Source organism: Sphingobium sp. BHU LFT2 (assembly GCF_018604485.1).
GTDB classification, from domain to species: domain Bacteria; phylum Pseudomonadota; class Alphaproteobacteria; order Sphingomonadales; family Sphingomonadaceae; genus Sphingobium; species Sphingobium yanoikuyae_A.
This window is the reverse complement of record NZ_JAFCGW010000001.1, coordinates 1,002,110-1,057,490: the sequence shown is the minus strand read 5'-3', so window position 1 is coordinate 1,057,490 and position 55,381 is coordinate 1,002,110. Positions and strand designations below refer to the sequence as shown.

The window sequence follows — 55,381 nt, the reverse complement described above, 5'->3', positions numbered from 1 at the left end:
TGATGCTGCGCCCCGTCGAACCCGGCCCCGCCATCGTCGCCTGCAGCACCTGCCGCCATTCGGCCGAAGCACGGGAGGACGGGGAGGGCGTGCGCGGCGGGGCACGGCTGGCGCAGGCACTGCGCAGCGTGCAGGCCTCCGACCCGCGCTATGCCACCGTCGCGGTGCAGGACATGCCCTGCCTGTTCGCCTGCCAGGATCATTGCACCGTCCATCTGCGCGCACCGGGCAAGGTCGGCTATGTAATGGGGCGGTTCACCCCGGATGCCGATGCGGCGCGCGCGATCCTCGATTACGCCATTGCCTATGCCGCCAGCGAGCATGGCCGCGTCGCCTTTCGCGAATGGCCCGAAGGCGTGAAGGGCCATTTCATCACCCGTACCCCGCCGGAAGGATTTGTCGTCGAATGAGCTTCGCCTCGATCACCGATTTCGAAAATGCCCTGGCCAACCTGCCGCCGGCCGAGGAACTGGCGAGCGCGGCAGCACGCGCGCGGCAGGCCGAACTGACCAAGCCATTGGGGGCGCTCGGCCGGCTGGAGGATGTTGCGATCTTCATGGCGAGTTGGCAGGGGCGCGCGGTGCCGCGCCTGAAGCGGGCGCGGGCCGCGATCTTTGCCGGCAATCATGGCTTCATCGTCCATGGCGTCAGCGCCTATCCGGCCGCCGTGACCGCGCAGATGGTCGCCAATTTCGCCGCCGGCGGCGCGGCGATCAATGCGCTGGCCGGTGTCGCCGGGCTGGAACTGGCGGTGCGATCGATCGATCTGGACCGGCCGACGGCGGACTTCACCATTGCCCCCGCCATGACAGAGGAGGAGTGCCTGACCGCGCTGTCGATCGGCGCGGCGGCGGCCGAAGAGGATCTGGACCTGCTGGTCGTGGGCGAGATGGGGATCGGCAATTCGACCGCCGCCGCAGCCCTGAGCGCGCGCAGCTTTGGCGGCGCGGTGCGTGACTGGGTTGGTCCCGGCACGGGCGTCGATGGCGAGGGGATTACGCGCAAGATCGCGACGATCGATCGCGCGCTCGCCTTCCATGCCGATGCGCCGGACAGCGCCTTCGAAACGCTGCGCCGGCTGGGCGGACGCGAACTGGCGGCGATTGCCGGCGCGGTGCTGCGCGCGCGCCAGCTGGGCGTGCCGGTGCTGCTCGACGGCTTCATCAGTTGCGCCGCGATCGCGCCGCTGGTGGCGCAGGTGCCGGCCTTTGCCGACCATTGCCTGGCAGGCCATTGCTCGGCCGAACCGGGCCATGGCCTGCTGCTGGAGCGGATGGGCCTTGAACCGCTGCTGCGCCTCGACATGCGGCTGGGGGAAGGGAGCGGCGCGGCGGTGGCGGCCAATATCGTCCGTGCAGCCGTAGCCGCGCATAGCGGCATGGCGACCTTTGCCGAGGCGGCGGTGTCGACCGCGACATGATGGGCATGCCGCTCCATCTGCTGCGGCATGGCGCGCCCGAGACGCCCGGCCTGTTGCTGGGGCGGACCGACAGCGTGCCGACGCGCGCAGGCATCGATGCCTGCTTGGCGCAGGCGGAGGGGCTGGAGATCGAGATGATCGTGACGTCCGACCTGCAGCGCGCCCGGCAGGCGGCGACGGCGATTGGCGAGCGCGCCGGCTTGCCGGTATGGGTTGATCCGCGCTGGCGGGAACTGGATTTCGGCATCTGGGATGGTCTGGCCCCGGCCGATGTCGATCCCGAGGCGCTTGCCCGTTTCTGGCAGGATCCCGATGGCTTCGCGCCGCCGGGCAGCGAAGGCTGGACGGCATTGCTGGGGCGGATCGCCGATGCGGTCGAGGATCTGCCGCGCGTCCCCACATTGGTCCTGACCCATGGCGGGGCGATGCGCGCGGCGCTGGCCCATCTGTGCGGGTTCAGCGTGCAGCAGAGCTGGAGCTTCGGCCTGCCCTATGCCGCCTTGCTGTCGCTGGAACGCTGGACCGGCGAACCGCCGCTCGCCCGCATCACGGGCCTGCGCCCATGAAGGGGCTGGTCCTTGCCATCCAGTTTCTGACCCGCCTGCCGATGCCGAAGGTGACAGCGAACGAGACAGACTTCGCACGGTCGATCCGATGGTTTCCGGCGGTCGGCGCGATTGTCGGTCTATCTGTCATGTTCGCTGTCAATCTTGGCGTTCGCATCGATCCCTGGATCGGGGCGCTGGCCGGGCTGCTCTGCTGGGTCGGCGTGACCGGGGCGCTGCATCTCGACGGGCTGGGCGACATCGCCGACGCCTGCGGCGCGGTGCATAAGGGGCGGGACCGGCTGCTGGCGGTGCTGGCCGACCCGCATGTCGGCAGTTTCGGTGTGGTGGCGATCGGCCTGCAACTGATCGCCAAGCTGCTGTTGCTCCATGCGCTGGTCGAGCGGGGCATGATGCTGCCGCTGCTGCTCATTCCCTTTGCCGCGCGGATCGGGCCGCTGCTGTGGGCGCGCATGCTGCCGCCCCTGCACGCCGGGCTGGGCGCGCGCTTTGCCGATGCCGTCAAATCCATCCACATCGCCCTGTGGATAAGTCTGTTGATAATCGCCGCCTGGTGGTTACCGGCCCTGCTCATGGCGCCGCTGCTGATGCTACTTTGGGGGCTTTGGCTGAAGCGCAGGCTGGGCGGCATTTCCGGCGATGGCCATGGCGCGGGCATTGAACTGGTTGAAAGCGGACTGCTTTTCGTCGCCCTGATTGCCGGTGGCACGGCATGACGACGCGCTGGACATGGCATGGCGGCGGTGTCGCGGCGGCGAGCGCGCATTTCGGTGGCGCGCCCGAAAGCTGGCTGGACTTATCCACAGGCATCAATCCCCATGCCTGGCCCGGCGCTGACGAGCAGGCGATCGACTGGCGCGCCTTGCCCGACGAGCAGGGACTGCGCGCGCTCGAACAGGCGGCGGCCGATCATTTCGGCGTCGCGGCCGATCATGTCTGCGCGCTGCCGGGGACGGAGATTGGCCTGCGCCTCGTTGGCACATTGCTCGACGGTTCGGTCCGCCATGCCAGCCCGGCCTATCGCACCCATGGCGTGATGGTGCCCGGCGCCGCGCCGGTCGATCTCGACCGTCTGGACCATGCGGACGGGCAGACGCTGATCCTCGCCAATCCCAATAATCCCGACGGGCGCATCCATGGCGTGGCCGCCCTGCTCGACCGGCGCGGGCCGGACGGCTGGTTGGTGGTGGATGAGGCCTTTGCCGATTGTCACCCGGATATCAGCCTGACGCCCTTCGTGGCCGACGATCGTCGCCTCATGCTGTTGCGATCCTTCGGCAAGTTTTTCGGTCTGGCCGGCCTGCGGCTCGGCTTTCTGGTGGCGCCGCGTGCGATCATCGCGCGGGTGCGGGACAGGCTGGGTGCCTGGCCGGTGTCGGCTGCCGCCATTGCCATTGGCACGGCCGCCTATCGCGATAGAGCTTGGATAGAAGCGATGCGCGATCAGCTGCAGCGGGAGGCGCAGGCGCTCGACGCGCTGCTGCTGGGCCACGGTTATCAACCGATCGGCCAAAGCCCGCTCTTCCGCCTGATCGAAACGCCCCATGCCATGGCGCTGTTCGAGCAACTGACCGGGCAGGCGATCCTGACCCGGCCCTTCGATAGCCAGCCGAACTGGCTGCGCATCGGCCTGCCGACCGACGCGATGGGGTTGGCCCGACTGGAACGGGCGCTGCGCCATGGCTGATCCGGTTGCGTTGCTGGCGCTCGCGCTGGATGCGCTGGTCGGCTGGCCGGCGGCGCTCTATCGCCGGGTCGGCCATCCGGTCGGCGGATTTGCGCGGCTCATCGATCATTGTGCTGCGTGCTGGAATGATCCGGCGCATAGCGCTTGCGCCCGGAGAATGGGCGGAATGGCGACGGTGTTGCTGTTGCTGTTGGTAGCGGGCGGTGGCGGATGGCTGGTGCAGTATCTGCTCCGTCTCTGGTTGCCGCAGCCGTGGAGCTGGCTGCTGATCGGCCTGCTGGCCTATCCGGCGCTGGCGCTGCGCAGCCTCTATAGCCATGTCCACGCGGTCCATCACGCGCTGGCGGCCGATGATCTGTCGGCGGCACGGGAGGCGGTCGGCATGATCGTCGGCCGCGATACGCAATCGCTTGATGAAAGCGGCGTCACCCGCGCCGCGATCGAGAGTCTGGCGGAAAGCTTCTGCGACGGTGTCGTCGCGCCCTTCTTCTGGCTGCTGTTGCTGGGCCTGCCGGGTGTCTGGGCCTATAAGGCGGTGAATACCGCCGACAGCATGATCGGCCATCGCGAAGCCCCCTGGGGGCCGTTCGGCTGGGCGGCGGCGCGCACCGATGACCTCATGAACCTGATCCCGGCGCGGTTGGCCGGTTGCCTGCTCTGTCTGGCCGGGGGGGGGGGCTGGCGGGTGATGTGGCGCGACGCGCGCAACCATGCCTCGCCCAATGCCGGCTGGCCCGAAGCGGCGATAGCGGGCGCGCTCGACCTGCGGCTGGCCGGGCCGATCCGCTATGATGGCGTGCGCCATGACAAGCCCTGGATCGGCAGCGGGCGGATCGAGGCCGATCCGCTCGACCTGCGCTGGGCGCTCGCCATCTATGTTCAGGCCTGCCTGCTGCTCTGGCTGGTGGCCGGGCTGCAGGCGCTATTTGCGGGAGACATGATATGACAAGCAGCCTGCTGGTGCTGGGCGGCGCGCGATCGGGCAAGAGCCGCCATGCCCAGGCAGCGGCGGAAGCGCTGCCCGGCGCGCACGTCTTCATCACCACGGCCGAGATTTGGGACGCGGAAATGGCCGACCGGATCGCCCGACACCGGGCCGATCGCGGGCCGGAATGGGAAACGGTGGAGGCGCCGATCGAGCTGCCGGGCGCGATCGCGGCGGCGCGGGGCAAGACGGTGCTGGTCGATTGCCTGACCTTGTGGGCCAGCAACCTGCTGCTGGCAGAACGGGATGGCGAGGCGGCGGCCGACGCGCTCTGTGCCGCGATCCTGGCCCATGACGGGGCGATCATCCTGGTCGCCAATGAAGTGGGGCTGGGCATCGTGCCCGACAATGCGCTGGCGCGGCGCTTTCGCGATCTGGCCGGCACCTTGAACCAGCGGGTCGCGGCGGTGGCGGATCGGGTCGTTTTCGTCGCGGCGGGCCTGCCGCTCGCGCTCAAGGGGTGAAGGGGCGGCGGACCGCCCCCTCGCTCGATTAGTCGCGCAGCAGTTCGTTGATGCCGGTCTTCGACCGGGTCTGGGCGTCGACGCGCTTGACGATCACGGCGCAATAGAGGCTGGGGCCGGGCGTGCCGTCGGGCAGCGGCTTGCCGGGCAGCGAGCCGGGGACGACGACCGAGTAGGGCGGCACTTCGCCCATGAACACTTCGCCGGTGGCGCGGTCGATGATCTTGGTCGACTGGCCGATGAATACGCCCATCGACAGCACCGAGCCCTTGCCGATGCGCACGCCCTCGACCACTTCCGAACGGGCGCCGATGAAGCAGTCATCCTCGATGATGACCGGGTCGGCTTGCAGCGGTTCGAGCACGCCGCCAATGCCGACGCCGCCCGACAGATGGACATTCTTGCCGATCTGGGCGCAGCTGCCGACCGTCACCCAGGTGTCGACCATCGTGCCTTCATCGACGAAGGCGCCGATATTGACGAAGCTGGGCATCAGGATGACATTCTTGGCGATGTGCGATCCGGCGCGGGCGAAGCTGCCCGGCACGGCGCGGAATCCGGCGGCGCGGAAGGCGGCCTCGTCCCAGCCGGCGAACTTGCTGGGCACCTTGTCCCACCAGTGGCCGGCGCCCGGACCATTGTCGATCATGACATTGTCGTTGAGGCGGAAGGAGAGCAGCACGGCCTTCTTTGCCCACTGATTGACCTGCCAGCCGGCTTCGGTCGGTTCGGCGACGCGCAGTTCGCCCTTGTCGAGCAGGGCCAGCGCCTTGTCGACCGCCTGGCGGACGTCGCCCTGGGTCGACAGGTTGATGTTGGCCCGGTCCTCCCAGGCGGCGTCGATGATCGCGATCAGGTCTTGGCTCATGGTCTTTCCCCAAAAATATCCGCCAGGAACGGCGTCAGATGGTCGGTTTCATAATCGATGAAATCGGGATGATGGTCGTGATTGCCGGCTTCCGACCCGTTATTGACCCAGATGGTGGTCATGCCGATTGCCTTGGCGGGTTTGAGGTTGCGGGCCATGTCCTCGAAAAAGGCGGCGCGGGTCGGGTCGACGGCGTGGACGCTGCACAGTTCGGCATAGCCCGACGGATCGGGCTTGGGCACATAGCGGCAGGCATGGATGTCGTGGATCAGCTCGAACGCGCCGGCGAGGCCCAGCCTGTCGAGCACGCGGCCCGCATAGGTGGCGTCGCCATTGGTGAAGATCAGGCGGCGGCCGGGCAGGGCGGCGATATGGGCGTTGAGGTCGGCATCGACCGCCAGCCGCTCCATCGAGATGTCATGGACATAGTCGAGAAATTCGCGCGGCTCGATGCCATGATGGCGCATCAGCCCCGACAGGGTCGTGCCATGCTCCATGAAATAGCGTTTCTGGACGATCCGCGCCTCGGCCGGGTCGCAGCCCAGCAGGCCCTGGATATATTCGCCCATCTTCACGTCGATCAGCGCGAACAGGTCCGCCTTCGCCGGATAGAGCGTATTGTCCAGATCGAAGATCCAGGTGTCGATATGGGCCAGGTCCGCGCGCATGGCCGGGCCCTAATCCCCGCCGGGGATTAGGGCAAGGGCGCAAAGGCCCCATGGATCGGCCGCATCAGCCGCAGCCGGGCGCTTCGCTGTCGTGATAGAAGTCCTGCACCGCAGCCCAGGCATCCTCGGCCGTCTCGACCCAGGTCAGCAGGTTGAGGTCATTGTGCGAAATCACGCCCTCATCGGCCAGCGCCTCGAAATCCACCACCTTGTTCCAGAAATCCTTGCCGAACAGCAGGATCGGGATCGGCTTCATCTTGCCGGTCTGGATGAGCGTCAGCAGTTCGAACATCTCGTCGAACGTGCCGAAGCCGCCGGGGAAGACCGCGAGCGCGCGGGCGCGCAGCAGGAAATGCATCTTGCGCAGCGCGAAATAGTGGAACTGGAAGCTCAGCTCTGGCGTGACGAACAAATTGGGCGCCTGTTCATGCGGCAGCACGATGTTCATGCCGATCGTGGTCTGGCCGACATCGACCGCGCCGCGATTGGCCGCTTCCATGATCGAGGGGCCGCCGCCCGAGCAGACGACGAAGTGGCGGCAACCCGCGGCGTTCACCGGATATTGCGCCGCGATCCGCGCCAGCTTGCGCGCTTCCTCATAATAGCGGGCCTTCTTGCCCAGATTTTCGGCAATCTTCTTCTGTTCGGGCGTGGTGGCCGCGTCGATGCGCGCCTGGACCTGATCGGGTTCGGGAATTCGGGCAGAGCCGTAGAAGACGAAGGTGGATTCGATCCGCGCCTCGTCCATCAGCAACTGGGGTTTCAGCAGTTCGAGCTGGAACCGTACCGGGCGCAGATCCTCGCGCAGCAGGAACTCATTGTCCTGGAAGGCGAGCTTGTAAGCGGCGCTGCTGGTCTGGGGGGTTTCGATCGCCTTTCTGGCGTCGTCCGCTTCCTGGCGTGCGGGGCGGAATTTGCGTTCTTCAATTTCTTTCTTGGTCATTCCCAACAAGCTAGGCGCGGCAGGTGACAATGCCAAGACCGTTAGCGGGAAATTCCGCCAAGTTGGCTATTTCCGCTCCGCGGCAAAGGCCGCCGCGTTTCTGATTACCGCTTAACGGCAAAAGCCGCCGCGGCCGCCCATGTCGAAATGGAAATGGTCATGATGGGCGGCGTTATAGTCGGGCGACAGCACCGTGTTGAACCGCTTGCAGGCGCTGGCATGGACCACTTCCAGAAACTGGCGGGTGCGCTTGTCACCATTCCAGTCCTTCTCGACGCTGATCCGCCGCCCGTCGCTCAGGACGAAGGCGGATACGTCGATCGCATTGCTGTGGGCATGTTCACTAAGCTTGCCGCTGCCCGCGATCGGCCGGCAATTATAGGTGCCGAACGTCTCGATCTTTTCGATCTCCGCGCCCAGGATCAGCCGGGCGGCGGGCTGCACGGCATAGCGCGACCAGGCAGCGAAATTGGCGGCAAGGTTGCAGGTCATGGCCCCCAGGCCCGAGGTCGGCACACCGATGTCGAGCAGTTTGACGCTGCCGATCGCGCTGCATCCACCCCCGAAATTCTGGTCGGGCAGGGGGGTGAAGGCGACCGACTGGGACTGCAGCTTGGCGAAACATTGCCGGGTTTCGAGCGGCGGCGGCGCGGGCGGTGTGGCCGGGCGTGCGCTCTTCACCGGCTTGGATGCACGCGCGACTCGGCCCTTGGGCACCAGGTCGCCGCTGCAGGCGGCCAGCATGCTCGCCATCGTCGCGGCCAGGGCCGCGCTGCGCCATACCGAATTTTTCGTCGCCCGCTCTACCATCAATCCCGCATTTACCACGGCTTTCCGGGCCGATGGGTTAACGGCGCTGTCATTTCGTCGCATTTTGCTGCGGCTTGACTCTTTTTCGGAAATCTTTAGGGCGGCCGACGGGCCACGCGGTCCCAACGCCGCGCGTGCTCTCTGTAAGGAGACGCATTACATGACTGATCTGACTGCCGTTGACGCCACCATTGCGCCTGTCGCAAAGCCTGCCAACCGTCCGGCTCGCCCCTTTTTCTCTTCCGGTCCCTGCGCCAAGCCTCCGGGCTGGGATGCCGCCAAGCTGGCCACGCAGTCGCTCGGCCGTTCGCACCGCGCCAAGATCGGCAAGACCCGCCTCGCCTACAGCATCGACCTGATGCGCGAGTTGCTGAACCTGCCCGACACTCACCGCATCGGCATTGTGCCAGGCTCCGACACCGGCGCCTTCGAAATGGCGATGTGGACGATGCTGGGCGCCCGCCCGGTGACGACGCTGGCCTGGGAAAGCTTCGGCGAAGGCTGGGTGACGGACGCCGCCAAGCAGCTGAAGCTCGATCCCACCGTGATCCGCGCCGATTATGGCCAGCTGCCTGACCTTTCCACCGTCGACTTCTCGAACGATGTGCTCTTCACCTGGAACGGCACCACATCGGGCGTGCGCGTGCCCAATGCCGACTGGATTCCGGCCGACCGCGAGGGCCTGACCTTCGCCGACGCCACCAGCGCGGTCTTCGCCTATGAGATCGACTGGACCAAGATCGACGTCGCCACCTTCTCCTGGCAGAAGGTGCTGGGCGGCGAGGGCGGCCATGGCGTGCTGATCCTGGGCCCCCGCGCCGTCGAGCGTCTGGAAAATCACACCCCCGCCTGGCCGCTGCCCAAGGTGTTCCGCCTGATGGCCAAGGGCAAGCTGGCAGAAGGCGTGTTCAAGGGCGAAACCATCAACACCCCTTCGATGCTGGCTGTCGAGGACGCGATCTTTGCGCTGGAATGGGGCAAGTCGCTGGGAGGCCTCAATGGCCTGATCGCGCGCAGCAACGCCAATGCGGCGGCGCTGGGCAAGATCGTCGCCGAACGCGACTGGCTCGGCCATCTCGCCGTCGACGAAGCCTCGCGCTCGACCACCAGCGTTTGCCTGACCGTCGAGGGCGCCGACGAAGCCTTCATCAAGGCCTTCGCTGGCCTGCTCGAGAAGGAAGGCGCCGCCTATGACGTGGCGGGCTATCGCGACGCCCCGGCAGGCCTGCGCATCTGGTGCGGCGCGACCGTCGAGACCGCCGATATCGAGGCGCTCGGCCCGTGGCTCGACTGGGCCTACGCTCAGACCAAGGCTGCCTAACTTCATTTAAATTCCGATCGTCCTGAGCGAAGTCGAAGGGCTCGGCCGACCGATAGGGAGGCCACTTCGCTTCGCTCAGTGGAGGGCTTCGACTTCGCTCAGCCCGAACGGTTACAGATATTCCAGAAGGATATTCCCATGCCCAAGGTTCTTATTTCCGACAAGATGGACCCCCGCGCCGCCGCGATCTTCCGCGAGCGTGGTGTCGAGGTTGACGTCATCACCGGGCAGACGCCGGAAGAACTGGCCGCGATGATCGGCGCTTATGATGGCCTGGCCATCCGCAGCTCGACCAAGGTCACCAAGGCGATTCTCGACGCCGCGACCAACCTCAAGGTCATCGGCCGCGCCGGCATCGGCGTCGACAATGTCGATATCCCGGCTGCATCGGCCCAGGGCGTGATCGTGATGAACACGCCGTTCGGCAACTCGATCACCACCGCCGAACATGCCATCGCGCTGATGTTCGCGCTGGCCCGCCAGATCCCCGAAGCCAATGCCCAGACGCAGCAGGGCCTGTGGCCCAAGAACGGCTTCATGGGCGTGGAAGTGACCGGCAAGACGCTGGGCCTGATCGGCGCCGGCAATATCGGGTCGATCGTCGCCAGCCGCGCGCTCGGCCTCAAGATGAAGGTCGTCGCCTTCGATCCGTTCCTGACGCCCGAGCGCGCCGTGGAAATGGGCGTGGAAAAGGCCGATCTCGACACGCTGCTGGCGAAGGCCGACTTCATCACGCTGCACACGCCGCTGACCGACCAGACCCGCAACATCCTGTCGAAGGAAAATCTGGCCAAGACCAAGAAGGGCGTGCGCATCGTCAACTGTGCCCGTGGCGGCCTGATCGACGAAGCGGCGCTGAAGGAGGCGCTGGATTCGGGCCATGTCGCCGGCGCCGCGCTCGACGTGTTCCAGACCGAACCGGCCAAGGAATCGCCGCTGTTCGGCACGCCGAACTTCATCTGCACCCCGCATCTGGGCGCATCGACCGACGAAGCGCAGGTCAATGTCGCGCTGCAGGTGGCTGAACAGCTCAGCGACTATCTGCTCGACGGTGGCATCACCAATGCGCTGAACGTCCCCAGCCTGTCGGCCGAGGAAGCGCCCAAGCTCAAGCCCTATATGGCGCTGGCGGAAAAGCTGGGCAGCCTGATCGGCCAGCTGGAAGGCGATGCCATCACTGGCGTCGCGGTCGAGGTCGAGGGCCATGCCGCCGAGCTGAACCAGAAGCCGATCACGGCGGCGGTGCTGGCCGGCCTGATGCGCGTCTATTCGGACACGGTGAACATGGTCAACGCGCCCTTCCTGGCGAAGGAGCGTGGCCTGGACGTGCGTGAAGTGCGCCATGACCGCGAGGGCGACTATCAGACGCTGGTGCGCGTCACCGTTTCGACCGAAGCGGGCGACAAGTCGGTGGCCGGCACGCTGTTCGGCCATGCCCAGCCCCGCCTGGTCGAGCTGTTCGGCATCAAGGTCGAAGCCGATCTCGACGGCCACATGCTCTACATCGTCAACCAGGACGCGCCGGGCTTCATCGGTCGCCTCGGTTCGAAGCTGGGCGAGTCGGACGTCAATATCGGCACCTTCCATCTGGGCCGTCGCAACCAGGGCGGCGAAGCTGTGCTGCTGCTGTCGGTCGATGGCACCGTGACCGAACCGCTGCGCTGGGCGATCTGCAACCTCGCCGGCGTGAAGCAGGTGAAGCTGCTGCGCTTCGCGTAAATCCATACTGTGCCGGTTCGGGCTGCCATCGCGCAGTCCGGACCGCGCGGAGTTGGGGATGGCCTAACCCCAAAATTCCGCTAAAGGGCCTGTCCCATGACCATGATCCCGCCAAGCCTGCTCCCGGAGGGGCTATCCGATCGCCTGCCGCCGCAGGCCGAAGCCTCCGCGCGCCTGGCGCGCCGCGTGCTCGATACGGTCGCGACCCATGGTTATGAACGGGTCATGCCGCCGCTGGCGGAGTTCGAGGATACGCTGACCCAGCGTCTCAAATCGATGCGCGCGCAGGATCTGGTCCGTGCCGTCGACCCGGTGTCGCAGCGCACTTTGGCCTTCCGCCCCGACATGACCGCGCAGGTCGGTCGCATCGCCGCCACCCGCCTGCGCAGCGCGCCGCGTCCGTTGCGCCTGTCCTATGCCGGGCCGGTGATCCGCCAGAAGGCGAGCCAGCTGCGCCCCGAGCGCGAGAAGATGCAGCTGGGCGCCGAACTGATCGGCAGCGACAGCGCCGCCGCCGCGGTCGAGATCGTCAACATCGCGATCGAGGCGCTGACTGCCGCCGGCGTCACCGGCATCACCATCGATTTCACCTTGCCTGACCTGATCGACGCGCTGGCTGCTGGTCCGTTGCCGCTGGGGGCAGAGGAACTGGAAGCCGTGCGCGCCGAACTGGACGCCAAGGATGCCGGCGCGCTGGTGGCGATCAGCCCGGCCGCCGCCGCCTATCTGCCGCTGATCGAGGCGACTGGCCCGTTCCACGCCGCGATGGAACGGCTGGAGGCGTTCAGCGCCAGCCTGGGTGGCGCCATAGACAGCCGCATCGCGGGCCTGCGCGCGATCGCCAAGCCGATCGGCTGGGACATCACCCTGACCCTCGACCCGACCGAACGGCACGGTTTCGAATTCCAGAACTGGTTCGGCTTCTCCATCTTTGCCGAGGGCTTCATCGGTGAGGTCGGCCGTGGCGGCAGCTATGCCATTGCTCGTGCTGGCGAAACGGATGAGCCCGCCATGGGCTTTTCGCTCTATCCCGACCCGCTGATCGACGCGGGCTTTGGCGACGAACGGCCCAAGCGCCTGTTCCTGCCGGTGGGCCATGATGCCGTGCGCGCGGCGGCGCTGCGGGCCGATGGCTGGCACACGGTTGCGGCCCTGGCTGACGGGGAAGATGGCGCGGCCCAGCGCTGCTCGCACTGGCTGGATGGCGGCGAGCCCCGCGCCTACTGACCGAACAGCCGGCGCAGCCAGGCGTCCACAATGCCGGTGCCGGCATAGTCGGCGTCGCCCATCTCGCGGTTGATCTGCATATGGCCGCGCAGGCCGCGTCCGGGGAGCGCATGGATATCCACTGGCGTGCCGGCCTTGCGCAGCGCGGCGGCGAGCGCATTGGACTGGGCGGTGCCGTCGACCCGATCGACATGGAGCAGCAGGAAATCGGGGGCGTTGGGCTTTGCCGCCTGCAAGGTCGGCGATAGCGCCTTCTGCCGCGTCGGATCGGTGCCGAACGCCTGTTCATAGGTCTTCGCCATGAAGCGGCCGCCCTGCGCCATCTGGGTCGGCACGTCATAGGCGGCGCCATCCAGCGCGATGATGCCACGCACGGCATCGGGCTTCAGCCCGGCCCTGGCGAAATAGCGCATATCGGTGCCGACCAGCGCGACCAGATGCGCGCCGGCGCTGTGGCCCATCAGGATGATGCGGTTGGGGTCGATGCCCAGCGTCGCCGCCCGGCTGCGCAGATGGGCGACGGCATCGGCGACGTCCTGCGCTTGGCTCTCGACCGTCGCATCGGGCACCAGCCGGTAATTGATCGAGGCGAAGGCATAGCCAAGGCCGGTATAATGGGGCGCCTTGGCCGCGCCGGTGGCATTGTCCTTGCTGCCGCGCTTCCAGCCGCCGCCATGGACGAAGATGACAAGGGGTGCCTTCGTGCCCTTGCCCGGCCAGAAATCGATCGCCTGCAATGGATCGCGGCCATAGGTCATGGCTTGCGGCGCGGCGGCGGCGGTCTGGGCCTGCGCGGCCAGCGGCGTGCCCGCGAGCAGGGAGAGAATCAGGATGGGAATCAGCCGTCTGCGCATATGGATCGTCCTTCGCTGCCCCTGTGCCGCCATGATCGCGAGGGCGCATCCCGCCGTAAAGTCGGCACCTGGTATCAAAGTGTAATGTGCCTCCAACCTTGACGCATCGGCCATGCCCGGCTAACGCGCGCCCCGCACAGGGCGTACCCCGCCCATCCTATTCCACCGGCATGCCGAGTCCCGTCGAAGGGCATGGCCGGTCCGCGCGGCGGGCGGAGGAGTGTATCCATGGCAAATGTTACCGTGATCGGCGCCCAATGGGGTGACGAAGGCAAGGGCAAGATCGTCGACTGGCTGTCGGAGCGCGCCGATGTCGTCGCCCGTTTCCAGGGCGGCCATAACGCCGGCCACACGCTGGTCGTCGGCGAGAAGGTCTACAAGCTCTCGCTGCTGCCGTCGGGCATCGTCCGCGGCACGCTGTCGGTGATCGGCAATGGTGTGGTGCTGGACCCCTGGCACTTCCGTGACGAGGTCGCCAAGCTCAAGGGCCAGGGCGTCGAGATCACCCCGGAAAACCTGCAGATCGCCGAAACCTGCCCGCTGATCCTGCCCTTCCATCGCGACCTCGACGGCCTGCGCGAGGACGCGTCGGGCGCCGGCAAGATCGGCACCACCCGTCGCGGCATCGGCCCGGCCTATGAGGACAAGGTCGGCCGCCGCGCCATCCGCGTCTGCGACCTGGCCCATCTCGACGATCTCGACCTGCAGATCGATCGCCTGACCGCCCATCATGACGCGCTGCGCGCCGGCTTTGGCGAAGCGCCGATTGACCGCGCCCAGCTGATGGCCGACCTGACCGAGATTGCCGCCTTCATCCTGCCGTTCGTCAAGCCGGTCTGGCTGACGCTCAACAAGGCGAAGTCGGAAGGCAAGCGAATCCTGTTCGAAGGCGCGCAGGGCACGCTGCTCGACATCGATCATGGCACCTATCCCTTCGTCACCTCGTCCAACACGGTGGCCGGCACGGCGGCGAGCGGCACTGGTCTTGGCCCCAATGGCGCCGGCTTCGTGCTGGGCATCGTCAAGGCCTATACCACCCGCGTCGGGTCCGGCCCGTTCCCGACCGAGCAGGAAAATGACGTCGGCCAGCGCCTGGGCGAGCGTGGCCATGAGTTCGGCACCGTCACCGGCCGCAAGCGCCGCTGTGGCTGGTTCGATGCGGTGCTGGTGCGCCAGTCGGTCGCGGTTTCGGGCGTAACCGGCATTGCGCTGACCAAGCTGGACGTGCTCGACGGTTTCGAGGAACTGAAGATCTGCGTCGGCTACAAGATCGGCGACCAGAGCTTCGACTATCTGCCCGCCCATGCGCAGGACCAGGCCAAGGCCGAGCCGATCTATGAAAGCATTGCCGGCTGGAGCGAAACCACCGCGGGTGCGCGCAGCTGGGCGGAGCTTCCGGCACAGGCGATCAAATATATCCGCCGTATCGAGGAACTGATCGGTTGCCCGGTCACGCTCGTGTCGACCAGCCCGGAACGCGACGACACCATCCTCGTCCGCGATCCCTTCGCGGATTAAGGGGCATGGGAGAGCAGCGCTTCGAGCGGCACAAGCAGCCCTGGACCCAGGATGAGGTCCAGAAACTGCACACGCTCGCCAAGAAGGGCATGGCGCTGAAGGCGATCGCCAAGGCGCTGACCCGCAGCGAGGAATCGGTGAAGACCCGCGCCAAGCAGGACGGGCTGTCGATCGCCAAGCTGCGCTGAGAGATTGAGAGGCCGGGCGGAAACGTCCGGCCTTTCCTCATTCCGGGGCGTGGCGCTCGACCGGCAGGATGGCCCCGTCCTTGGCATAGGTCAGCGGTGCGATGGTGATCGAGCGCCGATGATCGCCGCCGCCGGGCAACAGCCTGTCATGATAGAAGAGCCAGCTCTTGCCGTCCCGCTCGACGATCGCCTGATGATTGGTCGAGATCGGCAGATAGTCGAGGATCACCCCGCCATAGGCGAAGGGGCCGAGCGGCGAGGCGGCGGTACCATAGATGATCTGGCCGGGCCAGCCGGTCGAGAAGCTGAAATAATAGCGGCCGCCATGGGCGTGGAGATAGGGCGCCTCGCCATATTTCTTCTTGGGGTCGCTCGCCGGCAGTCCGGTGACGACGACATCCATGATCGGACCATCGACATGGATCATGTCGGGCTTCAGCCGCACAACCTTGGGCACGCGGGTGCCGAAATAGAGATAGGCCTGTCCGTCACTGTCGATGAAGACGGCGGGGTCGATCGGTTCGGCGCCGGCATTGGCGTCGCGCGCCTTGTCGATCAACGCGTTGCCGCGCGCGTCGCGATAAGGGCCCTCTGGCCCGTCGGCCACGGCGACGCCGATCCGGTCGCCGCCGATCGGCGCGTAGAAATAATAGTGTCCGTTGCGCCGGGCGACTTCGGGTGCCCAGGCCTTGGCATCGGGGCGTGCCCATTTGAAGGTCGTGACGTCGAGAAAGGCGCCGTCGTCGTGCCAGCTTTTCATGTCGGTTGAGCTGTAGAGGCGCCAGCTTGTGCTGTCCCAGTAGCGGCCGGAATTGGATGCGTCGTCGGTGGCATAGAGATACCAGCGATCGTCGAACCAGTGCGGCGACGGATCGCCGGCAAAGCGCGGGCTGATCGGCTTGCTCGGCTCGACATCGCCATTGGCCATAAGCAGGCCCATATAGGCCATCAGCGCCATCCGCTTCATCCGCATCCTCCAGTGTCGATCATTGATGCGATGATGGCGTTCCGCCATGTGAAATGCAATTTCGCATCATGAAATATTGAAAGATGAGAAGGCCGGCTGGACCCGATAGGGACAGGATGCGACAAGGTTTCCCGCATCAGTGAAGGAGGCTCCGCATGGCACTCGATATCCTCGTCCTCTACGGCTCCTATCGGCGCGGCCGGCTTGGCATACGGCTGGCGGATTATCTGATCCGCGGCTTTGAGGGGCTGGGGCACAAGGCGGAACTGGTCGATGCCAAGGCGATCGGCCTGCCGATGCTCGACCTGCGTTATAGCGACTATCCGGCCGGTGAGGCGCCCGCCGCCATGGCGCAGCTTGCCGAGCGCCTGTCCGCCGCCGATGCCTTCGTCTTCGTCGCGGGCGAATATAATCGTGGCATGCAACCCGGCCTCAAGAATCTGGTCGACCATTATCTCAAGGAGTTCGACCGCCGCCCCGCCGCGATCGCCAGTTACTCAATGGGCCGCTTCGCCGGGGTCAACAGCCATGCCGACTGGACGGTGACGCTGTCCGCCATGGGCATGGCGGTGATGCCCGAGCGGCTGAGCGTCGGCCAGATCCAGCAGACGCTGGACGAGCAGGCTCAGCCCGAGGGCGAAGGCGGTGCGGCGCTGGATCGGGGCTTTGCCGGGTTCGCCGACACGCTCATCTGGTGGGCGCAGGCGGCGAAGGCGCAGCGCTGATCTCCTCGCGCGCCGATATCACCGTGGCGGCCACCAGGTCGCCGGTAACGTTGAGCGCGGTGCGGCACATGTCGAGCAGCCGGTCGACGCCCAGCACCAGCCCGATCCCCTCGGGCGGGATGCCGACCATCGCCAGGATCATCGCCACCACCGGCAGCGACCCGGCCGGCACGCCTGCCGTGCCGACCCCGCCCAATATGCAGACCAGCATCACCATCAGCTGCTGGCCAAGGCTGAGGTCGACATGGAAGAATTGGGCGAGGAACAGGACGGTGATCCCCTCGAACATCGCCGTGCCATTCTGGTTGGCGGTGGCGCCGATGGTGAGGACGAAGCGGGCGATGCGGCGCGGCAGGTGCAGCTTCTCTTCCGCAACGCGGATGGCGGTTGGCAGGGTGGCGTTGGAGGAGGCGGTGGCGAAGGCCATGACGCTTGCTTCCTGCACGGCGGCGAAGAAGCGCAGCGGCGACCGGCGCGCCAGCAGGGTGATCAGCAGCGAATAGATGCCGAACATCTGGATCGCGAGCGCCAGCAGCACGACCCCGACATAGGCGGACAGGCGCAGCAGCAAGTCCCACCCGAACTGGGCGGCGAGGTTGAACATGAAGCAGGCGATGGCGATCGGCGCCAGGCGGATGACGATCGATATGAGGCGCATCGTCACCGCGAACAGCCCCTCCATGGCGTCGAGCAGCAGCTTCGTTTCCTTCGTCTGCACCAGCACCAGCCCGATGCCGAAGAAGAGGGCGAAGACCATCACCGCCAATATGTCATTGTCGGCCATCGCCGCGATCACATTGTCGGGGACGATCGCGATCAGCGCCTGCATGCCGGTGGGCGTGTCGGCGCCGCGATCGAGGATCGCCTTGGCCCCCTGGCCCGCATCGGCCAGCAGTGCGCGCGCCTGCGCCGGATCGACGCCCCCGCCCGGTTGCAGCAGATTGACCAGTGCCAGGCTGATGATGACGGCAATGCCCGACACGATCAGCGTGTAGAGGAGGGTGCGCAGCCCCACCCGGCGCAGCGAGCGCATCTCGCCCATTTCGGCGATGCCGACGATCAGCGCGGAGACCAGCAGCGGGATCACCAGCATGAACAGCAGCCGCAGGAAGATCTGGCCGATCGGGCCGGTAAGATAGCGGGTGACCGCATCGATCCAGGGCGCGCCGGGGTTCACGGCATAGGCGATCAGTCCGGCGGTGAGGCCGATCAGGAAACCGACCAGCATCTGCCATTGTAGCGAGAAGGCCGCGCGCCGGCCCGCCTGTTCCTCTGTGCCCGGATCACTCATGGCCTCTCCTCTTCCTCCCGACCAACGAGCCATGCGGAAGCGGGTTGCGCGGCCGGCAATATTTCGTTTCGTTAGGGCATCGACGGAGCATAGCCGCATGCTCGGGCGTTGGGCCGGTTCACCAGAAGGAGTCTTGCATGATCGTTGATGCCGTCCCCAGCATGCGCCGGATCGCATCGGAAGTGTGGAAACCGCTGACCGCGCTGTTCGTGTGGGACTGTGCGGTCACGGCCGCTTATTATCTGTTGCCGTTCAAGGCCCCTTCGCTGCCGCTCACCATCTTTGGTTCGGCCCTCGCCCTGTTCCTGGGCTTCCGGTCGAACAGCAGTTACCAGCGCTGGTGGGAAGGGCGCACATTGTGGGGGGCGATGATCAACGCATCGCGCAGCCTGGCGCGGTCTGCGCGCAATTTCCTGCCCGACCCGGAGGCACGCGACCTCAAGCGCGAAATCGTCAAGCGCCAGATTGCCTATGTGAATGCGCTGCGCTGCCAGTTGCGGCGCCAGACGATCGGCGAGGATGTGACCAAATTCCTGCGCGAGGAGGACAAGGGCAAGGCGCTGGCGCGCGCCAATCCGGCCAATGGTCTGCTCGACAGCACCGGCCGGCGGATCGACATGGCGCGGCGGGAAGGCTGGATCGATACCATCCAGCAGACCCAGATGGAGAAGGTGCTGGTCGACATCGCCAATGCCCAGGGCGGGATGGAGCGGCTGAAGAACACGCCGCTGCCCTTCCAATATCGACTGCTGCCGGTCGTGTTCACCCATCTCTTCTGCATCCTGCTGCCGATCGGGCTGGTCGAGACGCTGGGTTTCGCCACGCCGCTCGGTTCGACGGTCGCGGGGCTGATGTTCATGGCGGTGCTGCGGATCGGCGACGATCTGACCGATCCCTTTGCCGACAGCGTGCATGACGTGCCGCTGACCGCGATGTGCCGGACGATCGAGATCGACCTGCTCCAGTCGATCGGCGATCCGGCGCCAGATCCTGTCACGCCGGTGCGTGGTGTCCTGTGGTAACAAAAAGCCCCGCCGGCATGATGCAGGCGGGGCTTTTTCTTTGGCATTGAAGTGCGGGCCTTAGCCCTTGCGATCTTCGTCGACCATGTCGGAGGCCAGTTCCAGCCCGGCCCGGCCGTGGGACGGGGTATGGGCCGGCGCCTTGGGATGGGGCACGTCGACCGGCTCTTCCACTTCCAGCATGCCTTCCCACTTGGTGATCACCGAGGTGGCGATGGCATTGCCCAGCACGTTGGTGGCGGTGCGGCCCATGTCCATGAAATGATCGACCGCCAGGATGAAGGCGACGCCCTCGACCGGCAGGTCGAACTGGCCGAGCGTGGCGGCGACCACGACCAGCGAGGCGCGCGGCACGGCGGCGATGCCCTTGCTGGTGACCATCAGGACGAGCAGGATCGTGATCTGGGTCGCGATCGGCAGGTCGATGCCATAGGCCTGGGCGATGAAGATGGTCGCGAAGGTCGCATACATCATCGAGCCGTCGAGGTTGAAGCTGTAGCCCAGCGGCAGCACGAAGCTGTAGATGCGGCGCGGCACGCCGAACCGGTCGAGCTGCTCCAGCATCTTGGGATAAGCGGCTTCCGACGAAGCGGTCGAGAAGGCGATCAGGATCGGCTCGCGGACATAGCGGATCAGCTTGAACATGCGCTTGCCGAGGAAAATCGCACCCGCGCCGAACAGCAGCACCCACAGGCAGATGAGGGCGATGTAGAATTCGCCGACCAGCGCGCCATAGGTCTTGAGCACGCCCAGGCCCTGCACCGTCACCGACGAGGCGAGCGCGCCGAACACGGCGAGCGGCGCGACCCGCATGACATAGCCGGTGACCTGCAGCATCAGTTCGACCAGCGCCTCGATCACGGTGATGATCGGCTTGCCCTTTTCGCCGATGGCGGTCAGCGCGACGCCGACGAACAGCGAGAAGACGACGATCTGCAGGATCTGGTTGTCCGCCATCGCGCCGATCATCGACGTCGGGAAGACGTGCAGGATGAAGTCGCGGAAGTTGAGCGCTTCGGTGTTGACGCCCGCATCCGCGCCCGACCGGACGAGGTTGAGGCCGGCGCCGGGTTCGAAGAAATTGACGAAGATCAGGCCCAGAGTCAGCGAGATCAGGCTGGCGATGATGAACCAGGCGAGCGCGCGCCCGCCGATCCGCCCCAGCGCCGCGCTGTCGCCCATATGGGCGATGCCTGCGACCAGCGTGGAAAAGACCAGCGGCGCGATGATCATCTTGATCAGATGAAGGAAGATGTCGGCCAGAAGGTGAAAATAGCCCGCCACATCCTTGGCCAGCGCTTCATCCCCGCCGACCCAGAGATTGGCCACGAAGCCCACGATCACGCCCAGGACCATGCCTGTCAGGATGTAGGCCGTCAGTCGATTTCGCATTATATTCCTCTAGCCAGCGAGCGGTCCGCCCGCGCATTCATTCTGTTCTGCTGGGTGGTGACACCTAACAGGCGCCCGGCCAGCCCGCAATCGGGCAGGCTTGGACTGTGCGGGGATAGACGAATGAGCCACCATATTCCGCGCCCTGTTTTACGGCAGGACAATGGCATGATGCTCGCTCAGGGGTAGAGAAGCCCTTCGTTCCAGCCATTTTCCTGGCGCGTGAAGACGCGTCGTTCATGCAGGCGATGCTCGCGATCCTGCCAGAACTCGATCCGTTCCGGGGTCAGGCGGAAGCCCGACCAGTGAGGTGGGCGCGGCACCGGGCCGCCCTCGAACCGGGCGCGCACCTCTTCATAGCGATCCATGAAGACGGTGCGCGAGGGCAGGGGGCGGGACTGGTCGGAAGCCCAGGCGCCCAACTGGCTGTCGCGGCTGCGGGTGGCGAAATAGGCGTCGGCGGTCGCGTCGTCGACCGGGCCGACGCTGCCCTCGATCCGGATCTGGCGGCGCACCGACTTCCAGTGGAACAGCAGGGCGGCATGCGGATTGGCGAGGAGGTCGCCGGCCTTGCGCCCTTCGAAATTGGTGTAGAAGATGAAGCCGTCGGGGCCATGGCCCTTGAGCAGCACCATGCGGACCGACGGGCGGCCCTGCGCATCGGCCGTGGCCAGCGCCATGGCGTTGCTGTCATTGAGTTCGGTCTCGCGCGCCTGCGCATACCACTCGTCGAAAAGGGCGAAGGGATCGGTCATGCCCCTGCCTTAGATTCCCGGCACCGCACTGTCGATACGGATGCGCCGCAGCTTGAACGATGCCCGGCCTTCGGCCACATAGGGGCGATATGGCCGTGATGCGGCAAATACCGGTTTCAGCATAACAGGATGATAGATGGCGGATCCCTATTCCACTCTGGGTGTGGCGCGCAGCGCGAGCGAAGCGGAGATCAAGTCCGCCTATCGCAAGCTGGCCAAGCAATATCACCCCGACAAGAATCAGGACAATCCCAAGGCGGCGGAGAAATTCTCGGCCGTGACCAACGCCTATGACCTGCTGTCGGACAAGGACAAGCGGGCCCGCTTCGACCGGGGCGAGATCGATGCCGATGGCAATCCGACCGCGCCCTTCGGCTTTGGCGGCGGTGGCGGCGGGCGTGGCCGTCCCGGCGGGTTCGAGTTCAACGAGGGCGGTGCCGATTTCGGCGATATTTTCGAAGGCCTGTTCGGCGGTGCGGGCCGTCGCGCCGGGGGTGGCGGCGGTTTTGGCGGCTTTGGTCGCGGCGCGCCGCCGGCCAAGGGGGCCAATGTCGCCTATCGGCTGGCGGTGCAGTTCGTTGACGCCGCGACGCTGGCGCCGCAGCGCATCACCCTGCAGGATGGCAAGACGATCGACCTGAAGCTGCCCGCAGGGGTCGAGACCGGCACGCAGATGCGCCTGACCGGCAAGGGGCAGCCGGGCGCCGGCGGCGCGGGCGACGCGATCGTCACCATCGAGGTGAAGCCGCATCCCTTCTTCAAGCGCGATGGCGACAATGTGCTGCTCGACCTGCCGATCACCATCAACGAGGCGGTGAAGGGCGGCAAGGTGAAGGTGCCGACCGTCGATGGTCCGGTGATGCTGGGCGTGCCGGCCGGCACCACATCGGGCAAGACGCTGCGCCTGCGCGGCAAGGGCTTTACCGGCAAGGATGGCCAGCGCGGCGACCAGCTTGTGACCTTGCTGATCGACGTGCCTGGCGATGATCCGGTGATCCTCCAGCTGGTTGAGGATTGGCAGGATGGTCGCGCGGTGCGGACCCATCTGGGCGTCTAGGACGTTCGGCAAGGGTGCCGCTGCCTTCCCCCTATAGTCCGGAGTCGCGCCGCCACATGGCGGCGCAGGCGCAGGAGAAATTCCATCGCCAGATCGATCGGGTCCGGCCGGGATCGCGCAGCTTCGAGATCGCCAAGCGGGTGATGGTGGGCGTCTATAGCGACGGGTTCATCCATGCGGGGAACCTGGCCTATCTCTCGCTGATGACGCTCTTTCCCTTCTTCATCGTCGCCGCCGCCGTCGCCAGCGTCTTCGGCCGCACGTCGGACGGGCTGTCGGCGGTGAACGCCTTTCTCTATACCGTGCCGCGCGGCGTTGCCGATGTCGTGCGCCAGCCGATCAGCGATGTGTTGCAGGCGCGTTCCGGCAATCTGCTCTGGTTCGGCGGTCTGGTGGGGCTCTGGACCGTGGGCAGCCTGATCGAGACGATCCGCGACATATTGCGCCGCGCCTATGGGACGAAGAGCACCAAGCCCTTCTGGCGTTATCGGTTGGCGTCGGTGGGCATCACCCTGGTCAGCGTGCTGGCGGTGATGTTCGCCTTTTCGATGCAGGTGATGATTACCGCAGTGGACCAGCTGCTCCACCGGCTGCTGCCCTTCGCGGACGAGGCGATCGCCTGGGTTTCCTCGGCCAAGCTGGTGCCGATGGCGATATTATGCGTGGCGCTCCACTCGCTCTATGTCTCGCTGACCCCGTCGCTCTACCGTGACAAGCGCTTTCCCAAATGGCCCGGCGCCGTCGCCACCGCGCTCTGGTGGTATGCCGTCACCCTGCTATTGCCGGTCACATTGTCGATGCTGGGCGGCTATGACCGGACCTATGGCAGTCTGGCCGGTGTCATGATCACCCTCATTTTTTTCTTTCTCGTGGGGCTCGGCGTGGTAATTGGCGCCGAATTGAATGCGGCACTGGCGGAATTTCCGGAAGACGAAGCAGCCGGCACCGTGCAGGACAAAGGGAACGGAACGACGATATGACAGGCTTGATGGCGGGAAAGCGCGGGCTCATCATGGGGCTGGCGAACGACAAGTCGCTGGCTTGGGGTATTTCGCAGCAACTGCATGCGCAGGGCGCGGAACTGGCCTTCTCCTACCAGGGCGAGGCGCTGGCCAAGCGCGTCAAGCCGCTGGCCGAACAGTTGGGCTCGGACTTCCTGATCGACTGCGACGTGTCCGACATGGCGAAGCTGGACGAGGCCTTTGCCGAGATCGAGGCGCGCTGGGGCAAGCTGGACTTCGTCGTCCATGCGATCGGCTTTTCCGACAAGAATGAGCTGCGCGGCCTCTATGCCGACACCAGCCTCGACAATTTCCTGATGACCATGAATATCTCGGTCTACAGCTTCGTCGCCGTCGCGGCCCGCGCGCGCAAGCTGATGAAGGAAGGCGGCAGCCTGCTGACGCTGAGCTATTATGGCGCGGAAAAGGTCATCCCCCATTATAACGTCATGGGCGTGGCCAAGGCGGCGCTGGAAACCAGCGTCAAATATCTGGCGATGGACCTGGGCCCGGAAAATATCCGCGTCAACGCGATCTCGGCCGGCCCGATCAAGACGCTGGCCGCCAGCGGCATCGGTGATTTCCGCTACATCATGAAGTGGAACGAGCTGAACTCGCCGCTGCGTCGCAACGTGACGATCGACGATGTCGGCGGTGCGGGCCTTTACCTGCTGTCGGACCTCGCTTCGGGCGTGACGGGTGAGATCCACCATGTCGATGCGGGCTATAATGTCATCGGCATGAAGGCCGAAGACGCGCCCGACATCGCGCTGGACAAGTAAGAACGACGCGACCGGATTGGAACGGATATGAGCTTCAACACATTCGGTCGCGTCTTCCGCTTCTCGACCTGGGGCGAGAGCCATGGTCCGGCGATCGGCGCGATGGTCGATGGCTGCCCTCCGGGCCTGGCATTGAGCGAGGCGGACATCCAGCCCTGGCTCGACCTGCGCAAGCCGGGCACGTCCAAGTTCACGACCCAGCGGCGCGAACCCGATGAGGTGCGCATCCTGTCGGGCGTGTTCGAGGGCAAGACCACCGGCACGCCGATCAGCCTGATGATCGAGAATACCGACCAGCGGTCGAAGGATTATTCGGAGGTCGCCAAGGCCTATCGTCCCGGCCATGCCGACTATGCCTATGACGCCAAATATGGCTTTCGCGACTATCGCGGCGGCGGGCGATCCTCGGCGCGCGAAACCGCCAGCCGGGTTGCGGCCGGTGCGGTGGCGCGGCTCGTCATCCCGGAAGTCGATATCTTCGCCTATGTGAGCGAGATCGGCGGCGACGCGATCGACTATGGCAATTTCGACGCGGCGCAGATCGGCCAGAATCCCTTCTTTTGCCCTGACCCCGAAGCCGCGGTGCGCTGGGAAGCGCTGGTCGATGGCGCGCGCAAGGATGGCTCGTCGCTCGGCGCGGTGGTCGAATGCGTGGCATCGGGCGTACCGGCCGGCTGGGGCGCGCCGCTCTATGCCAAGCTCGACAGCGAACTGGCGAGCGCGATGATGAGCATCAATGCGGTCAAGGGCGTGGAAATCGGCGACGGCTTCGCGGCCGCCCGGCTCCGGGGCGAGCAGAATGCCGATCCGATGCGGCCCGGCGCCGATGGCCCGGTTTTCCTGGCCAATCATGCCGGCGGCATTGCGGGCGGCATTTCGACCGGCCAGCCGGTCAAGGTGCGGATCGCCTTCAAGCCGACCAGTTCGATCCTGATTCCGGTCGAGACGGTGACGCGCGAAGGCGATGCGTCGGATATCATCACCAAGGGGCGTCATGACCCGTGCGTCGGCATTCGCGGCGTGCCGGTGGTCGAAGCGATGATGGCGCTGGTGCTGGCCGACCAGAAGCTGCTGCACCGCGCCCAGTGCGGGGCCGACTGACGCGCCGAACCGCGCCAATCGCGCGCCGAATGTGCAAAAGATGCGAGACGACTCACCCATGTTACGCTAGGATGACATGGTCACCCGCGGGAGGGTGAGCGGCAGAGCGTAAGCCTGGGGAGCGTCAGCACGCTATGCGTGGATTGACGGTCAAAACGTCCCCTGACGCCGCGACACGGGCCAGCCATGCAACCATGGCTGGCCCATTTCGTTTCACCTCCGTTAGAGACGCGATCACGCGATCAAACGGGGGCAAGACGAGATGCATTTCATCACCGCGCTATTGGGCATTTATCGCGCGGAAATCGGCCTGGTCATTCTCGCCTGCATGTTCGTCGCCTTCGTGCGCGAACGCTATTCCCCGACCGTCGTCTCCGTGCTGGGCGCCTGTGCCTTCGCGCTGCTCGGCCTGCTCGACGAGAAATCGCTCTTCTCAGTCTTCTCCAACAGCGCGCCGCTGACCGTGGGCGCGATGTTCGTGCTGTCGGGCGCGCTTATCCGCACCGGCACGATCAACCGCATCGCCGATCTGGTCATGGTCCGGGCGCAGAAGCATCCGCGGCTGGCGCTGGTCGAAGTTGCGGTGGGCACGGTGCTGCTGTCGGCCTTCCTCAACAACACGCCGGTCGTGGTGCTGCTGATCCCGATCATGTTCCGTCTGGCGCAGGCGACCGCCTATCCGGTCAAGAAGCTGCTGATCCCGATGAATGCGGTGGCGGTGATGGGCGGCTGCGTTACCCTGATCGGCACGTCGACCAACCTGATCGTCGCGGGCATCGCGGCCGAACAGGGCATGCAGCCCTTCGGCATTTTCGACATCACCCCCTATGGCCTGGCCGGCACCATTGCCGGCGTCATCGGCCTGGCCTGCCTCAGCTTCCTGCTGCCCAGCGACCCGCCCTCGATCGCGGGCGAGAATGGCGGCAATGTGCAGGAATATCTGACCGAACTGGTCGTGACGCCGGACAGCGAGGTGGTCGGGCGGGAGATTGGCGAGTTGTCCGTGCTCGGCCGCTCGGTCACCCTGATCGGGCTCAAGCGGGCCGGCGAGATACGGCGCCACGACCTGGAGCAGGAGGAACTGCATGTCGGCGACCGGCTGATCGTCCGGGCCGATGGCACGGCGATCATGACGCTGCGCGAATCGGGCGATTTCGAACTGGGCATTGCCGCCGATTCCGAAACCTCCGCCCGCGAGGGCACGGTGATCGAGGCCATGGTTGCGCCCAGCCACCCCTCGATCGGCGAGCGGTTGATCGACATTCCCTTCCTCCATGCCCTGCGCGTCCGCCTGATCGGCATCCATCGCGCCCGCCATCTGCCCGGCCCGGACCTGGCCGATACGCGGGTGCGCGGCGCGGACCGGCTGCTGGTGGCGGGCAGCGACGACGCGATGCGTTCGCTGAAAGATAATCCCAACCTGATCGGCGTCGACATCAGCCGCACCCGCGCCTTCCGCCCGCGCAAGGCGTGGATCGCGATCCTGGCGATGGCGGCAGTGGTGATCCTGTCGGCGCTCGACGTGATCGGCATCGGCCTGGCCGCCTTCATCGCCGTCGGCGTGATCCTGGTCACCCGCTGCATCGATGCGGAGGAGGCGTGGGCGGCGATCGACGGCGATGTGCTGATCCTGATCTTTGCCATGCTGGCGGTCGGCCTGGCGCTGGAACAGGCGGGCAGCGTCGCGCTGATGGTCGGCTGGATCACGCCGCTGATGCAGGTCGCGCCGCAATGGAGCCTGGTCTTCATCGTCTATTTCGCGGCGCTGATCCTGTCCGAACTACTCAGCAACAATGCGGTCGCGGCGCTGCTGACCCCACTGACCATCGCGCTGGCGCATCAGCTGGGCACCGATCCGCGCCCGCTGGTGATTGCGCTGATGATCGGGGCGTCGGCCTGTTTCGCGACGCCGATCGGTTATCAGACCAATGCGCTGGTCTATGCTGCGGGCGATTATCGCTTCGCCGATTTCGTGCGCATCGGCGTGCCGCTCAACCTGATCGTCGGGGTTGCGGTTTGTTCGGCGTTGGTCATTTTGGGCTAGCGTCGCGCCGTCTATCGCCGTTCGCCCTGAGCGAAGTCGAAGGGCTCACCCGACCGACGGGAGGGCACTTCGCTCCGCTCAGTGGATGGCTTCGACTTCGCTCAGCCCGAACGGGATTTTAAACGTACCTGCCAAGGGACCAATTGCCCGCATCCGGCCCTGTCGGCACGGATGCGGGCCCGGCATGAAGGCGGCGATCCATCAGGAGTATCGCCATGACCCGCCTTCGCTTCACCCAGGTCGACGCCTTTGCCGATGCGCCCTTCACCGGCAATCCGGCGGCGGTGATGCCGCTCGACGCCTGGCTCGACGATGCGGTGCTGCAGGCGATCGCTGCGGAAAACAACCTGTCCGAAACCGCCTTCACCGTGCCGACGCCGGACGATGCAGAGGCCGACCATGTGCTGCGCTGGTTCACCCCGGCGGTCGAGGTGAAGCTGTGCGGCCATGCCACGCTGGCGAGCGGGCATGTGCTGATGCAGGGCGAGACCATCCGCTTTCGCACCCGCCATGCCGGGGTGCTGACCGTGACCCGCGCTGGCGAGGGCTATGAGCTGTCGCTGCCGGCCTGGGCCAGCGACTCCAGGCCGCTGCCGGAGCTGGCAGCGGGGATGGGTGGCGATATTGTCGAAACGCGTTGGCGCGATGGTGGCTATGCGATCTTCGTCTATCGCGACGCAGCTGCGATCCGTGCGCTGGAGCCTGACTTCGCGACCCTGCGCAAGCTCGGCGACAATCTGCTGATGGCGACCGCGCCGGGCGACGACAGCGACATCATCAGCCGCGTCTTCGTGCCGGGCGGCGGGATCGACGAGGATCCGGTGACCGGATCGGCGCATGGCCTGCTGACGCCCTATTGGGCGGAGCGGCTCGGCAAGGATGCGATCAGCGCCTATCAGGCGTCGGCGCGGGGCGGGCGGCTCGGCTGCCGGCTCGAAGGCGACCGGGTGGTGATGACCGGCGCCTGCCGCACCGTTATCGAGGGCATATTCACCCTTTAACCGGGGAAGAGGCCGATCAGCCGGGCCAGCTGCGCCTTCACGGCTGCGCGCTGCTCCTTCTTGGGCGACATGCCGATCCGCACGATCGTCAGTCGCTGGCCGGGCGCGACCAATATATATTGGCCATTATGGCCGACGCAGCCGAACAGGCTGGCCGAGGCGAGGCCCGGCATCAGCGCACTCTCGCTGCTGTCCCGGTTGAGCCAGAGATGGGCGCCATAGGCCGCGTTCCGGGGCGAGGGCGCGCGCATATAGTCGACCCATTTTTCCGGCACGATCTGATGCCCATTGGGCGAGCGGCCATGGTTGCGCAGCAATTCGCCGAAGCGGCCATAGTCGCGCGCGGTCATGTGCATGATCGACCCGCCGATCAGCGTGCCATTGGCGTCATATTCGGGTGTCAGGCTGGACAGCTTGCCCGGCGCCTTCAGCCGGCCGTCGATGAACATCTGCATCGCCCGGCGGCGCACATCGGGACGGGTGCTGTTGGTCAGCATCCGGGTCATCAGGTCCGACAGGATCATCGTGCTGCCGGTGGAGTAGGAGAAGACCTCGCCGGGAACATGTGCGAGCGGCTTGGATTCGGCATAGGCCGCCATGTCCTGCGCGCCGTCCATGAACAGCATGCGCACGGTGTCGCCGTCGGTGATCGGTTCGCCATCCTCGGCATGGTCGAGGCCCGAGGTCATCGACAGCAACTGGCGCAGGGTGATGCGGCCGCGCGGATCGCCCGGCTGGCTCCAGGCCGCGACCGGCACCGGCGAATCGAGCGCCAGCCGCCCGTCCGACACCATCAGCCCGACCAGCACCGCGGTCACGCTCTTGGCCATCGACCAGGACAGCAATTTCGTGTCGGGGGTGATGCCGGGGGCATAGCGTTCGGCGATCACCTTGCCGTCGCGCATGACCAGCAGGGCGCGGGTTTCGCCCATCTCCTTGTCGTCGAACAGCGGATCGATCGCGCCGCGCAGCGCGCTGGCGCTGACCACGGCGTCGGTGTCGACACTATAGACGGGCTCGGGCGCATGGGCCGCGCGCCCCGCCAGCGTGCCGGCCAGGACGAGCGCCACCAGTCCGGCACCCATGGCAAGGCGCTTTACGATTCGCTTCTCGATCTGCATAAGCCGGCGCCCTTAGCATGGAGGCGGGAAGAAGGACCATGGCGGTTCGTGGTAAATGGTGGATCGTCGCGGCGGTGATCGTCGTCGCGCTGCTGGCCGCGCTGGCGTGGAACTGGTCGACCCTGCGCGCCCGCGCGCAGCTCGGATCGGCCTATGGCGCGCGGCTGACCTGTTCCTGCCGCTATGTCGAGGGCCGCGCCATGGGCAGCTGCCAGGGCGACAAGGAGCCGGGCATGGCGATGGTCCGGCTGACCGACAAGCCGGAGGAACGGGCGGTCGAGGCGCATGTCCCGCTGCTGGCGTCGCGCACCGCGCGCTTCAAGCCGGGCTGGGGCTGTCTGCTCGATCCGGCAGGGTAAGCGCATGTTTGAGAAATCGCGAAAGAGCGATTTCTGATACGGCACCAGCCCGCTCCCCCACCCGGCCACCCATAGAATACTGCCGTTGGGTGGCCGGGTGGGGGAGCGGGCTGGTGCCGGAATGCGCCCGAGGGCGCATCTCAAACAGACACTCCGCGCTACTGGCACCTGTGGCCCTGACTCGCTAAGGCCGGTCCATGCCCCGCGACATTCCCACGCTGCTCCACGATATTTTCGGCTTCACGACGTTCCGCGGGGTGCAGGAACAGGTGGTCGGGCGGGTCATGGCGGGGCAGCCGACCCTGGCGATCATGCCGACCGGCGCGGGCAAGTCGCTCTGCTACCAGCTGCCGGCGGTGGCGCTCGACGGCTGCTGCGTCGTGGTCTCGCCGCTGATCGCGCTGATGCATGACCAGTTGCGCGCGGCGACCGCGGTGGGCATCCGTGCCGCCAGTCTGACCAGCGTCGATGCCGACTGGCGCGAGACGCAGGATCGGCTGCGCAATGGCGAACTGGACCTGCTCTATGTCGCGCCGGAACGGGCGAGCGGCGAGGGGTTCCGCAATCTGCTGCGGTCGGCGAAGGTCGCCCTGTTCGCGATCGATGAGGCGCATTGCGTGTCCGAATGGGGGCATGATTTCCGTCCCGACTATCGGTTGCTGCGGCCGCTGCTCGATGAGTTTCCCGATGTCCCGCGGCTGGCGCTGACGGCGACGGCGGACGCGCATACGCGCAAGGACATATTGGTCCAGCTCGGTATTCCTGAGGATGGCCTGATCATCTCGGGCTTCGATAGGCCCAATATCCGCTATGCCGTCCATTCGCGCGATGGGCTGACCCGGCAGCTGGCCGATCTGCTCGCCGCCAATCCGGGGCCGGGCGTGGTCTATGCGCCGACCCGCGCCGCGACCGAGAAGCTGGCCGAGACGCTGGGGCGCGGTGGCCGGGCGGTGCGCGCCTATCATGCCGGCATGGACCCGGCCCAACGCGCCGCCAACCAGTCCGCCTTCATCGCCAGCGAGGATATGGTGATGGTCGCCACCGTCGCCTTCGGCATGGGGATCGACAAGCCCGACGTGCGCTTCGTCGCCCATGCCGGCCTGCCCAAGTCGATCGAGGGCTATTATCAGGAATCGGGCCGCGCCGGCCGCGACGGCGAACCGGCGGTCGCGCATCTCTTCTGGGGGGCGGAGGATTTCGCCCGTGCCCGCCAGCGCATCATGGAGCTGGAGCCGGCGCGCCAGCAGGGCGAGCGGGCGCGGATCGCGGCGCTGGGCGCGCTGGTGGAGACCGCGACCTGCCGCCGGGCGATCCTGCTGCGGCACTTTGGCGAGAATCCGCCGGCGACCTGCGGCAATTGCGACAATTGCCTGACTCCGCCGGCCAGTGTCGACGCGACCGAAACCGCGCGCAAATATCTGTCGGCGGTCTATCGTACCGGCCAGAGCTTTGGCGCGGGCCATATCGAGGCGGTGCTGAGCGGCGCCGTCACCGACAAGATTCGCGAGCGCGGCCATGACAAGATCTCCGTCTATGCGATCGTCGATGGCGACGAGACGGCCCTCCTGCGGCCAGTGTCGCGGGCGCTGCTGGTGCGCGACGCGCTGGAGACGACCGAGCATGGCGGGCTGATGCTCGGCCCCAATGCCCGGCCGATCCTGCGCGGCGAGGAGGAAGTGCGCATCCTGGTGCCGCCGCGGCGCGAGCGGAAGAAGCGCAATGCCCGCAATGGCAGCGACGCCAATCCGGTCGGCGATCCGCTGTTCGACGCGCTGCGCACCTGTCGCCGCGAACTGGCGCAGGATGCCGGGGTCCCGCCCTATGTCATCTTCCATGATTCGACGCTGCGCGAGATGGCCGAGCAGCGGCCGGCGACCATTCATGAACTGGGCATGGTGAGCGGCGTCGGCCAGAAGAAGCTGGACGCCTATGGCGATGCCTTCCTGGCGGCGATCCGGCCCTATCTGTAGGGGCTGAGCGTGCGGCCCCGTTTCTCGACAGGCTCGAAACGAACGGATGAAGGGGCATCGATGCCGGTTGGGCGTGCAGACGCTTGAATCCTGTGGCGGGCGGGCGCATGGCGGGGGCGAAGGAGATTTGCCCATGTTCCGCCAGCTGACCGACCGCCTCTATGTCTCGCCCCAGATCAGCGTCGATCAGGTCGAGACCGCCAAGGCGCTGGGCGTGACCATGATCATCAACAACCGCCCCGATGACGAGGAGCCGGGCCAGACCAACGGTGCCGCGGTCGAGGCAGCGGCGATCGACGCCGGTGTCGCCTATGCCGCCGTGCCGGTGGCCCATGGCGGCTTTGCCCCCTGGCAGCTCGACGGCATGGCTGCCGCGATGGAGCAGGCGGGTGAGGGCAAGATCCTGGCCTATTGCCGGTCGGGCACGCGCAGCACCCTGCTGTGGGCGCTGACCCGCGCGCGGGCCGGCGACGATGCCGACGCGCTGTCGGCGCAGGCGACGGCTGCGGGCTATGATCTTGGCCCGGTGCGCCAGATCATGGATGCGTTGAAGCCCGCCTGAAAATAGGATTTCGTCCGCTTAACTTCGCATATTTCCCGCACATTTCGACATTTCCTTGCTCAAGTAGGAAATCATGTTGCGAGAAGGATGGGGACGCCGGACGATGGGAAAGAGCCGGGCGCAGCCTAACATGGGCCCGGCTCTGTAGGACAGGGCGGGGGAGCGGGTCGGGACCGGCTTTCTCAAGCGGACGCTCAGCCGCACTCCACCGTGACATGTTCCATGCGCGGCAGGCTGCGCACCCGTTCGCGGACACGGGCGCCGTCGGCGCCGGGGGCGAGGCTGATGATCGCGGCATGGGCGTGCGGGCCGATGCGCCAGACATGGAGGTCGCGGATGGTGGCGCCTTCGGCTTCGACCAGGCCGCGCACCCTGGCCATCAGCGCGGGTTCGGCGGTGTCGAGCAGAATGGCGGCGGTGTCCTTCATCAGGCCCCAGGCCCAGCGGGCGATGACCACCGCGCCCAGCAGGCCGACTGCCGGATCGAGCCACCACCAGCCGAGATAGCGGCCGGCCAGCAGCGCGGCGATCGCCAGCACCGACGTCAGCGCATCGGTCAGCACATGGACATAGGCGGCGCGCAGGTTGTTGTCGGCATGGCCGCCCTTGTGGTCGTGATCATGATCGTCATGCGCGTGGCTATGCCCATGATCATGGCTGTGGTCGTGGCCGAGCAGCAGGGCGCTGACCAGATTGATGACCAGGCCGATGATGGCGACCAGGGTCGCCTCGCCAAAGGCGACCTTCACCGGCTCGAACAGGCGCATGCCGGATTCGATCGCGATGAACAGCGCGGTCAGCAGCAGCAGCAGCGCGGAGGCGAAGCCGGACAGGTCGCCGACCTTGCCGGTGCCGAAAGTGTAGCGCGGGTTGCGGGCATGGCGCCTGGCATAGCTGTAGGCGGCAGCGGCCACCGCCAGCGCGCCGGCATGGGTCGCCATGTGGAAGCCGTCGGCCAGCAGCGCCATCGACCCGGTGATCCAGCCGAAGGCGATTTCCACCACCATGGTCGCGGCGGTCAGCCAGACGACCCACAGCGTGCGCCTGGCATTCTTGTCATGCCCGGCGCTCAGATAGATATGGTCGAAATAATGGCGCTCCTCGCCATCCTTGTCGGTCGGCGGCGGGACGGCCGGGGCGGGATGATGCGCATGGTCATGGTTGCAGCCGGCGCCATGATGATGGTGCCCATGGGCGTGATCGTCGTGCATCGTCATTTCCCGTAGCGGCGGATCAGCGCCAGCATTTCTTCGGTGGCGGCCGTGCGCGCTTCGTCGGTCAGGCCGGGGCGGGCGACATGTTCGCGCATATGCTGCTCGATCAGCTCCTCCATCAGGCTGCCGACGGCGCCGCGCACCGAGGCGACCAGTTGGAGTGTCTCCGAACAGCCCGCATCGCCCGCCAACTGGCGCTCGACGGCGTTGACCTGCCCCGCGATGCGGCGCACCCGCGCCAGCAATTTGTCCCGATCCGCGATGATGTGCATAGGATACCCCCCTATACTATGTGGATAAGTCGCGCAAGGCGCTGGGGATGGGGCGGGGATGCCAGTTGGAGCCGAGAATCGACGCGACAGTCGAAGTTCACAGTGTCGTGCGGGTGATTTCGGGTCGACGCGCTGGCCAAGCGCCTGCCCCGCGCCGGTGAAGCGACAGGCGCGCGACAACCGGGTCAGGATGACGCGCCTTCGACGCGACAGGGAGAGGACAACGAGGCGACAGGAAAACGACATTTGCGCGCCGGTCGGGCAACAGCGGCTTGGCGGCGAGGGCTGGAAAGAGGAGCGGGCGTCCATCGCCCAGGGTAGATCAGGGAAAGGCCGAGTAGGAAAGCGGGATGCCGGGTCCAGCCCGGCATGACGGACGCGGGGATGGCAACTGACGACCAGAAGCTGTCATGTTCCCCCTCCCGTAAACGGGAGAGGGTTAAGGGGGTGGGGGCGCCGCGTAGCGGCGGTCTACGGTCGATAGGGCAGAAGCTCGCTACGCTCGCAACCCACCCCAACCCCTCCCGGAAGGGAGGGGCTATGTCTTGTTCCCACCCATCCCGGACCACCAGCCTGCCCATCCCGCTTTGCCTTTGGCGTCGGCGTCGCTAACAGGAGTGGGTGGCTGATCTGGAATGCGATCTTGCGATTATCGGCGGGGGCCTTGCCGGCGGGCTGATCGCGCTTGCCTTTGCCGAGCGGCGGCCGGGCACCCGCATCCTGTTGATCGAGCAGGCCGATCATGTCGGCGGCAATCATATCTGGTCCTTCTTCGACGGGGATGTCGATACGCGCGACCGCTGGCTGGTCGATCCGCTGGTCAGTAGCCGCTGGTCGCAGGGGCATGAAGTGCGCTTTCCCGGCTATCGGCGGCAACTCGACACCCCTTATAACAGCATCGCCTCCCCCCGTTTCGACGCGCATGTGCGGGCGGCGCTGGGCGATCGCCTGCTGACCGGCGCGCGAGTGGCGACGATCGGCCGGCAATCGCTGCTGCTGGAGGACGGGCGGCGGATCAACGCCCATGCGATGATCGATGCGCGGGGCGCGGGCGACCTGTCGGCGCTGCGCTGTGGCTGGCAGAAATTCGTCGGGCAGACGCTGCGACTGGCGCAGCCGCACGGGATCGCGCGGCCGGTGATCATGGATGCGACGGTGGCACAGATCGACGGCTATCGCTTCGTCTATCTGCTGCCGCGCGACGCCCGGACGATCTTTGTCGAGGATACCTATTATAGCGACGGCCCCGCGCTGGACGAGGCAGGGATCGCGGAGCGGATCGCCGCCTATGCGCAGGCGCAGGGTTGGCAGGTGGAGGAAGTTATCCACAGCGAGAGCGGCGTGCTGCCGGTGGTGCATGGCGGCGATTTCGACCGTTACTGGCCGGCCGATGACCCGGTCGCGCGGGCCGGGGTGAAGGCCGGCCTGTTCCAGCCGATGACCGGCTATTCGCTGCCCGATGCGGTGCGATTCGCGACCTGGCTGGTGGAGCAGCCGCTGAAGGGCCTGCCGGCGGCGACGCGGACCTATGCTGCGGCGCACTGGAAGAAGGGACTTTATTATCGGCTGCTTGGCCGGATGCTCTTCGGCGCTGCGGCGCCGGACCAGCGCTGGCGCATCTTTGCCCGCTTCTATCGGCTGCGGCCGGGGCTGATCCAGCGCTTCTACGCCGGGCGATCGACCATCGCCGATCGCATCCGCATCTTGTGCGGGCGTCCCCCGGTGCGCATAAGGGATGCCATGCACGCATTGCTGAACCCACCCGCCTGATGGAGCGGAAAGCGATTGTCATTGGCGCGGGCTTTGGCGGCCTGGCGCTGGCCATCCGTCTGCAGTCGGCCGGGGTGGCAACCACCCTGATCGAGGCGCGCGACCGCCCCGGTGGCCGCGCCTATATGTGGGAGAAGGACGGCTTCACCTTCGACGCGGGGCCGACGGTCATCACCGATCCGGCCTGTCTGGCCGAATTGTGGCGCCTGTCGGGGAACGACATGGCACAGGATGTCAGCCTGGTGCCGGTGTCGCCCTTCTACCGGCTCAACTGGCGCGACGGCACGAATTTCGATTATTCCAACGACGAGGTGGCGCTGCGCGCGCAGATCGCCAAGCTCAATCCCGAGGATGTCGCGGGCTATGAGCGGTTCCTGGACTATGCCGACGGCGTCTATGAGGAGGGCTATCGCAAGCTCGGCTCGGTCGCCTTCCTCGACTTTGCCTCAATGGTGCGGGCGGGGCCGAGCCTTGCCAAATATCAGGCCTGGCGATCGGTCTATTCGATTGTATCGAGCCATGTGAAGGACGAGAAGCTGCGCCAGGCGCTGTCCTTCCACAGCCTGCTGGTCGGCGGCAATCCGATGACCACCAGCGGCATCTATGCCCTGATCCACAAGCTGGAGAAGGATGGCGGCGTGTGGTTCGCCAAGGGCGGCACCAACCGGCTGGTGCAGGGCATGGCGACCCATTTCGAGCGGCTGGGCGGCGTGCTGCGGCTGGGCGACGCGGTGGTCGAGATCGAGACCCATGGCGACCGGGCGGTGGCGGTGCGCACCGCGTCGGGCTGGCGCGGGGAGGCCGATGCGATCGCCAGCAATGGCGACCTGATGCACAGCTATCGCGACCTTCTGGGCCATCATCCGCGCGGCCAGAAGCAGGCGGAAAAGCTGCAGCGCAAGAAATGGTCGCCCAGCCTGTTCGTGCTGCATTTCGGCATCAAGGGCAGCTGGCCGGGCATTCCCCACCATATGATCCTGTTCGGCCCGCGCTATGAGGGGCTGCTGACCGATATCTACAGCCATGGCGTGCTGCCGGCGGATTTCTCGCTCTATCTGCATCACCCGACCGTCACCGATCCGTCGATGGCGCCGGAGGGCTATTCGACCTTCTATGCGCTCGCCCCGGTGCCGCACATGGGCAAGCTGCCGATCGACTGGGATCGCTTCGCGCCGGCCTATGCCGAGCGCATCCTGGACGAGATCCAGCATCGGCTGATCCCCGACATCCGGTCGCGCATCGTGACCCAGTTCCATTATGCGCCGAGCGACTTTGGCCGCGACCTCAATGCCCATCTGGGCAGCGGCTTCAGCCTGGAGCCGCTCTTGACCCAGAGCGCCTGGTTCCGCGCCCATAATCGCGACGATGTCATTCCCAACCTTTATCTGGTAGGGGCCGGCACCCATCCCGGCGCGGGCATCCCCGGCGTGGTGGGCAGCGCCAAGGCGACCGCGGCGCTGATGCTGCAGGACATGGCTTGAGGAGCGCGCGGCGCTTCGGGACTGGAAGATGATGAAAAGACTGGCTGTTTATTGTGGTTCGGCGACGCCGGCCGACCTCACCTATATTGACGCGGCGCGCCATGTCGGCCGCACCCTGGCACAGCGCGGAATCGGCGTCGTCTATGGCGGCGGGCGGCTGGGCCTGATGGGCGCGGTGGCGGATGCGGCGCTGGAAGCGGGCGGCGAGGTGATCGGCGTGATCCCCGAGGCGCTGGTCGGCGCCGAAGTCGCGCATCGCGGCTGCACCGAATTGCACGTCGTCCAGACCATGCACCAGCGCAAGCAGCTCTTCACCGACCTGTCGGACGGATTCGTCACGATTCCGGGCGGCGTCGGCACGATGGACGAGCTGTGGGAAGCGATCAGCTGGGCGCAGCTGGGCTATCACAACAAGCCGGTCGGCCTGCTCAATGTCGCGGGCTTCTATGACCAGTTGATCGGCTTCAACCGCCAGATGGTGGAAGCCGGCTTCATCCGGCCGCAGCATGCCGGCATCATGATCCATGATGACAGCATCGAGGGGCTGCTGGACCAGATGGCCGCCTATCAGCCGCACGAGACGATCTTCGCGATGAAGGCCGCGCGGCTCTGAAATAATATTCCCCTCCCGCTTGCGGGAGGGGTTAGGGGAGGGCATGTCCGCTTCATGGACTTAACAGGCCCTCCCCCGGCCCCTCCCGCAGGCGGGAGGGGAGAATGGAATCGCCCCGCCCTGGTCGCCCATGCCCGCGACAGCATTGCGCGGGGCTCCAGGAGCTTTGCCATGGCGTCGAAGCTGTTCGACCGGGTGACGCGCGAGCGGGCCTGGCTGCTCTACGCCTGGTGCCGCAAATGCGACGACATCGCCGATGGGCAGGACCATGGCGGGACGATGCGCGGCGTCGCCGACGGGCAGGCGCGGCTGTCGACCCTGCGGGTGCTGACCGATGCGGCGCTGCGTGGCGAGCCGACCGGCGACCCGGCCTTTGACGGCTTTGGCGTCGTCATGCGCGAATGCGCGATCCCGCACCGCTATGCCCATGACCTGCTGGAGGGGTTTGCGCTCGATGCGCGTGACTGGCGGCCGCGCAGCGAGGCCGACATGCTGCGCTATTGCTATCATGTCGCGGGCGCCGTCGGCTGCATGATGGCGGTGCTGATGGGCGTCGACCCGGAGGATGAGGCGACGCTCGACCGCGCCTGTGACCTAGGCATCGCCTTCCAGCTCGCCAATATCGCCCGCGACATCAGCGAGGATGAACTGGCCGACCGCTGCTACCTGCCGGTCGAATGGCTGGTGGAAATGGACATGCCCCCCGGCGAGCATATGAAGCCCTGGCTGCGGCCGAAGCTGGCGATATTGGGCCAGCGGCTGACCAACATGGCGGCGGCCTATGAGGATAGCGCGCGCCATGGCACCGGCGCGCTGCCGGCGCGGGCGGCCTGGGCGGTGCTGGCGGCGGCGGGCATCTATGGCGACATTGCGCGCGAAGTGGCGCGGCGGGGCGAGCATGCCTGGGACCATCGCGTGGTGACGCCGGGGCGCGAGAAGCTGGGCTGGGTGATCCGCGCGGGACGGCAGGTGCCGGGACGGGCGCGGCGCTGGCCGGCAAGGGCGGCGCGGGCTGTGGGGTTGTGGACACGACCGGCTGTCTGAATTTGGGTGGTTTCCTGCCATTCCCCTCCCGTAAACGGGAGGGGTAGCGAGACTTGCGCGCGCAGCGCGTTAGTCGCAGCGGGGTGGGCTATCGCGACGTCCAGCCCACCCCCTACCCCCCTCCCGCCTGCGGGAGGGGGAACAGGTCAGCCTCTGGTCGTACCCGGCCCATTGAACTCGACCCGCTGCCTGCCCTGTGGATAAAAATAGGGCCGGTGTTTTCACACCGACCCCAAGGCATGTTCGCAGGAGGAACAAGGTGAGGCGGGCGGCCCTGGCCCGTGGGATGGGCCGCCCTGCCAATCTCAGTAATTGTAGGCGCGCTCGCCATGCTCGCCGAGGTCGAGGCCTTCATATTCGACCTCCTGGCTGACCCGCAGGCCGGTGATGGCCTTGGCGATGAAGATGGCGATGGCGGTGCCGATCGAGGCCCAGATGATGGTCACGACGACCGCTTCGATCTGGACGAGCAGCTTGGCGCCGATTTCATAGTCCGCCGCGCCGGGGCCGCCGAGGGCCGGCGAGTAGACGATGGCGGTGCCGATGGCGCCGATCATGCCGCCGATGCCGTGGATGCCGAAGGCGTCCAGGCTGTCGTCATAGCCAAGCTTGGGCTTGAGCACGGTGACGGCATAGAAGCAGATGATCGAGGCAACGGCGCCCAGCACGATCGCACCGAACGGGCCCGAGTTGCCGGCGGCCGGGGTGACCGCGACGAGGCCGGCGATGACGCCCGAGCAGAAGCCCAGGGCCGACGCCTTGTGGCCGTTGACGCGTTCAGCCAGCATCCAGAACAGGGCGCCCGATGCGGTGGCGACGAAGGTGTTGATCATCGCGAGGGCGGCCGAACCATTGGCTTCGAGCGCCGAGCCGGCGTTGAAGCCGAACCAGCCGACCCACAGCAGGCCGGTGCCGACGGCGGTCAGCGTCAGGCTGTGCGGCGCCATCGGTTCCTTGGGGAAGCCGATGCGCTTGCCCAGGATGAGGCAGGCCACCAGCGCCGAGACGCCGGCGTTGATGTGAACGACGGTGCCGCCCGCGAAATCGAGCGCGCCGGCCTTGAAGAAATAGCCCGAAGCAGCCCAGACCATGTGCGCGATCGGGAAATAGACGATCGTCAGCCAGATGGCGGCGAACACCATCACGGCCGAAAATTTGATGCGTTCGACCACCGAACCCAGCACCAGCGCAACGGTGATCGCGGCGAAGGTCATCTGGAAGCAGACGAAGACATATTCCGGAATCTCGACGCCGGCGGTGAAGGTCGCGGCCTGCGAAGCGGGCGTGATGCCCTTCAGGAAGGCCTTGTCGAAGGTCGAGACGACGTTGGAGAGGCCGCTGGTATAATCGGGACCGAAGGCCATCGAATAGCCGTACATGACCCAGATCAGCATGGCGAGGCAGGCGGCGGCGCCGATCTGCGTCATCACCGACAGCATGTTCTTGCTGCGGGCAAGACCGCCGTAGAACAGGGCGAGGCCGGGCAGGATCATCAGGAAGACGAGGATGGTGGAGGTCATCATCCAGGCAACGTCGCCCTTGTCCACGGTCGCGGCCGGCGCGGCCGCGTCCTGTGCCCAGGCGGGCAGCGCGGCGAACAGCGAGAGGCCGGTGGCCCCCAGCGCGCCGCAAATCTTCTTCGAAAAGGTCATCATTCCCCCCTTCTTACAGCGCGGTTTCGCCGGTCTCGCCGGTGCGGATGCGCACGGCCTGGCCGACATCGAGGACGAAGATCTTGCCATCGCCGATCGCGCCCGAATTGGCGGCGGCCTGCGTCGCTTCCACTACGCGCGGCGCGAGGTCGTCGTCGCAGACCACCTCGATCTTGATCTTGGGAACCATGTTGGTGGAATATTCGGCGCCGCGATAGATTTCGGTCTGGCCCTTCTGGCGACCAAAGCCCTTCACTTCGCTGACCGTCATACCGGCGATGCCAAGCGAGGAAAGAGCCTCGCGGACATCGTCAAGCTTGAACGGCTTGATGATAGCCATGACAAGTTTCATGTCGCCCCCTTATTTGGTGTGCGGCGACATACCAGCAAGAGGCGTGCCAATTTGCTAATGACGCATTAACGCGGGATTTCCACTAGGGGAGATTGTTGCGCCGCCGAAAAAATGTGCAGATGCACAGCCATGCCTAAAAAATAGGCATGTTCCCGCCTACCATTGCGATCCTTCGGCGACCGCTGCCGCTTCGGCGGGCAGGGTGGTGCGACCAAGGGCAGCGTTGCGATGGGGGAAACGGCCGAAGCGCGCGATGGTTGCATGATGCTGGCGGGCGAAATCGAGCGACCGGGCGTCGCCGGCCCCTTCGAACAGGGAGAGCGACAGCTCCTGATCGGCCAGATCCTCGCTATGCTGGAACGGCATGTAGAAGAAGAGCCGGCCGGCCCCGCCGATCTGGATGTCATAGCCCAGCGCGATGGCGCCGCGCGCTACCTCACGGGCGATCGGGTCGGTGGCAAAGGCCTGGGCCTGGCCGCGGAACATGTTGCGGGGCAGCTGGTCGAACAGCAGCACGGCGGCCAGCGCATCGTCGGCGCGGTCGAGGAAGCTTTCGGGCGGAAGCGTCCGCTTCTCGCTCCACAGGACGGCGAAGCGGTCGATGCAATGCTGATCGAGCGCCGGATCATGGCTGTACCAGCCTTTCTCGCCCACCTGGTTGAACCAGAAGTCGAGCAGGGCCGCCGCCCAGTCGGCGGTCACGGCGTCATGGCTGTCGGTCAGCATGTTCATACGCAAAATACGTGTTGATCGCCGCCCGGTTCCTCGGCCCATGGCGGCGGCGGGTCGGGTGACCGCGCCGCCATGGCAGGAGTGGGGTCAGGCGGCGGTACCGCCGACGGTCAGCCCGTCCATCAGCAGGGTCGGTTGGCCGACGCCGGCCGGCACGCTCTGCCCACCCTTGCCGCACATGCCGATCCCTTCGTCGAGCGCCCAATCGTTGCCGATGCCGATCACCTTGGTCAGCGCGGTCGGGCCGTCGCCGATCAGGGTCGCGCCCTTGATCGGATCGCCGATCTTGCCATTTTCGACCTTATAGGCCTCTGTGCAGGAAAAGACGAACTTGCCCGAGACGATGTCGACCTGGCCGCCGCCGAAGCTCTTGGCGAAGATACCCGACTTGACGCGCGACAGCAGCTCTTCCGGATTGTCCTGGCCACCCTTGATGAAGGTGTTGGTCATGCGCGGCATCGGCGCATGGGCATAGGATTCGCGGCGGCCATTGCCGGTCGGCGCGACGCCCATCAGCCGGGCGTTGAGGCGATCCTGCATATAGCCCTTGAGGATGCCGTCCTCGATCAGGATATTTTCCTGCGTCGGCGTGCCTTCGTCATCGATCGAGAGCGAACCGCGGCGATCGAGGATGCTGCCATCGTCGACCACGGTGACGCCCGGCGCGGCGACGCGCTGGCCGATGCGGCCGGAAAAGGCACTGGTGCCCTTGCGGTTGAAATCGCCTTCCAGGCCATGGCCGATCGCTTCATGGACCAGCACGCCCGGCCAGCCGGGGCCAAGCAGCACGGTCATCTCGCCGGCGGGGGCGGCGACCGAGCGGAGATTGACCTGGGCCTGGGCCAGCGCCTCGTCAATCGCGCGGTTCCAGATCTTGGGGTCCATCACCTGATCGTAGAGATAGCGGCCGCCAATGCCGAACACGCCGGTTTCGCGCCGGCCATTTTCTTCCAGGATGACCGATACGTTGAGGCGGACGAGCGGGCGGATGTCGCTGGCGGTGAAGCCGTCGGCGCGGACGATCTCGATCACCGACCAACTGCCGGCGAGGCTGACCGAGACCTGGGCGACGCGCGGGTCGCGGGCGCGGGCGGCGGCGTCGATCGCGGCGCACAGGGTCACCTTCTCGGCGAAGGGCACCAGCTCCAGCGGATTGGCGTCGGTATAGAGGTGGCGATTGGTGCGCTGGGGCGGCGGGGCGGGCTGGCCCTTGGCCGGATCGAGCAGAGTCAGCGTCTGCGCCGCCTTGGCGATCGCCGCTTCGCTGAGGTCATTGGCATGGGCAAAGCCGGTCATCTCGCCCGAGACGCCGCGCAGGCCGAAGCCGGCATCGGTCGAATAATCGGCGGTCTTGAGCCGGCCGTCGTCGAAGCCGAAGCTCTCGCTGGCGCGATACTGGAGGTAGAGCTCGCCATCGTCGCAGGCCGAAAGCGCCTGCGCGGTCAGGCGGCGCGCGCCATCGGGATCGAGCAGGCCCGGACGATAGAGCAGGCCGCGGGCATCAGTGAATTGCGAAGCGAGATCGGTCATGCCGCCCGATATAGGCGCGGCATGACGGATGCCCAATGGAAATTTTAGAGGCTAGCGCCCGAGGCGATGTCCGGCTTGTTGCCGAGATCGGCATTGTCGGCGACGCCGCCGGCCAGCACGAAGCGGCGATCGCAATAGCCGCAATCGACATAGCCATGCTCGTCGATTTCCAGGAAGACGCGCGGATGGCCAAGGGCGGCGGGAATGTCACCCGAACCGTCGCAGGAGACGCGGGACTTGGTGACTCGGATGATTTCGGGCGGCTGGATCATGGGAGGCGGAATTAGCAGCGGTGACGCGCCGCCGCAATATCTGGCAGCGCGCGATTACATCAGCGGATAGCGGGGCTGGGTGCAACCGGCGTCGGCGGGGGGCTTTGCCGCGATCCTTGCGCTTGGAGCCTTGGCTTGCCAGTCGGCGCAATTGCCGACCGCCATCACCGCGAAGGGCGACAGCATCAGCAATATCGGCGCGACGGAGCCGCCAAGGAAGAAGCTGATCGGCATGGGCGGGAAGATGCCGGAACCATGCTTGCTGCAGGATGAATGTTACGGGTGCGGATCAGGGCTGGTTTTGCCTGGATGGCTAAGCCCTTCGCTGTCGCTCGGGAGTTTTGCGGCCGCCCGTCCCCCGGACGGGCTCTAAAGGCCGCAAAACTGGTGGGCGATGACGGGCTCGAACCGCCGACATTCTCGGTGTAAACGAGACGCTCTACCAACTGAGCTAATCGCCCCCATGGGGTGCGGGCGCTTCTAGATTTTTTTGGGCGCGGGTCAAGCGGCCTTTATCCGATGGGGTAGATCAGTGCGCGCGATAGCGATGGCTGGCGCCGAACCAGCGGATCAACTGGTCAGCCGCGTCGTCGGCGAGCGCGATGAAGATGCGGCGGCCGTCATGCGGATCGGCACGGCGCTCGACCAGGGCCTTGTCCGTCAATGTGCGAATCCAGCGCAGCGCCGTGGTCGGCGGCACGGCGGATGCGATGCAGAGGCTGGAGACAGAGACATGGGCCTGTTCCAGCCGGGCCGCGAGCAGGTCGAGCATCATGTCCCAGGCCGGATCGGCGAACAGGTCGCCGGGCAGGAAATCGGCACGCAGCCGGCGGGCGCGCAGCAGGTCGCGGACCTGGGCGGCTGTGACGGAGGCGGTTTCCGGCATGGTGGCCGTTCCGATCGTGGCCATGGCCGGCATGGCGGTATAGCCGCCCTGGCGGTCGGCGATGCGTGCGGGCATGTCGAACGCGGGGAGCGTAGGGCGCGGCCGATCGGTCAGGGCCTCGATCGTGCGAGCAAGACGGCTGACTTCCTCGCTCAGCCGCTGCAGCCGGTTGCCGTCGCTTTCATGGGTGGCGTCATGCAGATTACGGGGCAGGGCATCGCTGTGCGCGGCGGCGAGCAGGGCGGCGGCGATGTCGCTATTGTCGGGACTGCACAGCAACTGGGTCTGCGGGCTGCGCATGCAGGCATAGGCCGTGTCGAGTGTCTCGATCCCGGCGAGCAGGACCACCGCCATGCGATTCTGAATCGCGATCGTCTCGACCTGGACTATCAGCCGTTCGAGCAACGGATCAGGCTGCTGGCAGAGCAGCAGCACGACGTCGCAGCCCACCTGCATGTCGAGCCGGGCGGCGGCCTGGCCGAGCGGCACGGTGCCGAGCAGGCGCAGGCCGGCGGCATCGGCCAGCATGGCGGCATCGTCGAACCACTCGTCATCGGCAACGATCAGCAGCCCGCGCCGGTCATCCGGCGCGGCATAGGGGCTATCATGATCGGTCGAGAAGGGATCGGCCATCACCACGCAATCTCCCGTGCCTGTTATGTTCCGCAGCTTAGCCGCTTGCCCACCGGGCGCAGCCGGCGCTGACTCCATAATGGCGCAAATGCACGGGGCTGTCGTGATGGCCGTCACGCGCCCGCGATATCGGTGGGGATGCGGAAACGAAAAGGGCGCCGGCTGATGCGGGCGCCCTGTTCTGCCTATTCGATCCGAAATGGACTCATTTCGTCGCAGGTCAGACCGCGGTGCGACGGGCGAAGTCGATATAGAGTTCGCGCAGCCGGGTCGCGACCGGGCCGGGGGTGCCGTCACCGACCGGCTGACCATCGATTTTGACGATCGAGAGACAGAAGGTCGAGGCGCTGGTCATGAAGGCTTCCTTCGCGGCGAGCGCTTCGGCGAGGGTGAAGGGGCGGCGGATGACGGCGATGCCGCTTTCTTCCGCCAGCGCGGTCAGCGCCGCGCCGGTGCAGCCGGCCAGCACCGACTGGCTGTAGGGGCGGGTGACGATGCCTTCGTCGGTGACGATGAAGGCGGTGGAGGAGGCGCCTTCGGTGATGAAGCCATCCTCGATCATCCAGGCTTCCTGCGCGCCGGCTTCCTTGGCCGCCATCTTGGCCATCGCCTGGGCGAGCAGGCCGACGCTCTTGATGTCGCGCCGCGCCCAGCGCAGGTCGGCCATGGTGGCGACCGCGACGCCGGTCTTCGCGGCGGGCACGTCGAGGAAGGTCTTGTCCTGGACGAACATGAACAGGGTCGGCTGCAGCCCGGCCGGCGGGATGAAGTCGCGGGTGACATCGGCGCCGCGGGTGATCTGGAGATAGACCAGGCCCTCACCAAGGCCATTATGGGCGACCAGCGCCTTCTGCGCCGCCTCGATCTCGTCCAGGGTCAGCGGCAGGGCGATGCCGATTTCGGTGCAGGAACGTTCCAGCCGGGCGAGATGGCTGGCGCTGTCGACCAGCCGGCCATCGATCACGGCCGCCACTTCATAAATGCCGTCGGCAAACAGGAAGCCGCGATCGAGCGGGGAGATGCGGACGTCTTCGAGCGGCAGAAACTGGCCGTTGAGATAGGCGACGGACATGGCGGCGGGCGATCCTTGGTCTGGTGATTTACGCCGCCGCTTTTGCCGCCGCGGCGGCCGGGGTCAAGGCAGCGAAATAGGATTTGCGGCGCTTAACTTCGCATATTTCCCGCACATTGTGACATTATCTTGCGCTGCCTTGATCCTATCGGAAAGTCAGGGGATGGCAGCGCCGATGATAGCGGAAAGCGCCGCTGTAGGACAGGCTCAGGCGGCCTTGCCCTTGAGCGCCTTTTGCCGGCGGCGCTGGACCGAGGAGCCGATGCCCATGGATTCGCGATATTTGGCGACGGTGCGGCGGGCGATGTCCATGCCCTTGGCGCGCAGCAGGTCGACCAATGTGTCGTCGGAGAGGATGGCATGGGCCTCCTCCGCGCCGATCAGCGCCTTGATATGGCTCTTCACCGCCTCGGCCGAGACGGCGCCGTCGCCATCCGCCGCCGCGACGCCGCTGGTGAAGAAATATTTGAGTTCGTAGAGGCCGCGCGGGCAGGAGAGATATTTGTTCGAGGTGACGCGGCTGACGGTCGATTCATGCATTTCGATCGCGTCGGCGACCGCGCGCAGCGTCAGCGGCTTGAGATAAGCGACGCCGTTGCGGAAGAAATCCTCCTGCTGGCGGACGATCTCGCTCGCCACCTTGATGATCGTCTTCTGCCGCTGGTCGAGCGCCTTCACCAGCCAGTTGGCGCTGGCGAGGCAGTCGGCCAGCCAGGCCTTGCTTGCCTTGTCCTGCGGGCCGCCGGCCAGTTCGACATAATAGGTGCGGTTGACCAGCACGCGCGGCAGGGTGGCGCTGTTGACCTCTATGCCCCAGCCTTCGCGGGTGCGGCTGACGAACAGGTCGGGCGTGACCGGCGTCGCGCTGTCGCTGGCAAAGCGCAGGCCGGGCTTGGGATCATAGCCGCGCAGTTCGCGGATCATGTCGGCCAGATCCTCCTCATCCACGCCGCAGATGCGGCGCAGCTGGGGCAGGGCGCCCTTGGCGAGCAGGTCGAGATTGGCGAGCAGCCGCTGGATGCAGGGATCGTAGCGGTTCGCCTCCTTCGCCTGAAGGGCGAGGCATTCGGCGAGCGAGCGGGCGCCCACGCCGGTGGGATCGAAGCTGTGGATAACTTCCAGCACGCCTTCCACCGTGAAGAGCGGTACGCCCAGGCCATGGGCGGTCTGGAGCAGATTGGCCTCCAGATAGCCCGCCTCGCTGATCTGGCCGATCAGCTGGGTGGCGATCAGCAGGTCCATGCCCGACAGCGTGCTGCGGGCCTGGTCCATCAGATGTTCCTGCAGGCTGGGCGCGGCATTGGCGAAACTGTCGAAATCGACCGCTTCACCCGAACCGCTGCCGCCACCGAGCATGTCGAGCGAGCCTGAGCCGCTGCCCGCGGCCATGCGGTCGGCCGGGCCATCGTCGATGAAGGTTTCCGCGCCATGATCGACGTCGAGCGGACTGTCGGCGCCGCCCAGCCCCTGGGCAATCAGATCGTCGCTGGCGCCGGTTTCGGCGGCCAGCGTGGGCGCCTCCACCTCGCGGTCGACGCCGCTGCCTTCCCGGCCGCCGTCATCGGCGGCACCCTGTTCGAGCAGCGGGTTCTTTTCCAGCTCGCCCGCGACGAACGCCTCGATCTCCAGATTGGACAGCGCCAGCAGCTTGATCGCCTGCTGGAGCTGCGGCGTCATCACCAGAGACTGGCTCTGGCGGATGTCGAGGCGTGGCCCGAGCGCCATCAGCCGGGCCGTCCTGCATCAGCGAGGGGGCGCCGGCCGATCATGTCAGAGCTGGAAATTCTCGCCCAGATAGAGGCGGCGAACATCGGGATGGGCGACCAGTTCGGTCGGGCTGCCGGCGAACAGCACCTGGCCGCTGTAGATGATGCAGGCGCGGTCGACGATTTCCAGCGTCTCGCGCACATTATGGTCGGTGATGAGGACGCCGATGCCGCGCGTCTTGAGCTGCTTCACCAGATCGCGAATGTCGGCGATCGACAGCGGGTCGATGCCGGCGAAGGGCTCGTCGAGCAGCACGATCGAGGGATCGGCGGCCAGCGCGCGGGCGATTTCGCAGCGACGCCGTTCACCGCCCGACAACGCCATGGCGGCAGAATCGCGCAAACGGGTCAGGCCGAATTCGTCGAGCAGCTGTTCCAGCTTCTCGGCACGGGCGGCCTTGTTGGGTTCGGCCATTTCCAGCACGGCGCCGATATTCTGTTCGACCGTCAGGCCCCGGAAGATCGAGGTTTCCTGCGGGAGATAGCCCAGGCCCAGGATCGCGCGGCGATACATGGGCAGGCCGGTAATATCCTGGCCGTCGAGGATGATGCGGCCCTGGTCGGGACGGACGAGGCCCATGACCGAATAGAAGCAGGTCGTCTTGCCCGCGCCATTGGGGCCGAGCAGGCCGACGACCTCGCCCTTGCCCACGGTCAGCGACACGTCGGACAGGACGACGCGCTTGTCATAGCTTTTCGCGATCGAGATGACGGACAGGCCCTCGCCCACTTCCTGCGGGGCGAGCGGTCGCGCCGAAGCGGCCCTGTCCTGGATCGTCACATCGTCCATCACTTCAATCCTTGTGCCGCCAAATCGGGGTGCGGCGGACATGGGTCCGCCTGCGGCAATTGGCAAGCTTTGTGCATGGGATCGCCGCCGGGGCAAGGGGAAAATGCGATGGAGAAGAGGGGGATGGGCGTGCCATCCCCTGATACGCGGGTTATTCCACCATGATGCGCGGGTTGGGCAGGACCACGCCGACATCACTGGCATAGGCATCCCACGCCTTTTCCAGCGCCGCCCGGCGTGCCGGTTCGCGGGTGGACAGGTCCGTGGTCTCGCCCGGATCGGCGGCGATGTTGAACAGATGCCATTGGCCATCGCCGGCATCGGTGATCTTCCAGTCGCCCTGACGCAATGCGCGCGAGCCGAACAATTCGGTGCCGATCGCCTCGCTGGCGGGATGCACCGTCTGCGCCGTGCCGGCGAGCCAGGGCGCCCAGCTGGTGCCGCGGATCGGCTGGACGGTCCGGCCCTGGAACGTCCCCTTGGGCGGGGCGATACCGGCCAGGTCGATCAGCGTGGGGGCGACGTCCATGACGTTGAGATAATCATGGGCGATGCTGCCGGGCTTCTTCACCGCTGGTCCGGAGAGGAAAGCGGTAGTGCGGGTGCCACCCTCGGTCGCGAACGCCTTGTAGAGCCAGGAGGGGGTGGTTGCCGCCTGCGCCCAGCCGGGGCCATAGCTGATATAGCTGCTGTCCTTGCCGAGATTGTCATAGCTGTTGTCGGCCGCCTCGGCGCGGGCGCGGAAGCGGGGATTCCTGGCATGGACCAGGTCCATCCCCTCGGCGCCATTGTCGGCGAGGAAGAGGATGACGGTATTGTCATACTCCCCGCTGGCCTTCAGCGCATCGATCACCCGGCCGACATTCTGATCGAGCCGGTCGACCATCGCGGCATAGATTTCCATCGTCCGTGACGCGGTCTTCTTTTCATCCGGGGTCAGCTGCGCCCAGGGCTTGCTGTTTTCAAGGGGGTGCTGCGCGGCACTGGCCGGGACCAGGCCGAGGGCGATTTGCTTCTTGAGCCGTTCGGCGCGCAGCGCTTCATAGCCCGCCTCATAGCGGCCCTTATATTTGGCGATGGTTTCGGCCGGGGCCTGTAGCGGCCAGTGCGGCGCGGTGAAGGCGAGATAGGCAAAGAAGGGCTTGTCGTCCTTGGTCGCCTTGATCTGGTCGATCAGCTTGGTGGCGAAGGCGTCGGAGGAATAATAGTCGCTGGGCAGGCTTTCGAGCGTGCGGCCATCCTCGCGATAGGTGGTGAAGCCGGGCTTGGGCGTGGCCGAAATGTCGGTGCCATAATGATTGCCCGCCCCCTGCAGCAGCGCGAAGCTGTGCTGGAAACCGCGGGCATGGGGATCCTGCTCGGGCGTGAGGCCCAGATGCCATTTGCCCGAAAAGAGGGTGCGATAGCCGCCGGCGGTCAGGACTTCGGGCAGAGCGGCGATGTCGGTGCGCAGATAGCCCTCATGGCCGGGCTTGCCGACCTGATTGGGGGCCTGCATTTCTGCCATGGTGCCAAGACCGGCGCGATGATTGTCGGTGCCCGACAAGAGCATCGAGCGGGTCGGCGAGCAGGTCGGCGCGGTGTGGAAGCCGGTCAGGCGCACGCCCGACAGTGCGAGCCGGTCGAGATTGGGGGTGGATATCTCGCTGCCGAAGGCGCCGAGATCGGAATAGCCCAGGTCGTCGGCGACGATCACCAGGAAATTGGGACGCTTTTCCTGCGCCGCCGCGGGCGTGGTGAGGGCGGTGGCCAGCGCCAGGCTGGCAAGGACAGTGCGGAGCTTCATGGGGTCTTCCGTGAAAAGGGGCCGCGTCCGAAAGGAACGCGGCCCAGTGTGCCGAAGGTCAGGGTCAGGGTAGGGGGGGTGAGCAAGCCCTGCTCAGGCGGCTTCGGCAATCTTGCCATCTTCCTTCTTGATGATGCGGCTGTTGCGGCCGTCGATCGAGACGGGGACGGTGCCGGCGATGGTGGCGCGGCGCAGCTGGCGATGCTGGGTGCCGAAATCGGCGATGGCGCGATGCTGGGTGGCGCGATTGTCCCAGATGGCGACGTCGCCCGGCTGCCAGCGCCAGCGCACGGTATTTTCCGGCCGGGTCACGGCATCCTGGAAGGTGGCGAAGAGGCGCTGGCTGTCGGCCTGGCTGAGGCCGACGAATTGCTTGAAGAAATGGCCCAGGATCAGCGAGCGCTCGCCGCTTTCGGGATGGACATGGACCAGCGGATGTTCGGTTTCATAGACGGTTGAGGCGAAGACTTCGCGATAGCGCTTCACCGCTTCCTCGTTCGCATTGGTGACGACCGAGGCATAGTCATAGAGGTTGGAATGGACCGCCCACAGGCTGTTGGCGAGCTGGCGCAGCGGTTCGGGCAGTTCCTCATAGGCGGCCGCCGTATTGGCCCAGAGCGTGTCGCCGCCCGCCTGCGGGATGACGATGGCGCGCAGGATCGAGGATTCGGGATAGGCGGGGACGAAGGTGACGTCGGTGTGCCAGCTCGACGCGGCGCGGCCCTCCTTCGAATCCAGTTCCAGCAGATATTTGGAGCCGGGCACGACCGGGACGGTCGGGTGGGCGACGGGCTTGCCGAACCGTTCGGCAAAGGCTTCCTGGCCGGCATCGTCGAGATGATGCTGGGCGCGGAAGAAGATCACCTTGTGGCGGACGAGCGCGGCGCGGATCGCGGCGATGGTGGCGTCGTCAAGGTCGCCGCCCAGCGCAACGCCGCGAATCTCCGCGCCGATGCGGCCGGCGACGGGAACGACATCGAGCGGACCGTCGGCATCGGCGGCGTTGAGGAAGCTCTGGGTCAGGATGGTCATGGCAGGTCTCCTTGAATTTATGCGTGGACGGTCAGGCGGGGATCGCGTCGCGCTGGTCGAGGGCGCGGCGGATTTCGGCATGGGCGACTTCGTCGAGCGGGAAGCGCCAGATGATGAGGGTGGCGATGATGTGGGCCAGGGCCGGGCCGAGGGCGAAGACGGTCTTCAATCCTTCGAGCGCGGTGGGATCGTTGTGCGGGCCGGCGGCAAAGCCGAGCCAGGCGATGAGCGGCAGGGCGATGCCGATGCCGATCGCCGGGCCGAGTTTGGCCGAGAGGGCGAAGACCGAGAAGAAGAGGCCGGTGCGGTCATGGCCGGTGCGCAGCCGGTGGGCATCGGCCACATCGGCGACCATGGCGCGCAGCATGAGATTGCCCGAGCCCTGGGTCAGCCCCTGGGCGATGGTGAGGGCGAGCAGCAGCGGCAGGCCGCCGGGGAAGACGAAGAGCAGGCCGATATTGATCGCTGCCTGGGCGATTTCGCCGCTGATCGCTGCCTGGCGCTTGCCGATGCGGGTGCCGATGCGCAGCCAGATCGGTGCGGCGGCGACGCCGAAGATGAACTGGAGCAGATAGAGGCCGCTCGCCCAGGCGGGTAGGCCCATATACCAGACCGCGAAGAAGACGATCAGGCTGGCGCGGATCGACTGGCCGGCGGTGACCACCGCGTCGGAGGCGAGGACGCGCAGCAGCAACCGGTCGGAAAAGATGACGCTGGTGGCGCGCCAGAAGCTCTGGCGGACCGGCGGGGTGGCGGGCACCGGCGGTTCGGGCACGGAAAAGAGGGTGAGGGCGAGGCTGGGGATGAGGGTGGCGATGATGAAGCCGCCGACCAGTTGCAGCTTCAGCGTGCCATTGCCCGGTTCGACCTGGTCGAGGATGGTCGGCAGCACCAGCACGGCGAGCAGGCCGATGGCGCGCAGCAGCGCCTGATAGCTGACGACGCGGGTGCGGCCATGATAATGGCGCGATAGCTCGCCGGCCCATGCGGAGGCCGGGATCTCGATCATCGACCAGCCGAGATAGAAGAAGAAGAGGGCGGCGCCGAGATAGGCGGGTGTCACCAGCGCGGCGGGCGGGAAGAAGAGCAGCGCCGAAGACAGGCCGAACAACAGGCCGCCGGCCGCGATCCATGGGCGCCGCCGGCCGAAGCGGCTGCGGGTGCGGTCGCTGAGTGCGCCAACCAGCGGATCGGCGCTGACATCCCAGATGCGGCCCAGCAGGAAGATGAAGCCGATGGTCGCGAGCGAGAGGCCGAACTGGGTGGCGTAGAGCTGGGGCACGAACAGGGCGAGCGGCAGGCCGGCGCCGGCGATCGGCACCGCGATCGAGGCGAAGCCGGTGAGGCGCAGGCGCGAGGGCTCCCCCTCCCCGACGCGGGCGGGTTCCGGCCGGGTGATGCTCCGGTCATCCAGATAGTCTGCGTAGGGAAGGGTGGCCATGATCTTGCCTCCGTATTGGGGGTCAGAATTTGCTGCGCAGGGTGACGCCGATGGTGCGGGGATCGCCGACGGTGGCGGTGACGAGGCCGGTGTTCGCGACCGAGAGCGTGTCGACATAATCCTTGTCGAACAGGTTCTTGGCCCAGAGCGACAGGTCGATCAGGCCATCGTCCAGCCGCACGCCGATGCGCGCATTGGCGACGCCGTAGCTGGGCACCAGCGAGTAGCGGCTGTCCGACACGGCGGTGTAGTAGGAGGAGCGCCAGCTATAGTCGGCGCGGCCGTAAAATTGGGCGTCGCCCCATTTGGTGGTGCCGAGCGGAATGGCGAAGTCGCCGCCCGCGCTCCACGACCATTCGGGCACGCCCGACAGCGGCTTGCCGCTCAGGTCGGTCACGGCCGAGCCGCCGGTGGTCGGGTTCAGTGCCTCGACCGGGGTGGGGCCGTTCTTGAAGTCGACATAATAGGCGTCGGTATAAGCGAGCGAGGCGTTGAGGTTGACATAGCGGCTGAGCGCCAGCGCACCGTCCAGTTCGAAGCCGCGCGCGCGCGCCTCGGGAATGTTGGTGATATAATTGCGGGTGCTGTTGGTGCCGACAATCTGTTCGGTGATCGCGGTCTGATAGTCGAAGATATTGGTCCAGAAGGCGGCGGCGTTGAGCGTTGCCTTGCCGCCCCAGAACTGGCTCTTCACGCCGGCTTCGTAATTGTCGACCTTCTCGCCGCCGACATCGGGGCTGACCCCGGCCGGGATGTTGGTGAGGTTGAGGCCGCCCGACTTGTTGCCGCGCGAATAGGTGGCATAGACCAGCACGTCGGGCGTCACCTTGTAGGACAGGGTGGCCAGACCCGAGAGGCTGTTGTCGGTGAAGCCGGTCGAGTAACTGGTGATGGGGTTGAGGCTGTTGCGCAGTGCGATCGCTGCGGTGCGCTGGGCCGCGGTCAGGCTGGAAAGATCATTCCCCTCCGCCCACCACTGGCTGTAGCTGCCCTGCTTCTTCTCGTGCGTGTAGCGCAGGCCGAGCGTCAGCGAGAGGCTGTCGGGGATGATGGCGTAGCTGGCCTGGCCGAACAGCGCGGCGCTCTTGGTTTCCGGATTGGAGCTGGAGCGGGCGACGAAGCCGTTGACCGCCGCATTGCTGACCACCGGATCGGCATTGGGGAAGAGCCAGAGCGGCGCGTCCGGACCGTAGCCGGCGGCGCCCGACCCGTTGATGATCTGCCAGAAATAATAGGCGCCCAGCACATAGGAGAGGCGGGTGTCGCCATTGGAGGCGACGCGAAATTCCTGGCTGAACTGGCGCTGGTTATTTTCCTGGTGGTTGAGCGTGTTGACCGAGAGCGAGGTGGCGTCACTGTCGTTGCGCGGATACCAGTTCCAGGCGCGATAAGCGGTGATGGAGCTGAGCGTCACCGGGCCGACATCCCAGTCGGCCTTGCCCGAAATGCCCCACTGATTCATGTTCGCCTGGAACTGGCCGTCGACATCGACCTTGCGGGCGAAGGGATCGGTGGCGAGCGGCGTGTAGCCGGCGCGGGCGGCGCGGATCGCGAAATTGTTCGCGATCGTGTTGCCGTCATCATAGGTGGTGAAGACGGTGCTGGGCAGGCGGACGCAGCAGTTGAGCGTCTGCTTGGCATAGTCACCGATCAGGCGCAGGCTGAAGCCTTCACCCTGGGTCAGCAGCAGCTGGCCGCGCGCGGTGAAATTGTCGTAATCGTGAATTTTCTTGCCGTTATGGACATTGGTCAGGAAACCATCGCGATGGGTATCGGCAATGCTGACGCGCACCGCCGCCCAGTCGGTCAGGCCGCCCGTCACGGAGCCGCGCACCTGATGGAAACCATAGTCGCCCAGCGTCGCTTCCACCTGGCCGCCGAAATCGAAGCTCGGCTGGCGGGTGGTGATGTTGATGGCGCCGGCGGTGGTGTTCTTGCCGAACAGCGTGCCCTGTGGCCCGCGCAGCACCTCGATCCGTTCAAGGTCGACCAGATCGAACTGGCTGGCGCCGACGCGGCCATAATAGACATCGTCGATATAGACGCCGACGCCATTTTCGAGACCGTCATTGGTCAGCGCGACGTTGGAGCCGAGGCCGCGAATGTTGATGTTGGTGTTGCGCGGGTTGAAGCTGAACAGCTGGAGGCTGGGCGCGACCTGCTGCACGGCGGCGAGCGTATAGTCGCCGCGCTGTTCGACCAGATCGCCGCCGACGACGGACAGGGCGACCGGCACGTCCTGCGCCTTTTCGGCGCGGCGGCGGGCGGTGACCAGGATGGGGGCGCCATAATCGCCTTCATCGACGGCGGCTTCGGGGGCCGGGGCAGGCGCCGCGGCGGCGGGTTCGTCGGCAGCATGAGCGGCGCTCGGCAACAGGCCGATGGCGACGCCGGCGAGCAGCAGGCGACGGAGGGACAGGCCGTGCCGGGGTCGGCTGGGCGCGAGGGCTTGGGACATGAAAAGGCTTACTCCCTGAATTTCTTGTCTGTTCTGCTTGTGGGCTGCGGACGCAGGGCATCGTCGCGCACGGCATTCAGGCCGTAGAGCGCGGCGGCCGCCTGGAGCAGCGACACGGAATAGGCTGGGTGCGGCGACGCGCGTCGGCCGCGAGTTTCCACGGGCATGCGATCCCCCTTTCCCGCACGACGCATCGG

55 protein-coding genes and 1 tRNA gene (1 of these 56 only partly in view) are annotated in these 55,381 nt (G+C 66.3%); 28 read left to right on the top strand and 28 right to left on the bottom strand.

From position 1 onward, the window contains the following. The 8 genes in view from JQK15_RS05295 to cobU are tightly spaced (each overlapping or abutting the next) and all read left to right on the top strand, a layout consistent with a single transcriptional unit that may run on beyond the window. Positions 1-3, top strand: the 3' portion of a protein-coding gene (locus tag JQK15_RS05295) for a TonB-dependent receptor plug domain-containing protein (RefSeq protein WP_214863876.1). Its footprint begins 1,953 nt before the window's first position; the window shows 3 of its 1,956 coding nt (coding positions 1,954-1,956); the start codon falls outside the window, past its left edge; the stop codon is at positions 1-3. Continuing rightward, positions 3-410: a DUF1636 domain-containing protein gene (locus JQK15_RS05290; RefSeq protein ID WP_125988699.1), complete on the top strand. Its 408-nt coding sequence runs from the start codon at positions 3-5 to the stop codon at positions 408-410. The genes JQK15_RS05295 and JQK15_RS05290 overlap by 1 nt, the downstream gene beginning before the upstream one ends. Beyond that, positions 407-1,420: a nicotinate-nucleotide--dimethylbenzimidazole phosphoribosyltransferase gene (cobT, locus tag JQK15_RS05285; protein WP_214863873.1), complete on the top strand. Its 1,014-nt coding sequence runs from the start codon at positions 407-409 to the stop codon at positions 1,418-1,420. Before JQK15_RS05290 ends, cobT begins: the two co-directional genes overlap by 4 nt. Then, positions 1,417-1,986 (top strand): histidine phosphatase family protein, encoded by a 570-nt coding sequence (locus JQK15_RS05280; RefSeq protein WP_004209730.1) that lies wholly within the window; start codon positions 1,417-1,419, stop codon positions 1,984-1,986. The genes cobT and JQK15_RS05280 overlap by 4 nt, the downstream gene beginning before the upstream one ends. Next, the gene (cobS, locus tag JQK15_RS05275; protein WP_017502552.1) at positions 1,983-2,702 is read left to right on the top strand and encodes an adenosylcobinamide-GDP ribazoletransferase; all 720 of its coding nucleotides are present in this window, start codon (positions 1,983-1,985) and stop codon (positions 2,700-2,702) included. Before JQK15_RS05280 ends, cobS begins: the two co-directional genes overlap by 4 nt. Continuing rightward, positions 2,699-3,673, top strand: a complete 975-nt coding sequence (locus JQK15_RS05270; RefSeq protein WP_214863871.1) for a threonine-phosphate decarboxylase — start codon at positions 2,699-2,701, stop codon at positions 3,671-3,673. The genes cobS and JQK15_RS05270 overlap by 4 nt, the downstream gene beginning before the upstream one ends. Then, on the top strand, positions 3,666-4,619 hold the full coding sequence (gene cbiB / locus JQK15_RS05265; RefSeq protein WP_214863869.1) for an adenosylcobinamide-phosphate synthase CbiB: 954 nt from the start codon (positions 3,666-3,668) through the stop codon (positions 4,617-4,619). Before JQK15_RS05270 ends, cbiB begins: the two co-directional genes overlap by 8 nt. After that, on the top strand, positions 4,616-5,122 hold the full coding sequence (cobU, locus tag JQK15_RS05260; RefSeq protein ID WP_214863867.1) for a bifunctional adenosylcobinamide kinase/adenosylcobinamide-phosphate guanylyltransferase: 507 nt from the start codon (positions 4,616-4,618) through the stop codon (positions 5,120-5,122). Before cbiB ends, cobU begins: the two co-directional genes overlap by 4 nt. 28 nt (positions 5,123-5,150) lie before the next feature. Here cobU and dapD read toward each other — a convergent pair whose 3' ends face one another. From dapD to JQK15_RS05240, 4 genes are all read right to left on the bottom strand, one after another. Continuing rightward, positions 5,151-5,990 (bottom strand): 2,3,4,5-tetrahydropyridine-2,6-dicarboxylate N-succinyltransferase, encoded by an 840-nt coding sequence (gene dapD, locus JQK15_RS05255; RefSeq protein WP_017502548.1) that lies wholly within the window; start codon positions 5,988-5,990, stop codon positions 5,151-5,153. Further along, entirely contained in the window at positions 5,987-6,658 is a 672-nt protein-coding gene (locus JQK15_RS05250; RefSeq protein WP_214863865.1) for a pyrimidine 5'-nucleotidase, read from the bottom strand. Before JQK15_RS05250 ends, dapD begins: the two co-directional genes overlap by 4 nt. A 64-nt stretch (positions 6,659-6,722) precedes the next feature. Continuing rightward, positions 6,723-7,601: an LOG family protein gene (locus tag JQK15_RS05245; protein ID WP_004209740.1), complete on the bottom strand. Its 879-nt coding sequence runs from the start codon at positions 7,599-7,601 to the stop codon at positions 6,723-6,725. Positions 7,602-7,712: 111 nt separating this feature from the next. Continuing rightward, on the bottom strand, positions 7,713-8,411 hold the full coding sequence (locus tag JQK15_RS05240) for an extensin family protein (protein WP_048936180.1): 699 nt from the start codon (positions 8,409-8,411) through the stop codon (positions 7,713-7,715). Positions 8,412-8,571: 160 nt separating this feature from the next. Between JQK15_RS05240 and JQK15_RS05235 the strand changes: the two genes are divergently transcribed. The 3 genes from JQK15_RS05235 to JQK15_RS05225 all read left to right on the top strand — a co-directional run bounded on the left by JQK15_RS05235 (position 8,572) and on the right by JQK15_RS05225 (position 12,678). Then, positions 8,572-9,732 (top strand): phosphoserine transaminase, encoded by a 1,161-nt coding sequence (locus JQK15_RS05235; protein ID WP_214863863.1) that lies wholly within the window; start codon positions 8,572-8,574, stop codon positions 9,730-9,732. Between the two features lie 138 nt (positions 9,733-9,870). Beyond that, a complete protein-coding gene (gene serA / locus JQK15_RS05230) occupies positions 9,871-11,451 on the top strand; it encodes a phosphoglycerate dehydrogenase (RefSeq protein ID WP_026109465.1) in 1,581 nt (526 codons plus the stop codon). A 96-nt stretch (positions 11,452-11,547) separates the two neighbouring features. Further along, positions 11,548-12,678: an ATP phosphoribosyltransferase regulatory subunit gene (locus JQK15_RS05225; RefSeq protein WP_214863861.1), complete on the top strand. Its 1,131-nt coding sequence runs from the start codon at positions 11,548-11,550 to the stop codon at positions 12,676-12,678. Here the strand turns inward: JQK15_RS05225 and JQK15_RS05220 are convergent. Next, positions 12,672-13,532, bottom strand: coding sequence for an alpha/beta hydrolase (locus JQK15_RS05220; protein ID WP_214863859.1), 861 nt, complete (start codon positions 13,530-13,532; stop codon positions 12,672-12,674). The genes JQK15_RS05225 and JQK15_RS05220 overlap by 7 nt on opposite strands. Before the next feature lie 228 nt (positions 13,533-13,760). On the opposite strand from JQK15_RS05220, the gene JQK15_RS05215 reads away from it, so the two are divergent. Together JQK15_RS05215 and JQK15_RS05210 are read left to right on the top strand one after the other, a co-directional pair. Continuing rightward, the gene (locus JQK15_RS05215) at positions 13,761-15,050 is read left to right on the top strand and encodes an adenylosuccinate synthase (RefSeq protein ID WP_004209746.1); all 1,290 of its coding nucleotides are present in this window, start codon (positions 13,761-13,763) and stop codon (positions 15,048-15,050) included. A gap of 5 nt (positions 15,051-15,055) precedes the next feature. Then, on the top strand, positions 15,056-15,238 hold the full coding sequence (locus JQK15_RS05210; RefSeq protein WP_007706693.1) for a hypothetical protein: 183 nt from the start codon (positions 15,056-15,058) through the stop codon (positions 15,236-15,238). A gap of 37 nt (positions 15,239-15,275) precedes the next feature. On the opposite strand, the gene JQK15_RS05205 is transcribed toward JQK15_RS05210, so the two are convergent. After that, on the bottom strand, positions 15,276-16,205 hold the full coding sequence (locus JQK15_RS05205) for a family 43 glycosylhydrolase (RefSeq protein WP_214863857.1): 930 nt from the start codon (positions 16,203-16,205) through the stop codon (positions 15,276-15,278). Between the two features lie 155 nt (positions 16,206-16,360). Here JQK15_RS05205 and JQK15_RS05200 point away from each other — a divergent pair, with 155 nt between their 5' ends. Next, positions 16,361-16,930 carry an NADPH-dependent FMN reductase gene (locus JQK15_RS05200; RefSeq protein WP_214863855.1) on the top strand — a complete coding sequence of 190 codons (570 nt, stop codon included), beginning with the start codon at positions 16,361-16,363 and terminating at the stop codon, positions 16,928-16,930. Here JQK15_RS05200 and JQK15_RS05195 read toward each other — a convergent pair. Next, positions 16,893-18,221: a dicarboxylate/amino acid:cation symporter gene (locus tag JQK15_RS05195; RefSeq protein WP_214863853.1), complete on the bottom strand. Its 1,329-nt coding sequence runs from the start codon at positions 18,219-18,221 to the stop codon at positions 16,893-16,895. The two genes, JQK15_RS05200 and JQK15_RS05195, sit on opposite strands and share 38 nt — an antisense overlap. A 137-nt stretch (positions 18,222-18,358) precedes the next feature. On the opposite strand from JQK15_RS05195, the gene JQK15_RS05190 reads away from it, so the two are divergent. After that, complete coding sequence (locus tag JQK15_RS05190) at positions 18,359-19,243, top strand: bestrophin family protein (protein WP_010335581.1); 885 nt, start codon at positions 18,359-18,361, stop codon at positions 19,241-19,243. Between the two features lie 60 nt (positions 19,244-19,303). Here JQK15_RS05190 and JQK15_RS05185 read toward each other — a convergent pair whose 3' ends face one another. Then, positions 19,304-20,635 carry a dicarboxylate/amino acid:cation symporter gene (locus JQK15_RS05185; RefSeq protein WP_004209753.1) on the bottom strand — a complete coding sequence of 444 codons (1,332 nt, stop codon included), beginning with the start codon at positions 20,633-20,635 and terminating at the stop codon, positions 19,304-19,306. Positions 20,636-20,814: 179 nt separating this feature from the next. After that, positions 20,815-21,390 (bottom strand): pyridoxamine 5'-phosphate oxidase, encoded by a 576-nt coding sequence (gene pdxH, locus JQK15_RS05180; RefSeq protein ID WP_214863851.1) that lies wholly within the window; start codon positions 21,388-21,390, stop codon positions 20,815-20,817. 136 nt (positions 21,391-21,526) lie between these two features. On the opposite strand from pdxH, the gene JQK15_RS05175 reads away from it, so the two are divergent. From JQK15_RS05175 to JQK15_RS05150, 6 genes are all read left to right on the top strand, one after another. Further along, on the top strand, positions 21,527-22,447 hold the full coding sequence (locus JQK15_RS05175) for a DnaJ C-terminal domain-containing protein (protein ID WP_214863849.1): 921 nt from the start codon (positions 21,527-21,529) through the stop codon (positions 22,445-22,447). 56 nt (positions 22,448-22,503) lie between these two features. Beyond that, positions 22,504-23,427: a YihY/virulence factor BrkB family protein gene (locus JQK15_RS05170; RefSeq protein ID WP_004209756.1), complete on the top strand. Its 924-nt coding sequence runs from the start codon at positions 22,504-22,506 to the stop codon at positions 23,425-23,427. After that, positions 23,424-24,230, top strand: coding sequence for an enoyl-ACP reductase FabI (fabI, locus tag JQK15_RS05165; RefSeq protein WP_004209757.1), 807 nt, complete (start codon positions 23,424-23,426; stop codon positions 24,228-24,230). Before JQK15_RS05170 ends, fabI begins: the two co-directional genes overlap by 4 nt. Before the next feature lie 27 nt (positions 24,231-24,257). After that, complete coding sequence (gene aroC, locus JQK15_RS05160; protein WP_214863847.1) at positions 24,258-25,331, top strand: chorismate synthase; 1,074 nt, start codon at positions 24,258-24,260, stop codon at positions 25,329-25,331. A gap of 262 nt (positions 25,332-25,593) precedes the next feature. Further along, positions 25,594-27,375: an SLC13 family permease gene (locus tag JQK15_RS05155; protein WP_017502513.1), complete on the top strand. Its 1,782-nt coding sequence runs from the start codon at positions 25,594-25,596 to the stop codon at positions 27,373-27,375. A 215-nt stretch (positions 27,376-27,590) separates the two neighbouring features. Continuing rightward, complete coding sequence (locus JQK15_RS05150) at positions 27,591-28,376, top strand: PhzF family phenazine biosynthesis protein (RefSeq protein ID WP_214863845.1); 786 nt, start codon at positions 27,591-27,593, stop codon at positions 28,374-28,376. Here JQK15_RS05150 and JQK15_RS05145 read toward each other — a convergent pair. Further along, positions 28,373-29,497, bottom strand: a complete 1,125-nt coding sequence (locus tag JQK15_RS05145; protein WP_214863843.1) for a serine hydrolase domain-containing protein — start codon at positions 29,495-29,497, stop codon at positions 28,373-28,375. The two genes, JQK15_RS05150 and JQK15_RS05145, sit on opposite strands and share 4 nt — an antisense overlap. 38 nt (positions 29,498-29,535) lie before the next feature. Here JQK15_RS05145 and JQK15_RS05140 point away from each other — a divergent pair, with 38 nt between their 5' ends. From JQK15_RS05140 to JQK15_RS05130, 3 genes are all read left to right on the top strand, one after another. After that, a complete protein-coding gene (locus JQK15_RS05140; protein ID WP_017502516.1) occupies positions 29,536-29,856 on the top strand; it encodes a hypothetical protein in 321 nt (106 codons plus the stop codon). A gap of 197 nt (positions 29,857-30,053) precedes the next feature. Further along, complete coding sequence (gene recQ / locus JQK15_RS05135) at positions 30,054-31,826, top strand: DNA helicase RecQ (RefSeq protein ID WP_214863840.1); 1,773 nt, start codon at positions 30,054-30,056, stop codon at positions 31,824-31,826. 133 nt (positions 31,827-31,959) lie between these two features. Then, positions 31,960-32,388 carry a protein tyrosine phosphatase family protein gene (locus tag JQK15_RS05130; RefSeq protein WP_010335591.1) on the top strand — a complete coding sequence of 143 codons (429 nt, stop codon included), beginning with the start codon at positions 31,960-31,962 and terminating at the stop codon, positions 32,386-32,388. 194 nt (positions 32,389-32,582) lie between these two features. On the opposite strand, the gene dmeF is transcribed toward JQK15_RS05130, so the two are convergent. Next, positions 32,583-33,605: a CDF family Co(II)/Ni(II) efflux transporter DmeF gene (gene dmeF, locus JQK15_RS05125; RefSeq protein WP_214863838.1), complete on the bottom strand. Its 1,023-nt coding sequence runs from the start codon at positions 33,603-33,605 to the stop codon at positions 32,583-32,585. Next, the gene (locus JQK15_RS05120) at positions 33,602-33,874 is read right to left on the bottom strand and encodes a metal/formaldehyde-sensitive transcriptional repressor (protein WP_010335593.1); all 273 of its coding nucleotides are present in this window, start codon (positions 33,872-33,874) and stop codon (positions 33,602-33,604) included. The genes dmeF and JQK15_RS05120 overlap by 4 nt, the downstream gene beginning before the upstream one ends. A 621-nt stretch (positions 33,875-34,495) precedes the next feature. Between JQK15_RS05120 and crtY the strand changes: the two genes are divergently transcribed. Genes crtY through JQK15_RS05100 form a run of 4 tightly spaced genes read left to right on the top strand, consistent with a single transcriptional unit; the run spans position 34,496 to position 38,782 of the window. Beyond that, positions 34,496-35,644 (top strand): lycopene beta-cyclase CrtY, encoded by a 1,149-nt coding sequence (gene crtY / locus JQK15_RS05115; protein ID WP_214863835.1) that lies wholly within the window; start codon positions 34,496-34,498, stop codon positions 35,642-35,644. After that, on the top strand, positions 35,644-37,125 hold the full coding sequence (locus JQK15_RS05110) for a phytoene desaturase (RefSeq protein ID WP_214863833.1): 1,482 nt from the start codon (positions 35,644-35,646) through the stop codon (positions 37,123-37,125). The genes crtY and JQK15_RS05110 overlap by 1 nt, the downstream gene beginning before the upstream one ends. A 31-nt stretch (positions 37,126-37,156) precedes the next feature. After that, positions 37,157-37,738: an LOG family protein gene (locus JQK15_RS05105; protein WP_214864006.1), complete on the top strand. Its 582-nt coding sequence runs from the start codon at positions 37,157-37,159 to the stop codon at positions 37,736-37,738. Between the two features lie 54 nt (positions 37,739-37,792). Further along, a complete protein-coding gene (locus tag JQK15_RS05100; RefSeq protein WP_214863831.1) occupies positions 37,793-38,782 on the top strand; it encodes a phytoene/squalene synthase family protein in 990 nt (329 codons plus the stop codon). Between the two features lie 305 nt (positions 38,783-39,087). Here JQK15_RS05100 and JQK15_RS05095 read toward each other — a convergent pair whose 3' ends face one another. The 16 genes from JQK15_RS05095 to JQK15_RS05020 all read right to left on the bottom strand — a co-directional run bounded on the left by JQK15_RS05095 (position 39,088) and on the right by JQK15_RS05020 (position 55,351). Further along, positions 39,088-40,434, bottom strand: coding sequence for an ammonium transporter (locus JQK15_RS05095; protein WP_214864004.1), 1,347 nt, complete (start codon positions 40,432-40,434; stop codon positions 39,088-39,090). A 13-nt stretch (positions 40,435-40,447) separates the two neighbouring features. Beyond that, positions 40,448-40,786 (bottom strand): P-II family nitrogen regulator, encoded by a 339-nt coding sequence (locus JQK15_RS05090; protein ID WP_004209785.1) that lies wholly within the window; start codon positions 40,784-40,786, stop codon positions 40,448-40,450. A 156-nt stretch (positions 40,787-40,942) separates the two neighbouring features. Continuing rightward, a complete protein-coding gene (locus JQK15_RS05085; RefSeq protein ID WP_214863829.1) occupies positions 40,943-41,518 on the bottom strand; it encodes a DUF924 family protein in 576 nt (191 codons plus the stop codon). A gap of 87 nt (positions 41,519-41,605) precedes the next feature. Continuing rightward, positions 41,606-43,048: a metalloprotease TldD gene (tldD, locus tag JQK15_RS05080; RefSeq protein WP_125988739.1), complete on the bottom strand. Its 1,443-nt coding sequence runs from the start codon at positions 43,046-43,048 to the stop codon at positions 41,606-41,608. A gap of 44 nt (positions 43,049-43,092) precedes the next feature. Then, positions 43,093-43,320 (bottom strand): zinc-finger domain-containing protein, encoded by a 228-nt coding sequence (locus JQK15_RS05075; RefSeq protein WP_037518483.1) that lies wholly within the window; start codon positions 43,318-43,320, stop codon positions 43,093-43,095. Between the two features lie 54 nt (positions 43,321-43,374). Continuing rightward, complete coding sequence (locus JQK15_RS05070) at positions 43,375-43,554, bottom strand: hypothetical protein (RefSeq protein ID WP_017501515.1); 180 nt, start codon at positions 43,552-43,554, stop codon at positions 43,375-43,377. A 151-nt stretch (positions 43,555-43,705) separates the two neighbouring features. Beyond that, positions 43,706-43,781: transfer RNA gene (locus tag JQK15_RS05065), tRNA-Val, on the bottom strand. 68 nt (positions 43,782-43,849) lie between these two features. After that, the gene (locus JQK15_RS05060) at positions 43,850-44,839 is read right to left on the bottom strand and encodes a helix-turn-helix domain-containing protein (RefSeq protein ID WP_214864002.1); all 990 of its coding nucleotides are present in this window, start codon (positions 44,837-44,839) and stop codon (positions 43,850-43,852) included. Positions 44,840-45,059: 220 nt separating this feature from the next. Next, complete coding sequence (locus JQK15_RS05055) at positions 45,060-45,911, bottom strand: D-amino-acid transaminase (RefSeq protein ID WP_214863827.1); 852 nt, start codon at positions 45,909-45,911, stop codon at positions 45,060-45,062. Between the two features lie 207 nt (positions 45,912-46,118). Further along, positions 46,119-47,636 (bottom strand): RNA polymerase factor sigma-54, encoded by a 1,518-nt coding sequence (rpoN, locus tag JQK15_RS05050; RefSeq protein ID WP_097385228.1) that lies wholly within the window; start codon positions 47,634-47,636, stop codon positions 46,119-46,121. 45 nt (positions 47,637-47,681) lie between these two features. Beyond that, on the bottom strand, positions 47,682-48,467 hold the full coding sequence (gene lptB / locus JQK15_RS05045) for an LPS export ABC transporter ATP-binding protein (RefSeq protein ID WP_010336951.1): 786 nt from the start codon (positions 48,465-48,467) through the stop codon (positions 47,682-47,684). 151 nt (positions 48,468-48,618) lie between these two features. Next, positions 48,619-50,253 (bottom strand): arylsulfatase, encoded by a 1,635-nt coding sequence (locus JQK15_RS05040; protein WP_214863825.1) that lies wholly within the window; start codon positions 50,251-50,253, stop codon positions 48,619-48,621. A gap of 93 nt (positions 50,254-50,346) precedes the next feature. Further along, positions 50,347-51,285: a TauD/TfdA dioxygenase family protein gene (locus tag JQK15_RS05035; RefSeq protein WP_010336953.1), complete on the bottom strand. Its 939-nt coding sequence runs from the start codon at positions 51,283-51,285 to the stop codon at positions 50,347-50,349. A gap of 31 nt (positions 51,286-51,316) precedes the next feature. Then, positions 51,317-52,726: an MFS transporter gene (locus tag JQK15_RS05030; RefSeq protein ID WP_214863822.1), complete on the bottom strand. Its 1,410-nt coding sequence runs from the start codon at positions 52,724-52,726 to the stop codon at positions 51,317-51,319. 22 nt (positions 52,727-52,748) lie between these two features. After that, complete coding sequence (locus JQK15_RS05025; protein WP_214863820.1) at positions 52,749-55,184, bottom strand: TonB-dependent receptor; 2,436 nt, start codon at positions 55,182-55,184, stop codon at positions 52,749-52,751. Positions 55,185-55,192: 8 nt separating this feature from the next. Continuing rightward, entirely contained in the window at positions 55,193-55,351 is a 159-nt protein-coding gene (locus JQK15_RS05020; RefSeq protein ID WP_172438738.1) for a hypothetical protein, read from the bottom strand. Positions 55,352-55,381: the final 30 nt, after the last annotated feature.

Bases quoted from the DNA above. Each gene is read 5' to 3' on its own strand.
- JQK15_RS05290 (WP_125988699.1), top strand. From the start codon at position 3: ATGCTGCGCCCCGTCGAACCCGGCCCCGCCATCGTCGCCTGCAGCACC.
- cobT (WP_214863873.1), top strand. From the start codon at position 407: ATGAGCTTCGCCTCGATCACCGATTTCGAAAATGCCCTGGCCAACCTG.
- JQK15_RS05280 (WP_004209730.1), top strand. From the start codon at position 1,417: ATGATGGGCATGCCGCTCCATCTGCTGCGGCATGGCGCGCCCGAGACG.
- cobS (WP_017502552.1), top strand. From the start codon at position 1,983: ATGAAGGGGCTGGTCCTTGCCATCCAGTTTCTGACCCGCCTGCCGATG.
- JQK15_RS05270 (WP_214863871.1), top strand. From the start codon at position 2,699: ATGACGACGCGCTGGACATGGCATGGCGGCGGTGTCGCGGCGGCGAGC.
- cbiB (WP_214863869.1), top strand. From the start codon at position 3,666: ATGGCTGATCCGGTTGCGTTGCTGGCGCTCGCGCTGGATGCGCTGGTC.
- cobU (WP_214863867.1), top strand. From the start codon at position 4,616: ATGACAAGCAGCCTGCTGGTGCTGGGCGGCGCGCGATCGGGCAAGAGC.
- dapD (WP_017502548.1), bottom strand. From the start codon at position 5,990: ATGAGCCAAGACCTGATCGCGATCATCGACGCCGCCTGGGAGGACCGG.
- JQK15_RS05250 (WP_214863865.1), bottom strand. From the start codon at position 6,658: ATGCGCGCGGACCTGGCCCATATCGACACCTGGATCTTCGATCTGGAC.
- JQK15_RS05245 (WP_004209740.1), bottom strand. From the start codon at position 7,601: ATGACCAAGAAAGAAATTGAAGAACGCAAATTCCGCCCCGCACGCCAG.
- JQK15_RS05240 (WP_048936180.1), bottom strand. From the start codon at position 8,411: ATGGTAGAGCGGGCGACGAAAAATTCGGTATGGCGCAGCGCGGCCCTG.
- JQK15_RS05235 (WP_214863863.1), top strand. From the start codon at position 8,572: ATGACTGATCTGACTGCCGTTGACGCCACCATTGCGCCTGTCGCAAAG.
- serA (WP_026109465.1), top strand. From the start codon at position 9,871: ATGCCCAAGGTTCTTATTTCCGACAAGATGGACCCCCGCGCCGCCGCG.
- JQK15_RS05225 (WP_214863861.1), top strand. From the start codon at position 11,548: ATGACCATGATCCCGCCAAGCCTGCTCCCGGAGGGGCTATCCGATCGC.
- JQK15_RS05220 (WP_214863859.1), bottom strand. From the start codon at position 13,532: ATGCGCAGACGGCTGATTCCCATCCTGATTCTCTCCCTGCTCGCGGGC.
- JQK15_RS05215 (WP_004209746.1), top strand. From the start codon at position 13,761: ATGGCAAATGTTACCGTGATCGGCGCCCAATGGGGTGACGAAGGCAAG.
- JQK15_RS05210 (WP_007706693.1), top strand. From the start codon at position 15,056: ATGGGAGAGCAGCGCTTCGAGCGGCACAAGCAGCCCTGGACCCAGGAT.
- JQK15_RS05205 (WP_214863857.1), bottom strand. From the start codon at position 16,205: ATGAAGCGGATGGCGCTGATGGCCTATATGGGCCTGCTTATGGCCAAT.
- JQK15_RS05200 (WP_214863855.1), top strand. From the start codon at position 16,361: ATGGCACTCGATATCCTCGTCCTCTACGGCTCCTATCGGCGCGGCCGG.
- JQK15_RS05195 (WP_214863853.1), bottom strand. From the start codon at position 18,221: ATGAGTGATCCGGGCACAGAGGAACAGGCGGGCCGGCGCGCGGCCTTC.
- JQK15_RS05190 (WP_010335581.1), top strand. From the start codon at position 18,359: ATGATCGTTGATGCCGTCCCCAGCATGCGCCGGATCGCATCGGAAGTG.
- JQK15_RS05185 (WP_004209753.1), bottom strand. From the start codon at position 20,635: ATGCGAAATCGACTGACGGCCTACATCCTGACAGGCATGGTCCTGGGC.
- pdxH (WP_214863851.1), bottom strand. From the start codon at position 21,390: ATGACCGATCCCTTCGCCCTTTTCGACGAGTGGTATGCGCAGGCGCGC.
- JQK15_RS05175 (WP_214863849.1), top strand. From the start codon at position 21,527: ATGGCGGATCCCTATTCCACTCTGGGTGTGGCGCGCAGCGCGAGCGAA.
- JQK15_RS05170 (WP_004209756.1), top strand. From the start codon at position 22,504: ATGGCGGCGCAGGCGCAGGAGAAATTCCATCGCCAGATCGATCGGGTC.
- fabI (WP_004209757.1), top strand. From the start codon at position 23,424: ATGACAGGCTTGATGGCGGGAAAGCGCGGGCTCATCATGGGGCTGGCG.
- aroC (WP_214863847.1), top strand. From the start codon at position 24,258: ATGAGCTTCAACACATTCGGTCGCGTCTTCCGCTTCTCGACCTGGGGC.
- JQK15_RS05155 (WP_017502513.1), top strand. From the start codon at position 25,594: ATGCATTTCATCACCGCGCTATTGGGCATTTATCGCGCGGAAATCGGC.
- JQK15_RS05150 (WP_214863845.1), top strand. From the start codon at position 27,591: ATGACCCGCCTTCGCTTCACCCAGGTCGACGCCTTTGCCGATGCGCCC.
- JQK15_RS05145 (WP_214863843.1), bottom strand. From the start codon at position 29,497: ATGCAGATCGAGAAGCGAATCGTAAAGCGCCTTGCCATGGGTGCCGGA.
- JQK15_RS05140 (WP_017502516.1), top strand. From the start codon at position 29,536: ATGGCGGTTCGTGGTAAATGGTGGATCGTCGCGGCGGTGATCGTCGTC.
- recQ (WP_214863840.1), top strand. From the start codon at position 30,054: ATGCCCCGCGACATTCCCACGCTGCTCCACGATATTTTCGGCTTCACG.
- JQK15_RS05130 (WP_010335591.1), top strand. From the start codon at position 31,960: ATGTTCCGCCAGCTGACCGACCGCCTCTATGTCTCGCCCCAGATCAGC.
- dmeF (WP_214863838.1), bottom strand. From the start codon at position 33,605: ATGACGATGCACGACGATCACGCCCATGGGCACCATCATCATGGCGCC.
- JQK15_RS05120 (WP_010335593.1), bottom strand. From the start codon at position 33,874: ATGCACATCATCGCGGATCGGGACAAATTGCTGGCGCGGGTGCGCCGC.
- JQK15_RS05110 (WP_214863833.1), top strand. From the start codon at position 35,644: ATGGAGCGGAAAGCGATTGTCATTGGCGCGGGCTTTGGCGGCCTGGCG.
- JQK15_RS05105 (WP_214864006.1), top strand. From the start codon at position 37,157: ATGAAAAGACTGGCTGTTTATTGTGGTTCGGCGACGCCGGCCGACCTC.
- JQK15_RS05100 (WP_214863831.1), top strand. From the start codon at position 37,793: ATGGACTTAACAGGCCCTCCCCCGGCCCCTCCCGCAGGCGGGAGGGGA.
- JQK15_RS05095 (WP_214864004.1), bottom strand. From the start codon at position 40,434: ATGACCTTTTCGAAGAAGATTTGCGGCGCGCTGGGGGCCACCGGCCTC.
- JQK15_RS05090 (WP_004209785.1), bottom strand. From the start codon at position 40,786: ATGAAACTTGTCATGGCTATCATCAAGCCGTTCAAGCTTGACGATGTC.
- JQK15_RS05085 (WP_214863829.1), bottom strand. From the start codon at position 41,518: ATGAACATGCTGACCGACAGCCATGACGCCGTGACCGCCGACTGGGCG.
- tldD (WP_125988739.1), bottom strand. From the start codon at position 43,048: ATGACCGATCTCGCTTCGCAATTCACTGATGCCCGCGGCCTGCTCTAT.
- JQK15_RS05075 (WP_037518483.1), bottom strand. From the start codon at position 43,320: ATGATCCAGCCGCCCGAAATCATCCGAGTCACCAAGTCCCGCGTCTCC.
- JQK15_RS05070 (WP_017501515.1), bottom strand. From the start codon at position 43,554: ATGCCGATCAGCTTCTTCCTTGGCGGCTCCGTCGCGCCGATATTGCTG.
- JQK15_RS05060 (WP_214864002.1), bottom strand. From the start codon at position 44,839: ATGGCCGATCCCTTCTCGACCGATCATGATAGCCCCTATGCCGCGCCG.
- JQK15_RS05055 (WP_214863827.1), bottom strand. From the start codon at position 45,911: ATGTCCGTCGCCTATCTCAACGGCCAGTTTCTGCCGCTCGAAGACGTC.
- rpoN (WP_097385228.1), bottom strand. From the start codon at position 47,636: ATGGCGCTCGGGCCACGCCTCGACATCCGCCAGAGCCAGTCTCTGGTG.
- lptB (WP_010336951.1), bottom strand. From the start codon at position 48,467: ATGGACGATGTGACGATCCAGGACAGGGCCGCTTCGGCGCGACCGCTC.
- JQK15_RS05040 (WP_214863825.1), bottom strand. From the start codon at position 50,253: ATGAAGCTCCGCACTGTCCTTGCCAGCCTGGCGCTGGCCACCGCCCTC.
- JQK15_RS05035 (WP_010336953.1), bottom strand. From the start codon at position 51,285: ATGACCATCCTGACCCAGAGCTTCCTCAACGCCGCCGATGCCGACGGT.
- JQK15_RS05030 (WP_214863822.1), bottom strand. From the start codon at position 52,726: ATGGCCACCCTTCCCTACGCAGACTATCTGGATGACCGGAGCATCACC.
- JQK15_RS05025 (WP_214863820.1), bottom strand. From the start codon at position 55,184: ATGTCCCAAGCCCTCGCGCCCAGCCGACCCCGGCACGGCCTGTCCCTC.
- JQK15_RS05020 (WP_172438738.1), bottom strand. From the start codon at position 55,351: ATGCCCGTGGAAACTCGCGGCCGACGCGCGTCGCCGCACCCAGCCTAT.